The organism is Mesorhizobium sp. A623 (assembly GCF_054489405.1).
This window is the reverse complement of the sequence record NZ_JBTMXB010000001.1, coordinates 110,979-168,649: the sequence shown is the minus strand read 5'-3', so window position 1 is coordinate 168,649 and position 57,671 is coordinate 110,979. Positions and strand designations below refer to the sequence as shown.

The 57,671-nt window shown below is 63.6% G+C and carries 48 protein-coding genes and 1 pseudogene (2 of these 49 cut by a window edge); 16 read left to right on the top strand and 33 right to left on the bottom strand.

Annotation, left to right across the window (positions count from 1 at the left end; translation table 11 throughout):
• The 7 genes from ACX3P1_RS00845 to iolG form a co-directional block, all read left to right on the top strand.
• Positions 1-147: the end of a MurR/RpiR family transcriptional regulator gene (locus ACX3P1_RS00845; protein WP_459077629.1), read on the top strand. Its footprint begins 648 nt before the window's first position; only the last 147 of its 795 coding nucleotides appear in the window; the start codon falls outside the window, past its left edge; its stop codon occupies positions 145-147.
• A gap of 106 nt (positions 148-253) precedes the next feature.
• Complete coding sequence (locus tag ACX3P1_RS00840) at positions 254-2,179, top strand: bifunctional 5-dehydro-2-deoxygluconokinase/5-dehydro-2-deoxyphosphogluconate aldolase (RefSeq protein WP_459077628.1); 1,926 nt, start codon at positions 254-256, stop codon at positions 2,177-2,179.
• 21 nt (positions 2,180-2,200) lie between these two features.
• The gene (gene iolD, locus ACX3P1_RS00835; protein WP_459077627.1) at positions 2,201-4,051 is read left to right on the top strand and encodes a 3D-(3,5/4)-trihydroxycyclohexane-1,2-dione acylhydrolase (decyclizing); all 1,851 of its coding nucleotides are present in this window, start codon (positions 2,201-2,203) and stop codon (positions 4,049-4,051) included.
• A 47-nt stretch (positions 4,052-4,098) separates the two neighbouring features.
• Positions 4,099-5,013 (top strand): myo-inosose-2 dehydratase, encoded by a 915-nt coding sequence (iolE, locus tag ACX3P1_RS00830; RefSeq protein WP_459077626.1) that lies wholly within the window; start codon positions 4,099-4,101, stop codon positions 5,011-5,013.
• 30 nt (positions 5,014-5,043) lie between these two features.
• The gene (locus ACX3P1_RS00825; protein WP_459077625.1) at positions 5,044-5,271 is read left to right on the top strand and encodes a DUF3329 domain-containing protein; all 228 of its coding nucleotides are present in this window, start codon (positions 5,044-5,046) and stop codon (positions 5,269-5,271) included.
• Between the two features lie 15 nt (positions 5,272-5,286).
• Positions 5,287-6,102, top strand: coding sequence for a 5-deoxy-glucuronate isomerase (gene iolB / locus ACX3P1_RS00820; RefSeq protein ID WP_459077624.1), 816 nt, complete (start codon positions 5,287-5,289; stop codon positions 6,100-6,102).
• Between the two features lie 78 nt (positions 6,103-6,180).
• Positions 6,181-7,176 carry an inositol 2-dehydrogenase gene (gene iolG, locus ACX3P1_RS00815; RefSeq protein WP_459077909.1) on the top strand — a complete coding sequence of 332 codons (996 nt, stop codon included), beginning with the start codon at positions 6,181-6,183 and terminating at the stop codon, positions 7,174-7,176.
• A 57-nt stretch (positions 7,177-7,233) separates the two neighbouring features.
• Here the strand turns inward: iolG and ACX3P1_RS00810 are convergent, their stop codons facing one another.
• The 13 genes from ACX3P1_RS00810 to ACX3P1_RS00750 form a co-directional block, all read right to left on the bottom strand.
• Positions 7,234-8,667 carry an APC family permease gene (locus ACX3P1_RS00810; protein WP_459077623.1) on the bottom strand — a complete coding sequence of 478 codons (1,434 nt, stop codon included), beginning with the start codon at positions 8,665-8,667 and terminating at the stop codon, positions 7,234-7,236.
• A gap of 53 nt (positions 8,668-8,720) precedes the next feature.
• Positions 8,721-9,932, bottom strand: coding sequence for a LysR substrate-binding domain-containing protein (locus ACX3P1_RS00805; protein ID WP_459077622.1), 1,212 nt, complete (start codon positions 9,930-9,932; stop codon positions 8,721-8,723).
• 5 nt (positions 9,933-9,937) lie between these two features.
• The gene (locus tag ACX3P1_RS00800; protein WP_459077621.1) at positions 9,938-11,281 is read right to left on the bottom strand and encodes a glutamine synthetase family protein; all 1,344 of its coding nucleotides are present in this window, start codon (positions 11,279-11,281) and stop codon (positions 9,938-9,940) included.
• Complete coding sequence (locus ACX3P1_RS00795; RefSeq protein ID WP_459077620.1) at positions 11,278-11,964, bottom strand: TetR/AcrR family transcriptional regulator; 687 nt, start codon at positions 11,962-11,964, stop codon at positions 11,278-11,280. Before ACX3P1_RS00795 ends, ACX3P1_RS00800 begins: the two co-directional genes overlap by 4 nt.
• Positions 11,961-13,235, bottom strand: a complete 1,275-nt coding sequence (locus ACX3P1_RS00790; RefSeq protein WP_459077619.1) for an alpha/beta fold hydrolase — start codon at positions 13,233-13,235, stop codon at positions 11,961-11,963. The genes ACX3P1_RS00795 and ACX3P1_RS00790 overlap by 4 nt, the downstream gene beginning before the upstream one ends.
• Positions 13,236-13,268: 33 nt before the next feature.
• Positions 13,269-14,579 (bottom strand): acyl-CoA dehydrogenase family protein, encoded by a 1,311-nt coding sequence (locus ACX3P1_RS00785; RefSeq protein WP_459077618.1) that lies wholly within the window; start codon positions 14,577-14,579, stop codon positions 13,269-13,271.
• A 17-nt stretch (positions 14,580-14,596) separates the two neighbouring features.
• Positions 14,597-15,643: a M29 family metallopeptidase gene (locus ACX3P1_RS00780; RefSeq protein WP_459077617.1), complete on the bottom strand. Its 1,047-nt coding sequence runs from the start codon at positions 15,641-15,643 to the stop codon at positions 14,597-14,599.
• Between the two features lie 142 nt (positions 15,644-15,785).
• Positions 15,786-16,652, bottom strand: a complete 867-nt coding sequence (locus ACX3P1_RS00775; RefSeq protein ID WP_459077616.1) for an ABC transporter permease — start codon at positions 16,650-16,652, stop codon at positions 15,786-15,788.
• 17 nt (positions 16,653-16,669) lie between these two features.
• Positions 16,670-17,536, bottom strand: coding sequence for an ABC transporter permease (locus ACX3P1_RS00770; protein ID WP_459077615.1), 867 nt, complete (start codon positions 17,534-17,536; stop codon positions 16,670-16,672).
• A 3-nt stretch (positions 17,537-17,539) separates the two neighbouring features.
• Entirely contained in the window at positions 17,540-18,631 is a 1,092-nt protein-coding gene (locus ACX3P1_RS00765) for an ABC transporter ATP-binding protein (RefSeq protein ID WP_459077614.1), read from the bottom strand.
• 51 nt (positions 18,632-18,682) lie between these two features.
• Positions 18,683-19,768: an extracellular solute-binding protein gene (locus tag ACX3P1_RS00760; RefSeq protein WP_459077613.1), complete on the bottom strand. Its 1,086-nt coding sequence runs from the start codon at positions 19,766-19,768 to the stop codon at positions 18,683-18,685.
• A gap of 198 nt (positions 19,769-19,966) precedes the next feature.
• Positions 19,967-21,268, bottom strand: a complete 1,302-nt coding sequence (locus tag ACX3P1_RS00755; protein ID WP_459077612.1) for an NAD(P)/FAD-dependent oxidoreductase — start codon at positions 21,266-21,268, stop codon at positions 19,967-19,969.
• Between the two features lie 103 nt (positions 21,269-21,371).
• Positions 21,372-22,475: a mandelate racemase/muconate lactonizing enzyme family protein gene (locus tag ACX3P1_RS00750; protein WP_459077611.1), complete on the bottom strand. Its 1,104-nt coding sequence runs from the start codon at positions 22,473-22,475 to the stop codon at positions 21,372-21,374.
• A gap of 156 nt (positions 22,476-22,631) precedes the next feature.
• Here ACX3P1_RS00750 and pdxR point away from each other — a divergent pair, with 156 nt between their 5' ends.
• The gene (gene pdxR / locus ACX3P1_RS00745; protein ID WP_459077610.1) at positions 22,632-24,143 is read left to right on the top strand and encodes a MocR-like pyridoxine biosynthesis transcription factor PdxR; all 1,512 of its coding nucleotides are present in this window, start codon (positions 22,632-22,634) and stop codon (positions 24,141-24,143) included.
• A 47-nt stretch (positions 24,144-24,190) separates the two neighbouring features.
• Here pdxR and ACX3P1_RS00740 read toward each other — a convergent pair whose 3' ends face one another.
• The 3 genes from ACX3P1_RS00740 to trpS form a co-directional block, all read right to left on the bottom strand.
• Positions 24,191-24,760, bottom strand: a complete 570-nt coding sequence (locus ACX3P1_RS00740; RefSeq protein WP_459077609.1) for a NifU family protein — start codon at positions 24,758-24,760, stop codon at positions 24,191-24,193.
• A 95-nt stretch (positions 24,761-24,855) separates the two neighbouring features.
• Entirely contained in the window at positions 24,856-25,347 is a 492-nt protein-coding gene (locus tag ACX3P1_RS00735) for a universal stress protein (RefSeq protein ID WP_459077608.1), read from the bottom strand.
• Positions 25,348-25,425: 78 nt separating this feature from the next.
• The gene (trpS, locus tag ACX3P1_RS00730) at positions 25,426-26,502 is read right to left on the bottom strand and encodes a tryptophan--tRNA ligase (RefSeq protein ID WP_459077607.1); all 1,077 of its coding nucleotides are present in this window, start codon (positions 26,500-26,502) and stop codon (positions 25,426-25,428) included.
• A gap of 236 nt (positions 26,503-26,738) precedes the next feature.
• On the opposite strand from trpS, the gene ACX3P1_RS00725 reads away from it, so the two are divergent.
• Entirely contained in the window at positions 26,739-27,263 is a 525-nt protein-coding gene (locus tag ACX3P1_RS00725) for a DUF4142 domain-containing protein (RefSeq protein ID WP_459077606.1), read from the top strand.
• 15 nt (positions 27,264-27,278) lie between these two features.
• Positions 27,279-27,596, top strand: coding sequence for a cupredoxin domain-containing protein (locus tag ACX3P1_RS00720; protein WP_459077908.1), 318 nt, complete (start codon positions 27,279-27,281; stop codon positions 27,594-27,596).
• Positions 27,597-27,632: 36 nt separating this feature from the next.
• Here ACX3P1_RS00720 and murJ read toward each other — a convergent pair whose 3' ends face one another.
• The 3 genes from murJ to ACX3P1_RS00705 all read right to left on the bottom strand — a co-directional run bounded on the left by murJ (position 27,633) and on the right by ACX3P1_RS00705 (position 33,060).
• A complete protein-coding gene (gene murJ / locus ACX3P1_RS00715) occupies positions 27,633-29,219 on the bottom strand; it encodes a murein biosynthesis integral membrane protein MurJ (RefSeq protein WP_459077605.1) in 1,587 nt (528 codons plus the stop codon).
• Between the two features lie 166 nt (positions 29,220-29,385).
• A complete protein-coding gene (locus tag ACX3P1_RS00710; RefSeq protein WP_459077604.1) occupies positions 29,386-32,166 on the bottom strand; it encodes a [protein-PII] uridylyltransferase in 2,781 nt (926 codons plus the stop codon).
• A gap of 108 nt (positions 32,167-32,274) precedes the next feature.
• On the bottom strand, positions 32,275-33,060 hold the full coding sequence (locus tag ACX3P1_RS00705) for a GGDEF domain-containing protein (RefSeq protein WP_459077603.1): 786 nt from the start codon (positions 33,058-33,060) through the stop codon (positions 32,275-32,277).
• A 153-nt stretch (positions 33,061-33,213) separates the two neighbouring features.
• Here ACX3P1_RS00705 and ACX3P1_RS00700 point away from each other — a divergent pair, with 153 nt between their 5' ends.
• The 3 genes from ACX3P1_RS00700 to ACX3P1_RS00690 are packed head-to-tail and all read left to right on the top strand — an operon-like array spanning position 33,214 to position 37,042.
• Positions 33,214-35,724, top strand: a complete 2,511-nt coding sequence (locus ACX3P1_RS00700; protein ID WP_459077602.1) for a heavy metal translocating P-type ATPase — start codon at positions 33,214-33,216, stop codon at positions 35,722-35,724.
• Positions 35,725-35,760: 36 nt separating this feature from the next.
• Positions 35,761-36,165 (top strand): CopM family metallochaperone, encoded by a 405-nt coding sequence (copM, locus tag ACX3P1_RS00695; RefSeq protein ID WP_459077601.1) that lies wholly within the window; start codon positions 35,761-35,763, stop codon positions 36,163-36,165.
• Positions 36,166-36,208: 43 nt separating this feature from the next.
• On the top strand, positions 36,209-37,042 hold the full coding sequence (locus ACX3P1_RS00690) for an aldo/keto reductase (protein ID WP_459077600.1): 834 nt from the start codon (positions 36,209-36,211) through the stop codon (positions 37,040-37,042).
• A 62-nt stretch (positions 37,043-37,104) separates the two neighbouring features.
• Here the strand turns inward: ACX3P1_RS00690 and ACX3P1_RS00685 are convergent, their stop codons facing one another.
• From ACX3P1_RS00685 to mutS, 5 genes and pseudogenes are all read right to left on the bottom strand, one after another.
• The gene (locus tag ACX3P1_RS00685) at positions 37,105-37,662 is read right to left on the bottom strand and encodes a TetR/AcrR family transcriptional regulator (protein WP_459077599.1); all 558 of its coding nucleotides are present in this window, start codon (positions 37,660-37,662) and stop codon (positions 37,105-37,107) included.
• 6 nt (positions 37,663-37,668) lie between these two features.
• Positions 37,669-38,133, bottom strand: a complete 465-nt coding sequence (locus tag ACX3P1_RS00680; protein WP_459077598.1) for a nuclear transport factor 2 family protein — start codon at positions 38,131-38,133, stop codon at positions 37,669-37,671.
• Positions 38,134-38,226: 93 nt separating this feature from the next.
• A complete protein-coding gene (locus ACX3P1_RS00675; protein WP_459077597.1) occupies positions 38,227-38,568 on the bottom strand; it encodes a hypothetical protein in 342 nt (113 codons plus the stop codon).
• A 43-nt stretch (positions 38,569-38,611) separates the two neighbouring features.
• Positions 38,612-39,214, bottom strand: a pseudogene (locus tag ACX3P1_RS00670) (diaminopimelate dehydrogenase); the annotation flags it as partial.
• A gap of 52 nt (positions 39,215-39,266) precedes the next feature.
• Positions 39,267-41,966, bottom strand: a complete 2,700-nt coding sequence (mutS, locus tag ACX3P1_RS00665; protein WP_459077907.1) for a DNA mismatch repair protein MutS — start codon at positions 41,964-41,966, stop codon at positions 39,267-39,269.
• Between the two features lie 178 nt (positions 41,967-42,144).
• Between mutS and ACX3P1_RS00660 the strand changes: the two genes are divergently transcribed.
• On the top strand, positions 42,145-44,427 hold the full coding sequence (locus ACX3P1_RS00660; protein WP_459077596.1) for an NADP-dependent malic enzyme: 2,283 nt from the start codon (positions 42,145-42,147) through the stop codon (positions 44,425-44,427).
• 176 nt (positions 44,428-44,603) lie between these two features.
• Here the strand turns inward: ACX3P1_RS00660 and ACX3P1_RS00655 are convergent, their stop codons facing one another.
• From ACX3P1_RS00655 to ACX3P1_RS00615, 9 genes are read right to left on the bottom strand one after another with little or no spacing between them, the layout of a single operon-like run.
• Complete coding sequence (locus ACX3P1_RS00655; protein ID WP_459077595.1) at positions 44,604-45,173, bottom strand: peroxidase-related enzyme; 570 nt, start codon at positions 45,171-45,173, stop codon at positions 44,604-44,606.
• 12 nt (positions 45,174-45,185) lie between these two features.
• On the bottom strand, positions 45,186-47,495 hold the full coding sequence (locus ACX3P1_RS00650; RefSeq protein WP_459077594.1) for a molybdopterin-dependent oxidoreductase: 2,310 nt from the start codon (positions 47,493-47,495) through the stop codon (positions 45,186-45,188).
• Positions 47,496-47,525: 30 nt separating this feature from the next.
• Entirely contained in the window at positions 47,526-49,076 is a 1,551-nt protein-coding gene (locus ACX3P1_RS00645) for an acetolactate synthase large subunit (RefSeq protein ID WP_459077593.1), read from the bottom strand.
• A complete protein-coding gene (locus ACX3P1_RS00640) occupies positions 49,073-50,584 on the bottom strand; it encodes an FGGY family carbohydrate kinase (protein ID WP_459077592.1) in 1,512 nt (503 codons plus the stop codon). Before ACX3P1_RS00640 ends, ACX3P1_RS00645 begins: the two co-directional genes overlap by 4 nt.
• 4 nt (positions 50,585-50,588) lie before the next feature.
• Complete coding sequence (locus ACX3P1_RS00635) at positions 50,589-51,266, bottom strand: L-fuculose-phosphate aldolase (protein ID WP_459077591.1); 678 nt, start codon at positions 51,264-51,266, stop codon at positions 50,589-50,591.
• Between the two features lie 16 nt (positions 51,267-51,282).
• Complete coding sequence (locus ACX3P1_RS00630; RefSeq protein WP_459077590.1) at positions 51,283-52,344, bottom strand: 2-hydroxyacid dehydrogenase; 1,062 nt, start codon at positions 52,342-52,344, stop codon at positions 51,283-51,285.
• Between the two features lie 12 nt (positions 52,345-52,356).
• Positions 52,357-53,556: a CaiB/BaiF CoA transferase family protein gene (locus ACX3P1_RS00625; protein WP_459077589.1), complete on the bottom strand. Its 1,200-nt coding sequence runs from the start codon at positions 53,554-53,556 to the stop codon at positions 52,357-52,359.
• Positions 53,557-53,572: 16 nt separating this feature from the next.
• Positions 53,573-54,340 carry a CoA-transferase gene (locus ACX3P1_RS00620; RefSeq protein ID WP_459077588.1) on the bottom strand — a complete coding sequence of 256 codons (768 nt, stop codon included), beginning with the start codon at positions 54,338-54,340 and terminating at the stop codon, positions 53,573-53,575.
• On the bottom strand, positions 54,337-55,125 hold the full coding sequence (locus ACX3P1_RS00615) for a CoA transferase subunit A (protein WP_459077906.1): 789 nt from the start codon (positions 55,123-55,125) through the stop codon (positions 54,337-54,339). The genes ACX3P1_RS00620 and ACX3P1_RS00615 overlap by 4 nt, the downstream gene beginning before the upstream one ends.
• A 472-nt stretch (positions 55,126-55,597) precedes the next feature.
• Here ACX3P1_RS00615 and ACX3P1_RS00610 point away from each other — a divergent pair, with 472 nt between their 5' ends.
• Both ACX3P1_RS00610 and ACX3P1_RS00605 read left to right on the top strand, forming a co-directional pair.
• Positions 55,598-56,740 carry an ABC transporter ATP-binding protein gene (locus ACX3P1_RS00610; RefSeq protein ID WP_459077587.1) on the top strand — a complete coding sequence of 381 codons (1,143 nt, stop codon included), beginning with the start codon at positions 55,598-55,600 and terminating at the stop codon, positions 56,738-56,740.
• Positions 56,741-56,754: 14 nt separating this feature from the next.
• On the top strand, positions 56,755-57,671 hold the 5' portion of the coding sequence (locus ACX3P1_RS00605) for an ABC transporter permease subunit (protein WP_459077905.1). 862 nt of this gene lie beyond the right edge of the window; 917 of the gene's 1,779 nt are visible here — the first part of the coding sequence; it begins with the start codon at positions 56,755-56,757; its stop codon lies beyond the right edge, outside the window.

Genomic DNA, 57,671 nt, shown 5'->3' with positions numbered 1-57,671 from the left:
CTGACCGAGTTCTCCAAGACCTGCTTCGAAGTCGTCGAGGCCGATTATGCCGGCTTTCGCACGCTGGCCGCCAGCATGGCGCTGGCAGCGACGCTGGCCGTCCGGGTTGCGGAAGCCCGGGCATCGCAAGCTGCGGACAAAGGATAAGAATTTTCATTCCATATTGACTATTTATGGAATTTGGATTTCATATCTGTTTCTGTGAGTACCCTCGGACGCGGCGGCGTCGACATGGGGCGAAATGGAGAACGCCATGTCTGCCGATCATTCCCGCCTGCTGGATGTAATTACCATCGGCCGAGCCTCCGTCGATCTTTACGGCCAGCAGATCGGTTCGCGGCTGGAGGACATCGCTTCCTTTGCCAAGTCGGTTGGCGGCTGCCCGGCCAATATCGCCGTCGGCACCGCGCGGCTGGGATTGCGCTCGGCCTTGCTTACGCGCGTCGGTGACGAGCAGATGGGGCGGTTCATCCGCGAACAACTCGTACGCGAGGGCGTGTCGGTTGCGGCGCTGAAGACCGATCCCGAACGGCTGACGGCGCTGGTCCTGCTGTCGGTGGAAGACGAGGGCGTTTCGCCGATGATCTTCTATCGCTCGGATTGCGCCGACATGGCGCTCGCGCCGGAAGATGTCGACGAAAATTTCGTCGCGACCGCCCGCGCCGTCGTCGTCACGGGCACGCATTTCTCGCGCGACAACAGTGCGGCCGCCCAGCGCAAGGCCATTGCCGTCATGAAGGCCAAAGGCGGCAAGGTCGTCTTCGACATCGACTACCGGCCCAATCTGTGGGGGCTTGCCGGCCACGCCGAGGGCTTTGGCCGCTACGTCAAGTCCGACAGGGTTTCGGCGGTGATGCAGTCGGTCCTGCCGGATTGCGATCTCATCGTCGGCACCGAAGAGGAGGTGCTGATCGCATCGGGCGAAGGCGACCTGCTTTCGGCGCTGAAGACGATCCGGGCGCTGTCGGCGGCCACCATCGTGCTCAAGCGCGGCGCCATGGGCTGCATCGTTTACGACGGCCCGATACCCGACGACCTCGAACACGGGATTGTCGGCAAGGGCTTCGCAATAGAGGTCTATAACGTGCTGGGCGCCGGCGATGCCTTCATGTCCGGCCTGCTGCGCGGCTGGCTGGGCGGCGAAAGCCTGGAGGTCGCGGCGACCTGGGCCAACGCCTGCGGGGCCTTTGCCGTTTCACGCTTGTTGTGCGCGCCGGAATACCCGACCTTCGAGGAATTGCAGTTCTTCCTCGAGAATGGCAGCACGCAGCACGCGCTGCGCAAGGACGAAGCCATCAACCACATCCATTGGGCGACGACCAGACGCGCCGAAATCCCATCGCTGATGGCGCTGGCCTGCGACCATCGCAGCCAGTTGGAGGCCGTGGCCGAAAAGGCCGGTGCGGACTTTTCCCGCATCAACAAGTTCAAGGTGCTGGCGGTGAAAGCGGCTTCTAACGTGGCCGCCGGCCGCGGCGGCTACGGTATGCTGATCGACGAGAAATACGGACGCGAGGCGATGTTCGAATATGCCCGGCATCCCTTTGCATGGCTCGGCCGGCCGGTCGAACTGCCGGGGTCGCGCCCGCTTCGCTTCGAGTTCAGCCAGGACATCGGCTCGCAACTCGTCGATTGGCCAGTTGGGCATTGCATCAAGTGCCTGTGCTTCTATCACCCGGACGACCCGGCGGAACTGAAAACCGAGCAGCAGCAGAAGCTGCGCACGCTGTTCGAGGCTTCGCGCAAGGTAGGGCGCGAACTGCTGGTCGAGATCATCGCCTCCAAGAATGGCGCGGTTGCGCAAGACACCATCGCGCGGGCGTTGCAGGAACTGTATGCGCTGGGCATCAAGCCCGACTGGTGGAAGCTGGAGCCGCAGGCATCAGCCGCCGCGTGGCAGGCGATCGAGGCGGTTGTGAGCGACAACGATCCGTGGTGCCGTGGCGTCGTTCTGCTTGGACTGGAGGCTCCGCAGGCCGAACTGGAGGCGGCTTTCACTGCCACCGCCGAGGCCCCCATCGTCAAGGGCTTTGCGGTCGGGCGCACCATCTTCATCCACGCCGCCGAGCAATGGCTGGCCGGGAAAATGTCGGACGACGAGGCCGTCGCCGACATGGCGGGGCGATTCAGGAAACTCACCGAAGCGTGGCTTGCCGTGCGCGGGCGTAGGGCGGCATAAAAGAGAACGCGGAGTAAAAAGATGGCAAACACGATCCGCCTGACTATGGCGCAGGCGTTGACCCGCTTTCTCACCCGTCAGATGACGGAGATCGACGGAGACACCGTGCCGATATTTGGCGGGGTCTGGGCGATCTTCGGGCATGGCAATGTCGCCGGAATTGGCGAGGCGCTCTATGGCGTTCGCGACGAATTGCCGACGTTCCGCGCCCATAACGAGCAGGCGATGGCGCATGCCGCAATTGCCTATGCCAAGACCCATTTCCGCCGCCGCTTCATGGCCGCCACCAGTTCCATCGGACCCGGCGCGCTCAACATGGTGACGGCGGCGGGCGTTGCCCATGTCAACCGGCTACCGCTGCTTCTGCTGCCGGGCGACGTCTTCGCCAGCCGTATCCCTGATCCGGTCCTGCAGCAGGCGGAAAATTTCGGCGACGGAACGCTATCGGTCAACGACTGCTTCCGACCGGTCTCGCGCTATTTCGACCGCATCACCCGGCCCGAACAGATCATCCCGGCGCTCAACCGCGCCATGCAGGTTCTGACCGACCCGGCCGAATGCGGCCCGGTGACGCTGGCGCTGTGCCAGGACGTACAGGCCGAAGCTTTTGATTACCCCGAAAGTTTCTTTGCTAAGCGGCTGTGGACCCCGCGCCGGCCGCGCCCGGACCGGCGTGAGATGGCCGAAGCGGTCGCTGCGCTAAGAGGAGCAAAAAAGCCGCTCATCATCGCCGGCGGCGGTGTCCTCTATTCGCAGGCGTGCGACGGGCTTCAAGAATTCTCGAATGCGACCGGTATTCCCGTCTGCGAGACACAGGGCGGCAAGTCCGCTTTGCCGGACGAGCATGCCCTCAACATGGCGGCGGTCGGCGTCACCGGCACTTCTGCCGCCAACCTTCTGGCCGAAGAGGCGGACGTCGTGCTGGCCATCGGCACGCGCCTGCAGGATTTTACCACCGGCTCCTGGGCGCTGTTCCGGAATTCCGGCAAGACTATCATCGGCCTGAACGTCCAGCCTTTCGACGCCGGCAAGCACCGCGCGCTGCCGCTGGTAGCCGACGCGCGCGAGGGCTTGGTGGAGCTTGGCGCGGCACTCGGTCGCTGGCAGGCGCCGGCTGCATGGACCGAGACGGCGAAGCGAGGCAAGGCCGAATGGCAAGCAGCAGCAGCCAAGGTGACCGCGCCCACCAACGCCCCGTTCCCGTCCGATGCGCAGGTCATCGGTGCTGTGCAGCGCGTCATGGGTTCGGGTGCGACCGTGCTGCACGCGGCCGGCGGACTGCCGGGCGAACTGCATAAGCTCTGGCAGGCGGGCGCACCGGGATCCTACCATGCGGAATACGGCTTCTCGACCATGGGCTACGAGATTGCCGGCGCGCTCGGGGCCAAGATGGCGAAGCCGGACAGGGAGGTCGTCGTCATGATCGGCGACGGCTCCTACCTCATGCTGAATTCCGAGATCGCGACCTCGGTCATGCTGGGCCTCAAATTGACCATCGTGCTGCTCGACAACCGCGGCTTCGGCTGCATCAACCGGCTGCAAATGGCGACCGGCGGCGCCAACTTCAACAATCTCCTGAAGGATGCGCGCCACGAGACGCTGCCCGACATCGACTTTGCCGCGCATGCTTCAAGCCTCGGCGCGATCGCTCAGAAAGTGTCCTCCATCGCCGACCTGGAAGCAGCCCTTGCGAGCGCGAAAGCCAACACCCGCACCACCGTCGTGGTGATCGATACCGATCCGCTGGCATCGACCGAAGCCGGCGGCACCTGGTGGGATGTCGCCGTGCCGGAAGTCAGCGCGCGCGGCGAGGTGAACGCGGCGCGCAAGGCCTATGAGCAGAAGCGGCAGGCGCAGAATATCGGCGATTGACCGACGCCCAACGCAGACAGACAAACGCCAGGAACCGGAGCAAGAGCTTGAAAGCCAGACTGGGCATGTCCCCCATCGCGTGGTGGAACGACGATCTCGTGGAACTGAGCGACGACGTGTCGCTGGAAGAGTGCCTGGCGCAATCGCGCTCCGCCGGCTTTACCGGCATGGAGATGGGCCGCCGCTTTCCCAGCGATCCCGCCATCATGCTGCCGATCCTGAAGAAGGCGGATGTCACCCTGTGCGGCGGCTGGTTCTCCGGCACGCTGGCGAATGAGGAGATGGCGGCCAACAAGGACCGCATCCAACCGATGATCGACCTGTTCAAGGCGGTCGGCGCGCCCTGCATCGTCTATGGCGAGGTTGGTCGGTCCATCCAGGGCGACCGGTCGAAGCCGCTCGCCACCAAGGCCGTGCTTGGCGACGATGAAATGAAGGCCTATGCCCGCAAGCTGACCGAATTCGGTGAATGGTGCGCCGGCCAGGGCATGCCACTCGCCTATCATCATCACATGGCGGCGGTGGTGCAATTCGAGCATGAACTGGATGCCTTCATGAACCATTCCGGCGAGGGTATTCCGCTGCTGCTCGACGCCGGCCATCTGGCCTTTGCCGGCGGCGACGTGCTGCGCGCCATCGACAGGCACCATGCCCGCATCAGCCATGTCCATGTTAAGGACGTGCGCATGGACGTGATCGCGGGACTGGACTGGTCGAAACAGTCCTTCCTCGATGCGGTAGCGCTGGGCACGTTTACCGTGCCGGGCGACGGCTCGCTGGATTTCGGCGCAATCGTCAAGAAGCTCGCGGGCCATGGCTATGAAGGCTGGTTCGTGGTCGAGGCCGAACAGGACCCGAAGAAGAATCCGCCGCTCAAGATGGCGCAAGTCGGCTACAAGGAACTGATGCGGGTAATGACCGCCGCAGGGTATACGGTCGAAACGCAGGGTTTTGGCTCCTGACCCTGGCGAGGCGATAGCGGAAACGATGTAATGGCAACGATCAAAGACCACGAGCACCCGTTCTTCCGGCCACTCTGGCGGCGCATCGCCATCGTTGCGGTCTGCTTCATCTGGGCAGGGCTGGAATATCTCGGCGGCTCGCCGACATGGAGCATGATCGCGCTGGCCTTTGGTGCTTACGGCGTGTGGCAGTTCTTCTACATCTACAAGCCCGTCGACGAGACCGCGCCGACGGTCGAACCGGACACCAAGGAATAGGCCAAGGACCAAGGCATGCCGAAACTGCACATTCGCCCGAAAAAAAATGGCTATGGCCGCCTTGTCCATGTGACACCGCAGAGCGCCGGCTGGACCTATGTCGGCTTCGGCCTGCATCGCCTGCGGCCCGGCGAGGCGGCGGCGGGAGAAACCGGCGACAGCGAGGTCTGCCTCGTTTTCATCACCGGCAAGGGCACCGTGGAAGCAGGCGGAAAACCGCTCGGCCTGCTCGGCGAACGCATGTCGCCCTTCGAGGGCAAGCCGTGGTCGGTCTATGTCCCGCAAGGGTGCGACTGGTCGGTGACGGCGGAGACGGAACTGGAACTGGCCGTCTGCTCGGCGCCGGGCCTTGGCGGTGGCCTGCCCGTGCGGGTCATCGCGCCGGACGGCCTCGGCCAGGAAACCCGCGGCAAGACCACCAATACGCGCTACGTCACCAACATTTTGCCGGAAGGCGATCCGGCGGATTCGCTGCTGGTGGTCGAGGTGATCACGCCGGGCGGCCACACGTCGAGCTATCCGCCGCACAAGCACGACCGCGACAACCTGCCGGCGGAATCGGCCCTGGAAGAAACCTATTACCACCGGATCAACCCGCCGCAGGGTTTTGCCTTCCAGCGCGTCTATACGGATGCCGATGAGCACGGCGTGCGGTCGCTGGACGAGGCGATGGCGATCGAGGACGGCGACGTGGTGCTGGTGCCGGAGGGCTATCACCCCTGCGCGGCCTGCCACGGATACGACCTTTATTATTTGAACGTCATGGCCGGGCCGAAGCGGACGTGGAAGTTCTACAATGCGCCCGAGCACGAATGGCTGATGAAGGCCTGACCCGGCGCTTTCTCGGGTAGATCGAATCCTGGACCGGAGCAGCATTGGCTGCTTCTCCTTGTAATTGCTGTGGAGGAAATAATGTACAGGTTTGGTCTTCTGGGCGCTGGCCGTATCGGCAAGGTTCACGCGCGCGCCATTGGCGCGAACCCGCAAGCCAGGCTGGTTGCGGTAGCCGACGCCATGGACAAGGCGGCGAAAGATCTTGCCACCGCCTATGGCGCGGAAGTGCGAACCATCGACGCCATCGAAGCGGCGGCGGATATCGATGCGGTCGTCATCTGCACGCCGACCGATACCCATGCCGACCTGATCGAGCGCTTCGCCAAGGCCGGCAAGGCGATTTTCTGCGAAAAGCCGATCGACCTCGACACCAAGCGCGTCCAGGAATGCCTTGCCGTCGTGGAAAAGACCAAGGCGGTGCTGATGGTCGGATTCAACCGCCGCTTCGATCCGCATTTCATGGCGGTGCGCAAGGCCATCGACGACGGCGCCATCGGCGCGGTGGAGATGGTGACGATTACGTCGCGCGATCCCGGTGCGCCGCCGGTCGATTACATCAAGCGCTCCGGCGGCATCTTCCGCGACATGACCATCCACGATTTCGACATGGCGCGTTTCCTGCTGGGCGAGGAACCGGTCGCGGTCAGCGCCCACGCATCGGTGCTGGTGGACAAGGCAATCGGCGAGGCCGGCGATTTCGACTCGGCCAGCGTCATCCTGGAGACCGCCTCCGGCAAGCAATGCATCATTTCCAACTCGCGCCGCGCCACCTATGGCTACGACCAGCGCATCGAAGTGCATGGCTCCAAGGGCATGGTCGCGGCGGAAAACCAGCGGCCGGTGTCAATCGAACTCGCTAATGAAAAGGGTTATACTCGCCCGCCGCTGCATGACTTCTTCATGACCCGCTATACGCAAGCCTACGCCAACGAAATCGCCGCCTTCATCGACGTTCTGGCCAAGGGCGGCAAGGCCAGCCCGAGCGGTGCGGACGGGCTTGCCGCGCTCCGGCTGGCGGATGCAGCACTGGCGTCGGCCACGTCAGGCAAGACCATCCGCTTGGACGCCTGAATAGCGCTGGAGCATCGGACCGGAAGCCGGCTTTCGGTCCGATGCTCCACTAACGCCTCATGGGCGGTTTTCGCCCATGCGGGCGAACGCTGCCGGATCGCTTGCCTTGAGCCTTGCCGCCAGCAGAACGCCCACAATCGCGGCCAGCGGTATCAGCGATGGCAAAACGATGCCGAGTGAGCCGCCGGCGGTCTGGGTCAGGTCGCCAAAATTCACGAAGATGTAGACGAACAACACGGCCATCACGATTGCCGACAGGGCCGGCAGGACCAGCGTGACCAAAGGGGAACGACTGGTCGGGTTTTTCTTGAAGAAGGCGATGACCGCAATGGAACACACGGTCATCATCGCCAGCACGCCCAGGGTTCCGATCTGCGCGATCCAGGTGAACATGTTGAGCACCGGGTCGAGGCCAAGGCCGGCGAAGATGGCGAGCACGATCAGCGCGCCCACCGACTGTACGATCGAGCCGATATGCGGGCTTTGATGGGTGTCGTGCGTCCGGCCGAACGCGGCCGGCAGCAGGCCCTCCCTCCCGGCTACATAGCTGTAGCGCGCTATGTAGTTGTGGAAGGAACTCAAGGCGGCAAACAGGCTGGTCACCAGCAGCAGCGCGGCAATCGTCGGCACCGGGCCGCCGACATATTGGCCAGCGAGATCGAAGAAGAACGTCGTCGGGTCCTCCGAAGCACCGAGCGTCGATTGCAGGTTTTCCGCACCGACCCCGACGACCATCAGCCAGGTCGTGAAAACATAGAAAGTGCCGATCAGCACGACCGACAGATAGGTCGCGCGTGCGATGGTCTTTTCGGGATCGCGCGCTTCCTCGGCGTAGATCGTCGTGGCCTCGAAGCCGATGAAGGAACCCAGGCAAAACAGAACGGCAACGGTAAACGAGCCGGAGAACATGGCGCTCGTGTCGAAGAAGTTGAACGAAAGCCCATGCGCGCCGCCCTGGCCGAGGATCCCGAAATCGACCAGCAACACGACCAGATATTCGAGGGCGACAAGCGCGACCAGTACCTTTGCCGAAAGGTCGACCTGCCGGTATCCCAGAAGGGCGACAAGGGCGATGGCAAGGAAACTCCAGGCCCACCAGGGCAGCACGATGCCCATGCTGGCGAAAACACCCGAGCTGATGCCGCCGAACAGGCCGATCAGGCCAAATTGCATCGCGTTGTAGGCGACAAGCGCGACGATGGCGCAGGCTCCGGCGGCATGACCGCCAAGACCCCGCGCCGCATAGGCATAGAATGCGCCCGCATTCGAGATGTGGCGCGACATGGCCACGTAACCGACCGAGAAGGCCAGCATCAACAGGGTAACAAGCAGGAACGTCGCCGGGAAGCCGGTGCCGTTGCCAAGCAGGAAGGCGATCGGCACGGCGCCGGCGATGCCGGTCAGCGGGGCCGCGGCCGAGATCACCATGAAGGTGACGGCGATCAGTCCGAGTGAATTCTTTCGAAGTCGATTGACCTCAATGCTGCTCATTTCAGTCTTCCTCCCCTTGTTGCCGCCCGGCGTCGGTCCCGCCAGCACCGGTGCTATCGCTTAGTTCCGTTCGACGCGTGATGCACGCGATCGCCGCGCTTTTCCTGTTGCGAAGGCCCTGCCCCGACGCGTTCCCGGCACCTGGCCAGGAATTGCCGCGTCGAGCCGTTCTGCTCGCCGGCCCGGCGCACGACCGAAACAATCGCCGCCTCCGGGAATTTGGCCTGCAAGGGCACGGTGCGAAACCGTTTTCCGTCAGGCCCGGTGTTGCTGTGCAATCCCTGCGGCACGATCGAGTAGCCGAGACCCTGGGCAACCAGCCCGCGCACCATGGCGAAGGACGGCGACTGAAAGCGGAAAACCGGTTTTTGGCCATTGCGCTCGAACAAGGCGACGGTCGCCGCCCTTACCGATGGAAGATCCAGCAGGACCATGGGCAGGTCGGATATTTCAGCGAGTGTCAGCTTCTCCCTTTCCGCCAAGGGATGATCCGCGCTCAGGATCACATGGGGTGCGGGCGGGCTGATGCGCTCGAAGGCGAGGTCCGGCTCGCTCGTGAATGCATGCGTGAGCGCCGCATCGATGCGGCCCGCCCTCAACTGCTCGATGAGGTCGTCATGGTCGGCCTCCAGGAGACTGATCTCCGTCTGCGGCTGCTGAACGGAGAAGTCGGCGACAAGACCGGGAACGAACTGCGGCCCGAGCGTCATGAAGAAACCGATGCGCAACTGTTGTTCGGCGGGCTGCGGCTGGTACTGGTCGGTCCCGATGGGGACGGCGCGACGATAGCCGCGATTGGCATAGACCAGAGGGGATCGCTGCTCCGAAATGTCGATCTGCTCGACTTCGCCGATGAAAATGAAATGCGTTCCCCAAAGCAGGGCTGTTTTCAACTCGCAATCGAAGGACACCAGCGCATCGGCAAGGATCGGAGCGCCGGTGGCGCCGCTGCGCCAGTCGACCGCGCCGAAGCGATCCGCCGTCACATGCTTGAGACGTCCCGAGAAAAGATCGGAGACATCGCTTTGTGCACCGGTCAGGACGTTGGCGCAGAAACGGCGGTTCTTCTTGATGGCCTCGCAGGCCGGGCTCAGGTGGTGAACGCTGATGAGCAGCGACGGCCGGCTCGTATCGGCGGAAACGGAGGTCATCGACGAGACGGTGACACCGAACCTTCCGGCATCTCCGTCCGTGGTCACGACGGTTACGGCGGCTGCAACCCGGCTCATGCCCTCCACGAATTGCTGGCGAAGGTCGGGGTTCATGGCCATCAGTCCAGATCGAAGAAGCGCTGGAGTTCGACGTCCGGCACTTTCTTGCAGAACTCGTCGAACTGGCTCTGGCGCGAGGCTGCGAAGGTTTCGACGAAGCGCGGCCCCAGCCAGTCCTTGGCGAAGGTCGAACTGCGCAGGCGCTCGATCGCCTCGGGCATGGAGCGGGCGAAATCCGGTCCGCCGGGGCTTTGAACATAGCCGTTGCCGATCACCTCCGGCAGCGGCTCGATCTTTTCCAGAATGCCGGCGACACCCGCCGCAACCGTGGCGGCAACCGTGAGATAGGGATTTGTATCGGCGCCCGGCAGGCGGTTTTCCACCCGCAGCGAACCGGCGTCATGGCCGACAACGCGGAAACAGGTGGTCCGGTTTTCGAACCCCCAGGTCAGGCCGGGCGGTGCGAAGGTGCCCGGAGCGAAACGGCGATAGGAATTGACAGTCGGCTGGAACAAAAGGGTCAGATCGCCGATATAGCGCTGCAGTCCACCGATATAATGCCGGAAGGTCTCCGAAACGCCGTTGCGTTGCGACGGGTCGTGCAGCACGGCTTGCCCGTCCTTGCCGGTGAGACTGGTGTGTACGTGGATCGACTGCGAATCCGCGTCCTCGTTCCAGCGCGGCATGAAGGTGACGCATTTGCCTTGGCGCTGGGCGAGAGCGCGCAGGAAATTCTTGAGAAGGACAAGCTGGTCGGCCGGCTCAAGCCCCGTTCCGGCCGCGATGCAGGCTTCCAGAAAGCCGCCGCCGATCTCTTCGTGCATCTTGGCGATGTCGATCCGCAGCGATTCACACATCGCTCCAACCGCTTCGTACCATTCCGTCTGCTGCGCCTGGTAGAGTACAAGGTCGTGGCTCTTATGCAGCGTCGCCGTAACGAGGTTCCGGTAGCCCTTGGCCCTAGCGCTCTCGGGCGTTTCGTTGAAAAGCGTATATTCGAGTTCCAGCCCGTAGCGCGGCGTGAAGCCGGCCGTCGCCGCGCGGTCGATGACGCTGCGCAGAATGGAGCGCGGGCATAGTTCAGCTGTGGGGCCGGAATAGTTGCCCAGCACCAGCAGGTCGTAGCCCGGCTTCGACCAGGGAAGCCGGCGAAGCGTGGTGTGGTCGAGCATCAGCGGATCGTCGTGGAAATCGGCCGTCTCGTCGGTTATGCCCGGCGCCGTCAGCACGACGTCCGTCGGGTCGAGCGCGAAGGTCACCGGCGACATGCCCATGCCGTTCTTGGCGATGCCGGCAAGCAAGGCGACCGACACCATCTGCCCACGCAGCAGGCCGTTGGTGTCGGTCATGGCCACCGTCGCGAACCGGCTCGTTGTGTCCGCGATATAGTCGGCAAGCGTCATGGTTGCTCCGTCAGGAAAAAGGGTGGCGTCTTGAGACTGGCGAGTTCGGCCACGTCCTCGTCGGGGTGAAGGGAATAGGCGCGCAGGAAAACCGTCAAGCCGTTGCGGACATAGCGCTCCAGGTCGCGGCGGTCCGGAACATAGTCAGGCACATGCAGCGCCTTGTTGCGCGGCGCCGACAAGATGAGGCCCCAGAGATCTTCGGCCGCCAGTTCGGCGTCGTCGAAGCTTAGCCGGTTCAGCGCGCGTTGCCGCGTCAGATAGTCGACCATGCCGCGAAGGACGTGATCGGGGCCTGATGCCTGATAGGCACGGCCGATATCCGGAAACCGCTGCGCCTCCGAAATGATCAGGCGCGCAAGCGACAGCATATCCGGCCGCATGACGATGTCGGCGTAGCGCCAGGCGAAGGCGTGCAATTCGCCGACCATGCTCGCAGTCTCGGCCGGGCGCTGGAACACATCGAGCATCTCGTTGCGTTCTTCCGTCATCATGGCGTTGAACAGTTCTTCCTTGGACGGAAAATACTGGTAGAGGGTCGGCTTCGTCAGCCCGGCGGCGGCGGCGATCACGTCCATCGACGCGCCCGAAAAACCCTTGTCCGAAAACTCGCGCATTGCCGCATCGACGATGCTTTGCCGGCGAAGCATACGGTTCAACTCACGCTTTGGAAGGGCGCTCATGGCGCAATCCCCCGAAGCCATTCCAGGAGGATGGTATTATAGGCTTCCGGCTGTTCCACATTGCAGACATGGCCGGCGTCGGGAATGACCTCGAAGCGAATGGAGGCAAGCGCTGCTTCTTGGAGAATGCGCCGGGCAACGCCGCGAATCTCGGCTGGCGGCGCAAGCCTGTCGTGTTCGCCCGTCATCATCAGAACCGGCATGGTCAACCTCGAAAAGTCGAAGCGCTCTGGCGGATGCGTGAAACAGTGGAGCGCGTCGCGGTACGTGGCCACCGGAATGGCGGTCATCGAGGCCAGCAATGTTGTGCGCACGGCCTCGCCGGCATTGGGTCCGGCGAGAACTTCGACCACGGCCGGTGCGAAATCCGCCGGCACCTTGCCAGCGGCCAGCGGCGCTTCGCGGGACTGGCGGAAGGCCTCCCGCTCAGTTACGCCCGCTTCCGACATGCCGGTGCAACCGCCCGACAGGACCAATCCGGACAGCCGGTCCGGATTGCGCATGGCAAAGGACGTGGCGATCCACGAGCCATAGGAGAGGCCGACCAGGATCAGCTTTTCCGCACCGAGGGCCGATGCAACCCGGAGGATGTCGTCGCAATAGGCGTCAATCGTCGTCGGCGCGGAACCTAATTGGCTGCCGCCATAACCGCGCAGATCCAGCGCTGCCGCGCGCCAATGAGCGCCGACGGCCTGGAGTTGGGGAACCCAATTGCTGCGCTCGCCGCCAATGCCGTGCAGAAAGAGCACGAGTGGCTCTCCCGCTCCATGCGAGGCTGTAATCTCAAGCCGGGGCTGGCCGGCGACGGAAATCGTTTCCAACGAGATCGAACGGGGCGACGATCCATGTCGAGGTGGCCTGATCGGCTTGGCCGCGCCCGTATCGGCGAGCGACCCCAATGCCGCTATCCCCGCCTCGAAAACCGTTTCGGTGCCAAGTGCTGCATCCTTGGCGCGGTGCGCCGGCGCTTCGATCAGCGCCGTCCACTCGATCGCGCTGCCGCCGTCCTCGCGCCCGCTTACGCTCAATTGCGCACAATATCCGTCGATGCCTTCGATGCCTGCGAGATGTTGGTAGGCAAGCGTGCGGTCACTGTCCGAAAAATAGGTTTTCTGCTCTTCATAGAGGGTGTCGTCGCCCCTGGCCTTGAACCGCCGGACCTCGGCTCCTCTTTTGTCCCGGCGCGTTTCGATCCGCTCGATGAAGGGGTGCCAGGCACCGCCAAAATCGCGCGCGATCGCCCAGACCGCCCCTGGTTCGGCGGCCGCCATGCCTGTGACCCGAACCAGTTCCGTCGCCATCGCCTAGCGAACGCCCGCCGATGCCGATGAAGCCCCGCGCCAAAGCGACGAACGGGCGCCGCCCTCGTCTCCGGGCGCGCCGTCCAGTTCTTCGAGGTCGTAGAGCGTCAGCACCGAGAGATAGTCCTCCATGATTTCCGCGGTGTAGGGCAGCATCAGCGCGCCGCAGCGGCTGTCGCGGTACATGCGCTCGAGCGGCAGGGACTTCAGCATCGACTGGCCGCCGCAGGTCCGGATCGCCAGCGCGGCAATTTCCTGGACACCGTCCATGACGTTGTATTGCGCCGCATAGATGCGCAGCACCTGCGCCTTGGTCGGGAACCCCTGCGCTTCCATGAAAGCCTGCCACCACAGCGCGCGCATGCTGGCCAGTTTGGCGTACATCTTGCCGACGGTGATGCGCTTGGTTGCGAACATGCGGCGGTCGGCAGCCGACTGGCCCGCCACCTCGCCGCGCAGATAGGCGACGGTGAAATCGAACGCGCCCTGCGCCACGCCCATATAGGTCGGCGACAATGTCGCCATCATGTGCGGCCAGTTCGGCAATGTCTTGATGAAGATGCCGCGCGGCATCATCAGGTCTTCTTCCGTCACGAAAACGTCCTTGAGCACGAGGTCGCGGCTGTTGGTGCCGCGCATGCCCAGCGGATCCCAGCTTCCGGTGACGGTCAGGCCGGGCGTGTCCTTGTGGACGATGAAAATCATCGTGTCTTCGTGGCGCGGCTCGACGCCCTCGAAATGCTCGGTGCATACGATGGAATAGTAGTCGCAATAGCCAGCCAGCGACGCGAATTTCTTAAAACCGTTGATGCGCCAGCCGCCATCGACCTTCCTGCACCAGGTCTGTGCCGGTTTCGAAGTCCAGTTCTGGCCGGCTTCGGAGATCGGCTGCGAATAGATGCCCTGCTCCTTCACCGCGCGGCGGAACTGACGCTCGCGCAGCGGTGCGAATGCCGCGCGCTCCGCGTCGGTCAGGCTCGGCAGTTCGTACATGAAGCGCGACCACATCATCGACGAGTTGTGCATGTTGAAGGTGAGAGCGGTCGCGCCGCAATATTTGCCGATTTCCGCGCCGGCCATCGCATATTCGCCGAGGCTGAAGCCATGGCCGCCGAATTCCTGCGGCACCGTCAGGGTCAGCAGCCCTTCCGCGGCAAGATCCCTGTAGTTCTCGACCGGAAAGGACGCATCGTCGTCGACCGCCTTGGCTCTTGGCGCAAAGCGCTCGCGGCCCAGTTCGTTGATGCGCTCAAGCACCGCCAGAACTTCCGGACGGATGCGCGAGAGGTCGTAATAGTCTGCGGGTTCGCTCATCAACTGTCCTCGTCGTGTCAGGCAAGTTCGCCCTGGAGGCGGCCGTCTTTCACGACGACCCTTCCATCGAGGGCTATGGTGCAATTGCGCATTGGCAGGTCGAAATGGCCTTGCGTGAAGCGCCCGGCATATTGATTTGCCCCGGTCGACCAGAGGAAATTGCCGGCCCAGGCGCGAAATTCGACGGCCTGCATGTCGCGCTTGTCGTAGAGCGCGCCCGATACCCAGCGCGCCTGCGGGTTCATGCCCCAGCCGACATGCGACATGCCATAGGCGAGCGGATCGTCCCAGGCTTCCATGTAGTCGCGGAACAATTGCGCATCGAGGCCGTCGCCCTTAATAGCGGTAACGAAATCGTTCTCGACCGTGAAGTCGATGCGGCCCGAAAGATAGGACTTGAAGGTGAGGTTCATGTCGCCGACGTCCATGACGATGCGCCCGCTCACCGTACCCGGACCGGGGAAAGCCAGGCACAGGCCGCCGGGCCAATGCGCCACTGCGCCCGGCGTGGTGGCGAAGCCGGGGGTGCCGCCGCAGGGCGCACCCTTGAGGTCGATCGTGAGATCGGTTCCCGCCGCAGACGTCACGCGCATTTCGCCGGCTTCGCGCAGCATCTGAATGCCAAGCGCCACCTTGGGCCCAAGCTCGGCGCGCGGTTCGCAGCGCTCGAGGATTTCAGGATGCTCGTTGCAGACGACGAGTATCCTTGCGCCCGCCTCCTCGATCTCGGGCCATTCGGCGGCATGGATCATGCCTTCGACCGTGCAGTCGACGATGCATTCGCACTGCTTCATCGCCTCGATGGCGGCACGGTTGCCCTGGATGGCGAGCGACGCTCCCGTCGACTTGACCGGCACCGGCGCGGTCTGGCGGGGCGTCGGCATGGTGATGGTGCAATAGTCGGCGCCAAGGTCGTGACAGGCGAGGTCCGAGAGTTGGACCAGAACGGGACGCGACTGGCTCTCAGCGACAATCGCTACCCGCGTGCCCTTGCCTATGCCGTTGAGGGCGAACACGCGCCGAAAGCAGGCGAGCCATTTTCCCTCTATCCGCTCCTGCAGCATCACCCCTCCCGGCTAGCTCAAAATTACTTTACTGATGAGTAAAGCTATTTCAGCTTTGCCAGCGCGTCAACAGGCATTGTGACGTGAGAAATCGATCTCAATGCAGTCCGTTAATCCCAGCGATTCGCAAAGAGGCCAACGATCAGGACGAGGCCGACCGATCACGCTGCACCACGACGCTCAACAGGGCCAGGATGCCTGAACCGAACATCAGCACGAAGGACACTGCGTTGAGGACCGGCGTCGATCCTACCTTGGCCATGCGATCATACATGGTGATGGTCAGCGGTGCTTCCGATCCGACAAGCATCAGCGTCGTGTTGAAGTTTTCGAAGGAAACCAGGAAGGCGACGATAAAGGCTGACACCAGTGCCGGCATCAGAAATGGCAGGGTGATCGTGCGCAGGACCCGGTAGCGGCTGGCACCCAGATTATACGCCGCCTCTTCCTGCGCGATATCGAACTTGCGCAACCGCGCCGCGATGACCAGCGACGTGATGGTGGTAAGGAACGAAAACTGACCGACGACGATCAACGGAACGCCCGGCCGCAGAAACGACCAGTCGTAGCCCAGCGTATCCTCCACACCGTTAGCCAGCATACTGGCGGCGACAAGAATGGATATGCCGACAATGACACCCGGTATGACGAGCGGCACGATCATCAATATGTAGAGTACCGATTTGCCGGGAAACTCATGGCGCTCGAACAGGAACGCGTTGCAGGTGCCAACCAACACCGTCAGCGTCGATACGATGAGGCCGATCTTGAATGAAGTCGCCAGGCTCTCAAGCAGCCGCCGGTCATGAAACAGGCCGAGCTTCGGGTCCGCATCGTTGAAAAACCAGCCCAGCGTCCATCCCTGCCACGGCAGCGACGGGAAGAGCGAATCGTTGAATGCAAACAGGCCGGCCGTCACCAGCGGCGCGGCCAGATAGATGAAGAACACCGCCATATAGGCGCTGTAGAGAAAGCTCGGAAGCGGCGCTTGCGGTGCGGCGATGTTCATTGCCTTGGTCCGCGCCATCACTTTGCCACCGTGGAAGCGAGGTTCTGTCCGGTAAGGCGCAAGCCAAGCCAGACGACCGCGGAGGTGAACGCCAGCAACACGACGCCGAACGTCGCGCCGGCCTCCCAATTGTAGCGGGTGATGAACTGGTTGTAGATCTGCTCGGTAAACCACATGCTGTTTTTTCCGCCCAGCAGCACCGGCGTCAGATAGCTTCCGGCCGTCAGCATGAAGACGATGATGCAGCCCGCGACGATGCCCGGCATGGCGTATGGCAAGACGATACGGCGGAAGACGGTCAGGCGGCTGCCGCCGAGATTGAGGCCGGCCTCGATCAGGCTGTCGTCCATGCCGTCGAGGGTGGAGACAAGCGGCACGATCATGAACAGAACGACAGTGTAGACCAGGCCGACGACCACCGTTGCATCATTGTAGAGAAACTCGACCGGCCCGGAGACCAGCCCGGTCGCCTGCAGGATTTTCGATACGACACCGGTTTCACGCAGCAATATGATCCAGCCGAAGGCCCGCACGAGGTCGCTCACCCATAGCGGCACGAGACACAGCAGGAAGAGTGCGGCGCGTGAACGCCGCTGCGCCACCTTGGCGATGTAGTAAGCGACTGGGAAACCCACCAGCAAGGCCAGCACGGTGACCAGGATCGACATGACGGCGGTGCGAAGCAGGGTGCGCCAATAGATCGGCTCACCGAGGAAGTCCCGGTAATTGGCCAGACCGGCGACATACTCTCCCGGACCGACCTTCTCGCGCAGCGAAATTCCAAGAATGCCCAGTTGGGGCAGCACGATGAGGACGCCGATCCACAACAGGAACGGCATCAAGAGAAGAATGAAGGAAAGACGGCGCGCTTCGACGGCGGTCATGGATCAGACACCCTGGCTCGTCGGCGCAAAGCAAAGCGTACGCGCATTGGCAAAGCCGAGCGACACCGCGTCCCCCACCTTCAAGGCCAGTTCGCCGTTCATATCCTGGCCGTCGACCTCCATCAGCGCGCCGGACCGGGTGCGCACCAGGATCCGGCTGTTGGCCCCGTTGAACAGCAAGCTATCGACGGTTCCGGCAAGACGATTGTACATCTCGGATGGTTTTTCCTTAACCACCGCGATCGCTTCCGGCCGCACGAACACTTCCACCCTGTCGCCCTTCGCAAACGAACTACCCGTCGTGGCGACCAGCATGCCCTCGCCTTCGATCTCGACCTGACAGGTGTCGTTTCCCGCCGACACGACCTTGCCCTGCCAGCGGTTGCTGTCGCCGACGAACCCGGCAACAAAGCCGCTGCTCGGCCTATGGTAGAGTTCGCGCGGCGTGCCGATCTGCTCGAACCGGCCTGCATTCATGACCGCGACATTGTCGGACATGACCAGCGCTTCCGACTGGTCGTGGGTGATGTAGAGGAATGTCGTGTTGAACTGCTGCTGCAACAGCTTCAGTTCGATCTTCATGCGCTCGCGTAATTTGAGGTCCAATGCGCCGAGTGGCTCGTCGAGCAGCAGAACGTCCGGCTGCAAAACCATGCAGCGGGCAATGGCGATGCGCTGCCGCTGCCCGCCGGAAAGCTGGTTGACCTGTTTGTGGGCAACATCGGGAAGGCCGATGCGGCCAAGCACCTCGCGCACCTTCTCCTCGATCTCGGCCTTTCCAGCGCCCCGGCAACGCAGGCCGTAAGCAATGTTCTCGCCCACATTCATCATTGGAAACAACGCCAGATGCTGGAAAACCATCTTCACGTTGCGCTTGTTGGGCGGGCTGTCCAGCACCGATTTTCCCTTGATCCTTATGTCGCCGGCCGAAGGGTTTTCGAAACCGGCGATCATGCGCATCAGGGTGGTCTTGCCGCAGCCCGACGGTCCGAGGATTGAAAAGAACGATCCGGCGGGCACATCCAGCGAAACGCCGGATACCGCCGTCAGCTTGCCGAAATTCTTGGTCACGTCCAGGCATTGCAAATCGAACATGAAAACTCCGGTCAAAGCGGCGGTGGGCCTGCGCCTGCCGCCGCTTTTTGATCAGTTTGACGATGCGGCCTGGATTTTTTCCAGAGCCTTGCCTTCGAGGTCTTCCAGTCCGGCAGGAATGTTGGCGAAGAATTTCAGGTTGGCAATGTCTTCGGGCTTGAAGGCCGCCTCAACCGCCGCCCGCTTGTCTTCCGGCATCATCGAGATGCCATCCTTGACGGCAACGATGGCGCCGCTTTGAGCCGACATCAACGGAACGATCTCGGGCTGCATGACGAAATTGATCCACTTGTAGGCGGCATCGTCCGCCTCGCCCTTGCGCGGCATCGCGAAGGTGTCGATCCATGCCAACGCGCCGGTCGCCGGCGGCACGAACACGATGTTCGGGTTCTGGCCGTAGAGCTTGTAGGCGGTGGAATCCCACGTCTCCGAAGCGATCACTTCGCCCGACAGCATCAAGGCCGAAAGGTCGTCGCCGGCTTTCCAATAGGTTTTGATATTGTCCTTGCAGGCGATAAGCTTCTCGGTCACCTCGTCGAGGAGCTTTTGATATTCGCCGAGATCGCCATAGGCCGCGAACGGATCCTTGCCCATGGAAAACGCCATGCCGAGCAAGATGGTGCGGCGCAGGCGCATTGAGGTCCGGCCCTTATATTGCGGGTCGCAGAGATCGGCCCAATTCTTGATGTTCGGAGCCTTGGTCTTGTCGACCATCAGGCCGGACGTGCCCCATTCCATCGGCACGGCGTAGACTTCGCCGTCGATCGTCGTGTTGGCCTTGACGCCTTCCAGCAACTTCGGGTCCATCGCATCCGTGTTGATCTTGGAAAGATCGAGCGGCTTGTAGATGTTGAATTCCTTCTGGGCGGAGAAGATGCGATCATGGCTCGGCTGCGCCAAATCGAAGCCCGCGCCGCCGGTCGCGCGCAGCTTGGCGACCATTTCCTCGTTGTTCGAGAAGGTCACCTCGACCTTGATGTCGGGATATTTTGCCTCGAACATTTCAATGACCTTGTCGGGCGCGTAGTTGCCCCAGGTCAGCAGCCTGAGCGTCGATGCCTCCGAATGCGCCGGCCCGGCCATGAGCGCCAGGGCGATTGCGCTGGTGGCGAGGTATTTCAACTGGGAAAGCTTCATCTTACATCCTCCTCCGCGCCGGCTTATCCGGCTTTTGAATTTGTTCCCGCAGGTGCGTCTGCGACACGTTCCCGACGCTCGCAAGACGAAGTCAGCGAGCAACGGGCATCCGATCTAAGAACGCATTGGCATTGTGCGACAGGTCCATTTTGCAAGGCGTTCAGGGCCACTTTCGTATTCGGCGACGCTCACCTTTCCTCAAACATCGCGGCTATCGCGCCAGCGATAGTAAGACACCGACGCGGCGAGGAACCATGGATTGCCGTTATAGAACGGGCGGGTCTCGAACCGTGCGCCGTCGAACCCGGTCTTTGCCTCCTCGCGGCCGAGAACCCTCTGGCCGGTTCGCATCCCCAGATAGCTGGCCATAGACACACCCGAGCCGCAATAGCCCATGGCGTAATGCATGCCCTCGTGCTGGCCGGTATGGGCCATTGTGTCGAACGTATAGGCGACCAGCCCCATCCAGGAATGGCTGATGCGAACGGACGCCAGTTCAGGAAACAGATGCACCAGTTCCGCCCGCAATAGCGGGCCGCTGACAACGGGGTTGGTCTCTCCCTGGCTGACGCGGCCACCGAACAGGATGCGTCGCCGGTCGGGAGAGACACGGTAGTAGTAGACCACCTTGCGCATGTCGGAGACGATCCGGTTCGTCGGGAACAGCCGGTCCATCACCTGCGGATCGATCGGTTCGGTGGCAATGATATAGCTGCCGATCGGGATCACGCGCCGCCTCTGCCATGGCGTGACCGCGCCGGTATAGCCGTTGGTGGCGACGACCACGTCGCGCGCCGTCACAACGCCTTGCGGAGTCGTCAGCCTGAAACCAGAACCCGACCGCTCGATCTTCGTCACGCCACAGTGGTCGACCACCGTCGCGCCAGCCGCCAGGACGCGCTGCAGCAGGCCGTGATGGTAGCGCCCAGGATCGAGCGAGGCATGGCGCGGAAAGACGACGCCGCCATGGTAGGCGTCGGTGCCGAGTTCGGCACGCTGCTCGGACCTCGATATGACCTGCCCGCCGGTCTCGAACCCCCTGGGCTCGCTGCCGAGCGCGGCGACGAGGCGGCGGAAGGCCGGTTCGTTGTGGGCGGCGTGAAAGCGGCCGACGACATCGAAATCACAGTCGATGCCCTCCTCCGCGACGAACGCGCCGATCCACCTCAGCGCCTCGCGACCATCGTTCAGGATGGCACGGGCCTGCTCGACCCCATGCCTGCGGGTCAGAAGGGCGAGGTCGGGCTTGATGCTGGTGCTGATCTGGCCGCCGTTGCGCGTGCTGCATCCGAAGCCAACGTCCTTCGCCTCCAGCACAAGCGTCGAACGGCCGCCACGGGCGGTCTGCAAGGCAGCGTGGAGGCCGGTGTAGCCCGAGCCGATGACAGCAACGTCGACGCTCGACGGCAATTGCCGGCTAGCGGGATCGGGCCGCGGGCTGCGCTCCCACCAGTAAGGTGTCGTCTTGAAATCCTTGGTGAAAACGTCTGCCCCGACCATCAATAATCATCCCCCGATGCGAACTGCTATCATCTTGCAATAGTTCTTGAGCGCAGCAAATCCCTCTCGCGGCCAATTCCAGATTACCGCCGAATAGCGAAATTCAAGCAATCTCGCTATTCTCGTAGCGCGAGCGCGCCAGCCATTCGGGAGCGATTTCGACGCCCCAGCCGGGTTCGTCGCCGATCGTCACCTTCCCGTCGGCGACCGTATAGGGCGACGTCCGGAAAAGCCCCTCCTGCCACGGGTAATAGTCCGGCCCTTCAATCGAAAACTCGAGATAGGCGCCGGCATTGGGGATCGCTGCCAGAACATGCATGGTGAACAGCGTTACCAGGGAGAGATTGGCGCAGTGCGGCGTCACCGCAAGTCCATGCTCGGCAGCCATCTTCGCCACCTGGAGCGTGCGCGCCACGCCGCCCATGTAGCAGACGTCCGGCTGGACGATGTCCACGGCCCGCATTTCGATCATGCGCTTCCAGATGCGTAGATCCGAGTCCTGCTCGCCGCCGGTCACGGCAATATCCAGGGCTTCGGCGACCTGCCTGGTCTGGTCGAGTTCCCAATACGGGCAAGGCTCCTCGTAGTGGACGACGCCATGATCCTGCAGGATCCGCCCGACCTCGATCGCACGTTGTGGGGTAAAGCAACTGTTGGCGTCCGCCAGAAGCGTTGCATCGTCGCCCAGTCCGGCGCGGATCGCCGGGATGATCGCTTCGGTGCGGCCCGGCCATTCGTCCTGATTGCGCCCCACTTCAGCGCCCACGCGAAATTTGAAGGCGTCGAACCCATGCTCGCCGCGCAACCGCTTGAAGCGCTCGACCTCATCGGCCGGCGTGATGTCGCGTTTCATCGATGAAGCATAAGCGCGCAACTTGCCCGGCTTGCCGCCCAGCAGTTCGACGACGGGCTTTCCCGCTGCCTTGCCACGCAGGTCCCAGATCGCGGTGTCGATGCCCGCCATCGCCCGGCGTACATAGCTGCCGGGAAACTTGTGCTCACGCTCCTCGATCCGGTCCAGCATGTCATCGAGATCGTCGGTTTCGACGCCGAGCGCCCACGGCGCGACCTGCCTGTGCAGGATCGTGGCGGTAATATCGGAATTATAGTTCGATACTTGGCCCCACCCCTGTGCGCCGGTTTCGTCGGTTATTCGTACGAAGCCGTTATGGCGGTCGCAGAAGCTTTCGATACGTCGGATCTTCATGATGGGACCCCCGGGCCTTTCTTGGGTGAGCGGCCGCAGCCATTTCGCGGAAGTGTTCCATTCAAATTGGCTGGCGGTTAAGGGCCATTTTGGTTAAAGCGGGGAGCCATTCCATGGGGCCAAGCGCCCGTATCGGGCTTAGGGGGAGCACTGGCGATGGTGAAATATTCGGGCGGTGCGTTGCTGCCGACGCTCCACATCGACCGCAGCGCCTCCGTTCCCATTTCCGTACAACTTGCCGGCGCGATCCGGGACGCGATCCTTTCGGGCGCGCTCGCGCCGGGACAACGCTTGCCCTCCAGCCGCACACTGGCGCGTGACCATGACGTTTCGCGCACCACGGCCGTCACGGTCTTCGACCAGTTGACGGCGGAAGGATTGATCGTCTCGCGCGTCGGCGCGGGCGCTTATGTCAGCGACGCCCTCAACGCACACCGCCCCGCCATCGTCGGAAAGACCACGCGGGACGACGAGGCCAAGAGAGGGCCGGCGCGTCTGGCCAGGCTGACCCAGGGCGCATCGGAGCAATATTTCACCCGGCTTGCCCATCCGGTGCAATCGCGCGCCTTCGTCACCGGGACCCCGGCCTACGATGCATTTCCGGTAGCGCTATGGGCGCGGCTCACGGCGCGTTACTGGCGCGAATCGCGCGGCTGGATGCTCGGCTATCCCGAGCCAAGCGGCCTGATGGCGCTGCGCATGGCCGTTTCGGCACATTTGCGCGCCAATCGCGGCGTCGTTTGCGAACCCGAAGAAATATTCATCGTCAACGGCGCGCAGGAGGCCTTCAACCGGATCGGCAATATCCTGCTCGATCCCGGCGATCCCGTCTGGTTTGAAAACCCAGGTGCGATCGGGGCTCGCAACAGCCTCATTTCCTGCGGCGCGCGGCTCGTACCGGTCCCCGTCGACGGCGAAGGCATCAACGTCGTGGCCGGCCTCAAGGCCGCGCCCGATTTTCGCCTTGCCTTCGTCACGCCGTCGCACCAGCACCCGACCGGCGTCACCATGAGCCTGGAGCGCCGCCTCGAACTGCTGCGCGCCGCTGAAAGCGCGGGCGCCTGGATTATAGAGGACGATTATGATGGCGAGTTCTTCTATTCCGGCAGGCCGCTGCCAACCCTGAAGAGCGTCGACAGTGCGGGCCGCGTCATCTATGTCGGCACCTTCAGCAAATCGCTGTTCCCGGCGCTGCGTCTCGGCTTTCTGGTCGCGCCGCCGGCACTTGCCGACGCTTTTGGGCGCATCGCCGGCGCAACCCTGCAGGGCGCGCCGACCAACCAGCAGGCGGTCGTGGCCAACTTCATCCAGGAGGGCCATTTCGCTTCGCACATTCGGCGCATGCGAAAACTCTACTCCGAACGCCAGGAGGTGCTGATCGAGGCCGCAAATGCGCGCCTGGGCGGCCTGCTCGACGTCGTGCGGACCGAAAGCGGCTTTCAGACCATGGGCTATCTGGCCGAAGGGCTGGAGGAGCAACAGGTGGCCGAAGCCGCTGCGGCACGCGGGGTCATTGTCGCGCCGCTACGTCGCTTCTGCATCGAACCGGTTGCGATGCAGGGCCTGGCGTTGGGTTTCAGTGCTTGTGAGCCGCGAGAAATCCGCGCCGGGGTGGCGACGCTGGCCGAGGTGCTGGAGGGGCTCATGCACGCCCGCCCTGCCCCGTAGATCAGCGCCCGTCGCCAGCCAGATTAGCTTCCATAAGCCGGGAAGGCTTACGAAACCTGCTCGACCTGCTGCACCTCCGGCACGAAATGGCGCAACAGGTTCTGGATGCCGTGCTTCAGCGTCGCCGTCGAGGACGGGCAACCGGCGCAGGAGCCTTTCATGTGCAGGAACACGGTGCCGTTCTGGAAGCCCCTGAAGGTGATGTCGCCGCCGTCCTGGGCCACCGCCGGGCGAACCCGCGTATCGAGCAGTTCCTTGATGGTGACGACCAGTTCTTCATCCGCCGCGTCATAGAACTCGGTGGTTTCGCTGGTCTCGGCGGCAGGCCCGGCATTGGTCATGACCGAAGCGCCGGACATGAAGTGCTCCATGATCGCGCCGAGGATGGCCGGCTTCAGATGCTGCCAGTCGGGGCCGTCCTTGGTAACGGTGATGAAGTCGTAGCCGAAAAAGACGCCGGTGACGCCGTCGATGTCGAACAGGCGCCCGGCCAGCGGCGAGGCCTCGCTGGCGCTGGCTGCATCACGGAAGTCGGCGGTGCCCTCCAGCAGGACTTCCTTGCCGGGAAGGAATTTCAGCGTTGCCGGGTTGGGTGTCGATTCCGTCTGGATGAACATGGTCGTCTCCTGCCCGCCCAAGTCGGGCGCATAGTTTGGAATTATTCTAATTAGGCCTTCCGACGGCAACATTCAAGAAAAAGTGCAAGCGCCGCTCAGGCCAGGCTCGCGATTTCCTCGTCCGACAGGCTTTGCGGCACGACGGTGACGGGAATCGGGAACGCGGCGGCTTTTCCGACCACCGCTGCCACCAGCGGGCCGGGGCCTTCCTTGCCGGCGCTGGCCGCCAGGACGAGAATGGCGATGTCCTGGTCTTCCTCGATCACCCTGTGAAGCTCTTCCACCGGCTTGCCTTCGCGCACCACCATTTCCGGCTCGATGCCGAACCGTTCCCTGATCTTGCCGGCATAGCCGTCAAGCGTGTTGCGGGCGGTGGCGTTGGCCTCGTCGCGCATGATCTTTTCGACGCCCAGCCAATGCTGGAAATCGTCCGGCTCGATCACGTAGAGCAGGACCAATATGCCGTTGGTGCTTTTCATGCGCTGCGCGGCATAGGCGGCGGCCCGCTCGCATTCGGGCGTATCGTCGATGATGACCAGGAATTTGCGGCGATGGCCGGCTTCCCGGCTGAGTCGTTTAGAGACCATGATCACCCTCGTCGATGTTCTGCGGCTGCAATCTGCCACCGGCGGGGTTCCGCGGCAAGCGGTCCCCCGTCGGCCGCTTCAGCCCTGCAACAGGCCGACAATATCGCGCACGTCCTTCATTGTCGCCTCGGCCAGCGCGCCGGCGCGTTCGCCGCCGTCCTTCAACACCGCATCGACGTAAGCGCGATCGGCCGAAATGCGGCGCATCTCGCCGGCGATCGGAGCCAGCTTTTCCACCGCCAGATCGGCCAGCGCACCCTTGAAGGCCGAGAACTGCTGGCCGCCGAATTCCTGCAGCACGGCCTCTTTCGACAGTTCGGCCAGGCCGGCATAGATGCCGACGAGGTTTTCGGCTTCCGGCCGGCCGGCCAGACCGTCGAGTTCGCCCGGCAGCGCCGCCGGATCGGTCTTGGCCTTGCGAATCTTCTTGGAGATGGTGTCCGCATCGTCGGTGAGGTTGATACGCGACAGGTCGGAGGGATCCGACTTCGACATCTTCTTCGAGCCGTCGCGCAGGCTCATGATACGCGCCGCCGGGCCGCCGATGATCGGCTCGGTGATCGGGAAATAGCCGTTGACCGTCTCTTCGCCCATCTGCATCTCGACGCCGAGGCCGAGATCGGCGATGCGGCCGGAAAAGTCGTTGTTGAATTTCTGGGCGATGTCGCGCGTCAATTCCAGGTGCTGCTTCTGGTCGTCGCCGACCGGCACATGGGTGGCGCGATAAACCAGAATGTCGGCCGCCATCAGGCTCGGATAGGCAAGCAGGCCGAGCGAGGCGTTTTCGCGGTCCTTTCCGGCCTTATCCTTGAACTGCGTCATCCGGTTCATCCAGCCGATGCGCGCGACGCAGTTGAAGATCCACGCCAGTTCGGCGTGCTGCATCACCCGGCTTTGGTTGAAGACGATGTGCTTCTTGGGGTCGATGCCGGAGGCGAGGAAAGCAGCCGTAATGGCGCGCGTCTGTTCGGCGAGGTCTTCATAAACAAGCTGCGCCGTCAGCGAATGGAGGTCGACGACGCAATAGATGCAGTCGTTGGTGTCCTGCAGGGCGACGAACTTCTTCAGTGCGCCGAGATAGTTGCCGAGATGCAGATTGCCGGTCGGCTGCACGCCGGAAAAGACGAGGGGCTTGAAGGGGGAGGTGGCTGTCATGTCTTTCCTCGTGGCTTGTGGAGGGCCGTTTCGCGCGCGGCGAAATTCGAGTGGGCTTATGGATCAGCCGGCGTCGGCGATCAAGGGCCGGCGTTTCGGTTTCGCAAACGGTGTTTCGGTTCGCAAACCGCTTGGGCGGGATTCGTGATGAGTGCGGGAACGCTTCGCAGCCTGCGGCATCCAATGGGTGTCTGAACCGCGCACACCCTGCTGCGCCACGAAAAGGAGTTCATCCCATGATCCACAAACTGCAAGCGGCACTCATCGCTGTCCTGATGGTCGGTACCGCCGGCTTCGCGCAGGCCGCCGACAAGCCCACGGACCCGCAGATCGCCCACATCGCCTACACGGCCGGCGCCCTCGACGTCGACCTGGCCAAGCTCGCCATTTCCAAGTCACAGAACAAGGATGTCGTCGGCTTTGCCAATGACATGGTGCGCGACCATGAAGCGGTGAACGTGCAGGCGCTCGACCTCGTCAAGAAACTCAATGTCACGCCCGAGGACAACGCCACCAGCAAGGCGCTGACCGACGAGATCACCGCAGAAAAGGCCAAGCTTGAAAAACTCAACGGCGCGGCCTTCGACAAGGCCTATGTCGACAACGAAGTGGCCTATCACAAGCAGGTCAACGGCGCGCTCGAAACGGTGCTGATCCCGTCGGCGCAGAATGCCGAACTGAAGAGCCTGCTCGAAACCGGCCTGAAAATCTTCCAGGGCCACCAGCAGCATGCCGAAATGGTTGCGGCCGGCCTCAAGTAAGGCCACGCGATCATGATGACGAAACGACGTCTTCTGGTGCTATCGCTGGCCATACTGGCCGGCGGTATCGGATCGGCGCAGGCCGAGACGATTACGGTGACGGTCGACAAGATGGCGTTTTCACCGGCCGATATCAGTGCCAAGGTCGGTGACACCATCGAATGGGTGAACAAGGATAGTTTCGCTCATACCGCGACCGTGAAGGGTGGCTGGGAGGTCATGTTGCCGGTGAAGAAATCCGGCAGCATGGTCATGGATAAGCCCGGAATCATCGCCTATATCTGCCGCTTCCACCCCAATATGAAGGGCACCATCACGGTGTCGGCAAAGTAGCGTGCCTTCCGGCGGTCATGTGCCGGCAGCACCGCCTTATTTTGTACCCGCCCCGGCTTTGCCGCCGCGCGCGAGACTGCGGCGGAGCATGCCGAGATCGGCCCCGCCGATCGCGAAAGCCAGCACGAAATAGATGAGTGCGCCCGCGCCCAGCAGAAGCATCAAGGTCACGCCCTTGGTCATAAGCGGCGCCGATGACGCCAGTTCGGGCGCCAGCCGTTCAGCGCCGAAATAAAGCGCCGCGGCCATCACCGCCGCGGCAAGAACCAACCGTGGGATGCGCTTCATCAGGCCGGCGTCACGGCCCCAGTGGCCACGCCGGATCAGCACGCCGAGCAGCAGCAGCGCATTGACCCAGCCGGCGGCGGCCGAGGCAACGGCAATGCCCGGCGCGCCCATGGATGGAAACAGCGTCAATGCGGCGGCAACGTTCACCGCCACGGAAATCGCGGCGAAGATCATCGGTGTCTTGGTGTCCTCGCGGGCAAAATAACCCGGCATGAACGCCTTGATGAGCACGAAGGCCGGCAGGCCCAGCCCGAAGATCGCCAAGATGGCGGCAACAGTCGGCGTCGAGCCGCTGGCGGCGAAAGCGCCGCGCTCGTAAAGCAGGCGCACGATCGGCTCGGAAACGACAAGTAGCGCGGCCGCAGCCGGCAGCGTCAGGAACAGCGTGAACTCGACCGAGCGGTTCTGCATATTGGAGGCCTCGACCAGATTTCCGGCCTTCAGCGCGCGCGACAGTTCCGGTAAAAGCACGATGGCCACGGCGATGCCGACGACGCCGAGCGGCAACTGATAGACACGGTCGGCCAGCGCCAGCGACGAAACCGCGCTTGCCTGCGTCGAGGCGATGGCCGTGCCGATCAACTGGTTGATCTGGGTGATGCCGCCGGTGACCGCCGCAGGCAAGGCAAGCCACAGCAGGCGCTTGACGTTCGGCGTCATGCGCGGGCGGCGAAAGCCGATCGAAATGCCGGCATAGCGCACCGCGATCCACACGATCGCCAGTTGCACGATGCCCGCCGCCAGCACGCCCCAGGCCATGGCGTGGCCGACCGTCAGCCCATCGGCGCCGATGCGCCAGGCGTAATACAGTACGCCGATCAGGATGACATTAAGGAAGATGGGCGCAATCGCGGCGGCGAAATAGCGGCGCAGCGAGTTCAGCATGCCGGCCATCATCGCCCCCAGTGACATGCACACCAGATAGGGGAACATGATGGTGGCCAGCGCCACGGTCAGGTCGTATTTCTGCGGATCGCTGGCAAAGCCCGGCGCGATGATGGTGCTGACCAGAAGCGGCATTGCCAGTTCCATGACGATGGTGATGGCAAGCAGCACGGTGAACAACACGCCGAACACTTCCTCGGAGAAGCGCTTTGCGCCGTCGGTGCCGCCCGCTTCTATCTCCTTGGCGAACAGCGGCACGAAGGCGGTGTTGAACGCTCCCTCCGCAAACAGCCGCCGGAACGTGTTGGGGAACTGGAACGCGGCATAAAAGGCGTCCGCCACCGGCCCGGTGCCAAGCGCCGCCGCCATCAGCATTTCACGCGTGAAGCCCAGAATGCGGCTCATCAGCGTGCCGGAAGCGACGGTCGCGAATTTTTTTACGAGGCTCATGATGCGTCCTTCGAGGCTCGCTTTACTCGCTCCTTAGGATGAGGACTGTCAGTGTGCTTCGTTTGATCGCGAGGAGCACAAAGCTTCCTCATCCTGAGGTGCGAGCCTGCACCCTGGTCTACGGTCCTGCGCAGAGTCAGGCGGGCGAGCCTCGAAGGACGCACTGTCATTCGGCCGCCGCCGCCGTCTGGTTGCGCTCAGGTGCAGAACCTTCCAGCACCGCGATCAGCCGGGCGCGGATGCCGTCTATCCGGGCGGGGTTCTCCACCTTCTGCCCGGTCAGGTCGGTGACGTAGAACGTATCGATCACCTTTTCGCCGAAGGTGGTGATGTGGGCCGAGGCGATGTCGAGCGACAGGTCGGACAGGGCGCCGGTGATTTCCGAGAGAAGGCCGGGGCGGTCCAGCCCCTTCACCTCGATGACCGAAAACCGGTTCGATAGCGCGTTGCGGATTTCGGCGCGCGGCGGAATGCGGAACACCTTTGCGCCGCGCTTCGGCCTGGTGCGTTTCTCGATCATCTCGGGCAGCCAGCTTTTACCCGAAAGCACGTCCTCGATCAGACGGCCGACCCGCTCGGCGCGCCGCCGTTCGTCCTCGTCCCGATCGAATTCGCGCGAGATCAGGATGGTATCGAGGGCGCGCCCGTCGGACGTCGTGAAAATCTGCGCATCGACGATGTTGCCGCCTGCCCCCGCACACGCGCCTGCAATAACCGACAGCAACCGCGGATGATCCTGCGCCAGCACGGTAATCTCGGTGACGGCCTCGAATTCGTGCGGCTTGACCATGGTGGCAAAGTTTTTCCTGGCCATGTCCGCCTCGCGCACGAATTCGGCGTGGCGGACCTGATCGGGGAGATCGACGGTCAGCAGATAGTTCTCGTAATGCTGGGCGGCATAGCGCTCCCGCGCCTCGACCGGCCAGAGGCCGAGCGCCGCCTTGAGGCTGTCGCGCGCGGCAATGGTGCGGTCGGCGCGCGACATCTCGGAAAAGCCGCCGGTCAACAGCAGTTCCGTCTCGAAATAGAGATTGCGCAGCAATTGCCCCTTCCAGCCGTTCCAGACGCCCGGTCCGACGCCGCGTATGTCGCACACGGTCAGGATCAAAAGCAGCTTCAGCCGTTCCACCGACTGCACCACCGAGGCGAAGTCCTCGATCGTCTTGCGGTCGTTGAGGTCGCGCGTCTGCGCCGTCATCGACATGACGAGATGATTCTCGACCAGCCAGGCCACGGTTGCGGTATCGGAGGCCGAAAGGCCCATATGCGGGCAGATGCGACGCGCTATTCGGGCACCGGCGACCGAATGGTCTTCTGGACGGCCCTTGGCGACGTCATGCAGCAGCACGGCGACATAAAGCGCGTCGCGGCTTTTCTTCAGGCCGGGCATCAGCGAATGCGACAAAGGATGGACCTTGGCGTCGTCGCCGCGCTCGATCTCGGCCAGCACCCCGATGCAGCGGATGAGATGCTCGTCCACCGTATAGTGATGGTACATGGAAAACTGCATCATGGCGACGATCTTGCCGAAATCCGGAATGAGCTTGCCCAGCAGCCCGGCTTCGTTCATGCGCCGCAAATTGAGTTCCGCGTAGCGGTCCGACGTCACGATATCGAGGAAAAGCTGGTTGGCCTCGGGATTGCGCCGCAGCGTCTTGTCCACCAGCCCGAGCGAGCGGGTAAGCAGCTTGAGCGCGTTGGGGTGGAATTCCAGCGCGTGCTTGTCGGCGAACCAGAACAGCCGGATCAGGTTGACCGGATCGCGCTCGAAAGCCTGCTCGTCGGCGACGTTGAGGCGCTGGTTGTCGATGATGAAGTCGCTGGTGCCCGCCAGCTTGCGCTTGCGCCGCGAAAAGCCTGGAAAAATGCGGTCGAAGCCCGGCACATGCTTGGCTTGCTCCTCTTCCAGCGCGGCGCAGAAAATGCGCGTGAGGTCGCCGACATCCTTGGCGACGAGGAAGTAGTGCTTCATGAAGCGCTCCACGGCCGACAGGCCGGGATGGCTGGTGTAGCCCAGCCGCTCGGCGATCTCGCGCTGGATGTCGAAATGCAGCCGCTCTTCCGCCTTGCCGGTAAGAAAGTGCATGTGGCAGCGCACCGCCCACAGGAAATCTTCCGCCTTGTGGAACTGGTTGTATTCGCCTTGCGTGAACACCGCCTTGTCGACAAGCTCCTCGCCGGTGCGCACCCGGTAGAAATATTTTCCGATCCAGAACAGCGTGTTCAGGTCGCGCAAGCCGCCCTTGCCGTCCTTGACGTTCGGCTCGACCAGATAGCGGCTCTCGCCGGCCTTGGCATGGCGAGCGTCGCGCTCGGCCAGCTTGGCCTGCACATATTCGGGTCCGGTCGTGCGCACCAGATCGTGGTCGAAGCGGTGTACCAGTTGCGCGTAAAGCGGCTCGTCGCCACAGACGAAGCGTGCTTCCAGCACCGCCGTGCGCACGGTGATGTCCTCGCGCGAATGCTTTAGGCATTCTTCGACGGTGCGGGTGGCGTGGCCGACCTTCAGCCCCATGTCCCACAAAAGATAGAGCATCGTCTCGGCGATCCGGGCGACCCAGGGCGTCTGCCTGGCCGGGAGCAGGAACAAAAGGTCGATGTCGGAACCGGGCGCCAGCGTGCCGCGGCCATAGCCGCCGACGGCGACGATGGCCATGCGCTCCGCTTTTGCCGGCTTTTCACAGCCGGCAAGCGCGAAATCGTAGAGCGCCTGGATGATCTCGTCCATGACATGGGAAAGCCGCATCGCGCAGGCGGTGCCGCTGCCGTCCGCCTTCAGCATTGCCTCGGCTTTGGCGAACGCCTCGGCCTTGCACTCCTTCAGGCATTGCAGCACAGCCGCGCGCGCCCCGGCTTCCGGCATGCCCGCCGGGGACAACGCGGCCAAGTCCCAGCGCAGCGCCTTGCCGTCGATCAGTTCACCAAGCTTCAGGGATATTTTCGTCATCTGCGCCGAAGGCAATCCACCTGTTTCGGCGGCGTCTATAGCCTGTTTTCCAGCCCATGGGTATGGGCCTGAGCACCCGTTGGTGCCGGTTCTGCCCGGCACCGATTTTCAGGCGGCGGCCGTCGATACGGTCTCCATATGGTCGAAGATGACGCGATTGCGGCCAAGCCGCTTGGCTTCATAGAGGCAGCGATCGGCTTCCTGAAGCGTGTCGGCGAGGCCGCCGGCCGTGCGCCGTACTGCCGCGCCGCCGATGCTGACGGTCAGGCCTCGGCCAGAGGGGTCGTCCGCCTGCCAGGGGATTTCCTGCACCTGGCGTCGGATCAATTCGGCCATCCGTTCCGCCTCTTGCGCGCCCACCGAGATCAGCAGGATGGCGAACTCCTCGCCGCCGATACGCCCAACAATGTCCTTGCCGCGCGTCGCATAGCGCAGCGCGCGGGCTATCTTCATCAGCGCCTCGTCGCCTTTCGAATGGCCGTGGAGATCGTTGATCCGCTTGAAGTGGTCGGCATCGACGATCAGCAGGTAATGCCCGCTATTGCCAGTATGGAACGGCGCAGCCTCTCGCATGAAGCCTTCGCGGTTGAGCATATCCGTCATCTGGTCATGGCTGGCCATATGCGCCAGCCGGTCGTGCGCCCGGCGCATTTCCTGATAGGTGCGCTCCAGCCGCTCATGCGCGCTCTGCAGCTTTTCGCCCTGCCAGAAGATGAAAATGCCGATCGGCGTGCCAACGATGACGGGGATTGCCGCGCATTCGACCCAACTCAGCCAGTCGATCGACATGCCCAGCGCCCAGCGCAGCGAAAAGGAAATCGCGAACGTCGCCACCACCGCCGGGATGATGGCAAGCAAGGTTCTTGCAAGGATACGTTTCGTGCGCCCGCTCATGACGCGCAACCCTAATGCCGGATCGTGAAGCATGGTTTAGGAGATCGATTAGGATTTTAGCGATCAGGCGAAATCGGCCCTTGACCTTCCAGTTGCTGGAAGCCCTACCTTTGGGTTGACCTCGAAATTCACGACTGTTCTGGAGCATCTTCCATGGCGAATCACGATCATCACCGGCATCAGGCAGGCAGTTCCTGCTGCTCCGGCCATGCGGCTTCGACGGCTACGGATGCCTTCGTCCGCGACCCGGTCTGCGGCATGACCGTCGATCCCGCTGCCGGCAAGCCGACCGCAGAACATGACGGCAGACAACTCCATTTCTGCAGCGAAAGCTGCCGGACCAAATTCGTCGCGCATCCGGAAAACTACCTGACCGCGAAGGACCCGGTCTGCGGCATGAATGTGGACCGCGCCAGCGCAAAGCATTTTTCGCGCCACGATGGCGATCAATTCTATTTCTGCTCGGCCGGCTGCCTGCAAAAATTCGAGGCCGACCCGGAGAAATATCTGGGCGACCGGCCAGCGCCCGCACCTATGCCGAAGGGCACGCAATACACCTGCCCGATGCACCCCGAGATCGTTCGCGACAAGCCCGGCGATTGCCCGATCTGCGGCATGGCGCTGGAGCCTATGGGAGTGCCGACCGGCGACGAAGGCCCGAACCCCGAACTGGTCGATTTTTCGCGCCGCTTCTGGGTAAGCACGGTGCTGTCGGTGCCGCTGCTTCTGCTGACCATGGGGCCGATGGTCGGCCTGCCGTTCTTCCGCTCATGGCTGGGCGAGCCCGCCGCCATCTGGGTCGAGTTCGTGCTGGCAACGCCCGTTGTGCTGTGGGCGGCATTCCCGTTCTTCAAGCGCGGCTGGGCCTCGATCCTCAACCGCAGCCCCAATATGTGGACGCTGATCTCGCTGGGCGTCGGGGCCGCCTATCTCTACAGCGTCATTGCCACGCTGTTTCCGGACATCTTCCCGCATGCGTTCCGCGGCCATGGCGGCACCGTACCGGTCTATTTCGAGGCCGCCGCTGTCATCATCGCGCTGGTTTTCCTCGGCCAGGTGCTGGAACTGCGCGCCCGTGAAAAGACCGGTTCGGCCATCCGCGCCTTGCTCGACCTCGCGCCGAAGACCGCGCGCCGCATTGGGGCAGACGGCAGCGAGACCGACGTGCCGCTGGACAGCATACATGAAGGCGATCTTCTGCGCATCCGCCCCGGCGAGGCCGTGCCCGTCGACGGCACCGTCGAGGAAGGCCGTTCGTCGATCGACGAATCCATGATTACCGGCGAGCCGCTGCCGGTGGAGAAGGTGCAGGGCGATGCGCTCACCGGCGGCACGATGAACCGCAACGGCACGCTGGTCATGCGCACTGAGCGAATCGGCTCCGAAACGACCCTTGCGCGCATTGTCGAACTGGTCGCCAAGGCGCAGCGTTCGCGCGCGCCGATCCAGGGGCTCGCCGACCGCGTTTCGTTCTTTTTCGTGCCGGCCGTGGTGTTGGTCGCCATCGTCGCCTTCGTCGCCTGGTCGCTGTTCGGGCCGGAGCCTAGCTTGGTCTATGCCATCGTCTCGGCGGTGTCGGTGCTGATCATCGCCTGCCCGTGCGCACTGGGGCTGGCGACGCCGATGTCGATCATGACCGCCACCGGACGCGGCGCGCAGGCCGGCGTGCTGATCAAGGAAGCGGCGGCACTCGAGCGTTTCGCCGCCGTCGATACACTGATCGTCGACAAGACCGGCACGCTGACGGAAGGCCGGCCGAAGCTGACCGACGTGGTGCCTGCCGAGGGCTTTTCCGAGGGTGAACTTCTCACACTCGCCGCCAGTCTCGAAAAAGGCTCGGAGCATCCGCTGGCCGAAGCCATTATCGAGGGTGCGAAGGAGCGCGGCGCGACAGCCAGCGAGGTCAGCGATTTCGAGGCCGTCACCGGCAAGGGCGTTGCCGGCACGGTTTCGGGCCGCAAGGCGGCACTCGGCAACGCCGCCATGATGACCGATCTGGGCGTCGATTTCTCCCGCCTCACCGAACGCGCCGAAGCCTTGCAAGGCGAGGGCAGAACAGCGATGTTCGTCGCCGTCGACGGCAAGATCGCTGGTCTCGTCGCCGTCGCCGATCCGATCAAGGCAACCACCGTCGAGGCGATCAAGGCGCTGCACGCGCAGGGCCTCACCATCATCATGGCGACCGGCGACAATGAGAACACGGCCCTCGCCATCGCCAAAAAACTGGGCATCGACCGGGTTCGCGCCGGGCTGCTGCCCGAGGCGAAGGCCGCTTTGATCGAAGAGCTTCGCGCTCGCGGCTCGGTGGTGGCCATGGCCGGCGACGGCGTCAACGACGCGCCGGCGCTCAGCACGGCCGATGTCGGCATCGCCATGGGTACAGGCGCCGATGTCGCGATGGAAAGCGCCGGCATCACGCTGGTCAAGGGTGACCTGAACGGCATTGTACGCGCGAGAAAACTGGCGCAGGCGACGATCGGCAATATTCGCCAGAACCTGTTCTTCGCCTTCCTCTACAACGCGCTCGGCGTGCCTGTCGCGGCCGGCGTGCTCTATCCGCTCACCGGCATGTTGTTGTCGCCGATGCTGGCGGCGGCGGCGATGAGCCTGTCGTCGGTGTCGGTCATCGCCAATGCGCTACGGCTCAGGACATTGAAACTCTGAACCACGCCTCCAGATAGATTCCAAAGGAGAACCCTCATGCATCCGATCCGCAAAATCATGCTTGCACCCGCCGCCGCGACGATGCTGCTCGCCTTGCAGTTCGCCGCAAGTCCGGTCCATGCCGAAGAAATGAAGCACGACATGAGCACACATGACATGGGTGCGATGGCTGCTTCATCCGGGGCCGCCGAAACCGGCTACAAGGCGGCGATGGACAAGATGCATCGCGAGATGTCGGCGCAAAAATATACCGGCGACGCCGATGTCGATTTCGTTCGCGGCATGATCCCGCATCACCAGGCGGCCATCGACATGGCCAAGATGCTGCTCGAATATGGCAAGGACCCGGAAATGCGCAAACTGGCCGAAGCCGTGATCACAGCGCAGGAAAAAGAAATCGCGGAAATGGAAAACTGGCTCGCCGCGCACCCGGCGAAGTAGACTGATCGCAGCCGAGTCAAGCAACCGATTCGAGGAGAGCGCCATGCCGACCAGAACGACCACCATGCCCTCGGCCGAGACTATTCCCGTATTCGGCCTCGGAACCTGGAAGATGGGCGAGGATTCCCGCCACGCCTCGGCGGAAGCGGATGCCTTGAGGCTGGGCCTCGATCTGGGTGCTACGTTGATCGACACGGCCGAAATGTACGGCAATGCCGAATCCGTGGTGGGCGAGGCGATCGCTGGCCGCCGCGATGCTGTGTTCGTCGTCTCGAAAGTGCTGCCCTCCAACGCCTCGCGTTCGGGGACCATCGCCGCCTGCGAGCGTAGCCTGAAGCGGCTGCGCACCGACCGCATCGATCTCTACCTGCTGCATTGGCGCGGCGGCGTGCCGCTGGATGAAACCGTCGAGGCGTTCGAAGCGCTGAAGGCCACCGGCAAAATCCGCCATTGGGGCGTTTCCAATTTCGACACCGACGACATGGAAGAGCTTACCTCGGTTCCCGCCGGCGATATCTGCCAGGCCAACCAGGTGCTCTACAATCTTTCCCGGCGCGGGCCGGAATTCGACCTTTCGCCCTGGTGCCGGCAGCGTGGCATGCCGATCATGGCCTATTCGCCGGTCGAACGGGGAAAGCTGGCGCACAACCAAAAACTCGACGCCATCGCCGCGCGCCATGAAGCGACGCCGGCGCAGATCGCGCTGGCCTGGACCATGGCGCAACCGGGCGTCATCGCCATCCCGAAAGCCAGCCGCCCGGAGCATATCCGCCAGAACATCGCCGCGCAGGATCTTTTACTTACAGCCGAAGACCTTGCCGAACTCGACCGCGCCTTCCCGCCGCCGCGACGAAAAGAGCCGCTGGAGATGATCTGAGCATGATCCCGAAAAAGTGGGAACCGGTTTTCGGATAAGATCATGCTCCAACAAAGCGACGGTCAGGTAGCCAGCCGCAGCCTAGCCCGCGCAAGCGCGCGCGAAAACACGGCGGTGTCGTCAAAAGCGCGAGATAGCGTCAGCGCACCCTGGATGGCGGCGACTGTGTCTTCGGCAAGCTGGTCGGCTTCCGGCTTTCCGTGCCCGGCGCGTTGCAGGGCACCCGCCAGATGGGCGACCCAATCGCCAAAATAGGATTTTATTTCGGAAACGAACCGGTTCCGGGAATCGTCCAGCGCGAAGGCCCCGACCAGACAAACGCGGCCACCGGACTGGAAATAAAGGTCGGTGGCGTCCAGCATCCGGCCGATACCGTCTCGCGGCTCGCGCTCATCGCGCAACGGCGCAAACACGTTTTCCTCGAACCATGCGGCGATGTGGGCAAGTACGCCGGCCGCCATTTCTTCCTTCCCGCCGGGAAAGAAGTTGTAGAGGCTGCCCTTGCCGAGCCCCGTCGCCTGGCCGATCCGCGCCAGGCTGGCGCCCTCATAGCCATGCTCGCGAAACACCTCGGCGATGACGGCCAGTAAGCTTTCAGTGTCGGGTGCGATCCTGCGCATGCGCTCCTACAGGCCAAGCTCGGACAGGCCGGGATGGTCGTCCGGGCGACGCCCGAGCGGCCAGAAAAACCTGCGCTCGCTTTCCTTGATCGGGAGGTCGTTGATGCTGGCATGCCGCCGGTACATCAGGCCTTCGCCGTTGAATTCCCAGTTCTCGTTGCCGTAGGAGCGGAACCAGTGGCCGCCATCGTCGTGCCACTCATAGGCGAAGCGGATGGCGATGCGGTTTTCATGCGAACTCCACACTTCCTTGATCAGGCGGTAGTCCAGCTCGCGCACCCATTTGCGGCGCAGAAGCCCGATAATCTCAGCCCGGCCGATGACGAACTCGGCCCGGTTTCGCCACACACTGTCCTCGGTGTAGCCGGACGCCACCTTTTCCGGGTCGCGCCCGTTCCAGGCATCTTCGGCCAGCCGTGCCTTTTGCGCGGCGGATTCAGCGGTAAAGGGCGGCAGAGGCGGGCGGCTCATGATCTTTAATGCTCCATCATTTATGGCCGCGGCGCGGTCGACGGCGCATTTGTACCGCTCGGTACAATTATCGTCAACGGGATTTCCGTGGGCTTATAGTTGCTCGGCTCGCAATTGCTCGGCGCTCTTTGCCGACAGCAGGCCCGGCGGCACGTCGAACACGGTTTTCGCGCCATACTGGTCCATCGAATGCATGCGGTGCACGGCGCGGGCGTAGGCCACCAGCACGCTAGAGGTGAATTCGGGGTTGCTGTCCAGCTTGAGGCCGTATTCGATCACTTGGGCATTCTTGGCCGAGGTATTGCCGCTGCGGATGACGAAACCGCCATGCACCATCGCCTGATGGTCGCGGGCCAGCTCTTCCGCGCTGATGAAGTTCACCACCGTGTCGTACTCGTCGAAATAATGCGGCATGGTGACGATGGTCTTGCGCACCGCCTCGGCGTCGGTACCCCTCCTGCAACACGACAAAGCATTCGCGCCGGTGTTTTTCGCGCGTCGAAAGCGGCGGGCGGGAAGCGCTGTGCACCCGGTCCACGGCCTCCTGAATTGGCCGCGTATACTGCACCGCCCCGGCAACGCCCGGCACGCGGCGAACGGCATCCGAATGGCCCTGGCTCAAGCCGTCGCCCCAGAACGTATCGGTCTGGCCATCCGGCAGCAGCGCCTCGCTCATGACGCGGTTGATGGAAAACATGCCGGGGTCCCAGCCCGCCGAGATCAGCGCCGTCTTGTTGTTGGCGCGGGCCGGTGCATCCACGGCGGCGAAATGCTCGGGAATGCGGGCATGCGTATCGAAACTGTCGACGGTGTTGAACAGCGCGGCGAATTGCGCGCCCTGCACAGGCAAATCTTCCTTGGAGCCGCCGCACAGGATCAGCACGTCGATCCGATCGGTATGGTTTTGCAGCGCCTCCATGCCGAAGACCGGCGTGGCGGACTGCAAGGGTTTCAGCTGTTCCGGCGGGCGGCGGCTGTAGATGCCGACAAGCTGCATGTCAGAATTCTTGTCGATGGCCGCCTCGACGCCGCGCCCGAGATTGCCATGGCCGGCGATGCCAATCCTGATCCGTTCAGCCATGATGACTGCCCCCTTCCTGCTTGTTTTTTCGATAATTTCTTGATGACGAAAATTACTGCCCGGCCAAGCCCTTCAGGCGGTAGAGCGCTTCCAGCGCTTCGCGCGGCGTCATCTCGTCAAGATTGAGCGAGCCGAGCGCCTCGCCCACCGCATCGTTCTTGACCGGGCTGGCGGACCTTGGGGCCTCGCGCTTGGCCGCTATCGAAAACAACGGCAAGTCATCCACCAGCCGGTCGGTCTTGCCCGAAACCTCGCCTTCCTCGAGCTGGTGCAGCACCTCCTTGGCGCGGGAAACCACCGCTTCGGGCAGGCCGGCAAGGCGGGCCACCTGTACGCCGTAGGAACGGTCGGCGGCGCCCTTGCCGATCTCGTGCAGGAAGACCACGTCGCCCTCCCATTCCTTGACCCGCATGGTGACATTGTGCAGGCGCGACAGCTTTCCCGCCAGCGCCGTCATTTCGTGGAAATGCGTGGCGAAAACCGCGCGGCAGCGGTTCTTCTCATGCAGGTATTCCACCGCCGCCCAGGCGATGGACAAGCCGTCATAGGTCGCGGTGCCGCGACCGATCTCGTCCAATATGACCAATGCGCGTTCGCCGGCCTGGTTGAGGATCGCCGCCGTCTCGACCATTTCGACCATGAAGGTCGAGCGTCCGCGCGCCAGGTCGTCGGAAGCGCCGACACGCGAAAATAGCCGGTCAACCACGCCGATATGGGCGCTCGTCGCCGGCACGTAGGAACCGGTCTGGGCGAGGATAGCGATCAGCGCGTTCTGACGCAGGAAGGTCGACTTACCGCCCATGTTCGGACCGGTCAGCAGCCAGATCGCGCCGGCCCCCCTACCCCCCTGGGCATCGCCTTCCGGTGACAGGTCGCAATCATTGGCGACAAAAGGCCCTTCGGCGGCGCGGCGCAGCGCCTGCTCGACTACCGGATGACGGCCGCCGACGATCTCGAAGGCGAGGCTGAAATCGACCAGCGGCCGGCACCAGTTTTCGCTTTCCGACAACAGCGCCAGCGCCGCCGAAACGTCGATCACGGCCAAGGCTTCGGAGCCGGCGCGGATCTTTTCCGCCTCGATGACCGCTTCCTTGACCAGCGCCTCAAAGACGGCCAATTCGATGGCCAGCGCGCGGTCGGCGGCATTGGCGATCTTGGTTTCCAGTTCCGCTAGCTCGGTGGTGGTGAAGCGCATGGCGTTGGCCATGGTCTGGCGGTGGATGAATTTGCCGCGCGCCGCATCGGTGCCCATCATGACCCCGGCGTGATTGGCGGTCACCTCGATATAATAGCCGAGCACATTGTTGTGCCGAATCTTGAGCGACTTGATGCCGGTCTCGTCGATCAGCCCACGCTCCAGCCCGGCGATAACCTTTCGCGATTCCGTCGCCAGCGAACGCATCTCGTCCAGTTCGGCGCGGTAGCCGACGCGCAGGAAGCCGCCATCGCGTTTCAGCAGCGGCAGTTCATCGCCGAGGGCTTCGGCGAAATGCTGACCGAGCGCCTCCGGCAGACCGGCAATCGCGGACATCGCCTGCGTCAGTTCCGCCGGCAAGCTCACATCCGCGAAAATATCGGCGATGGCGTGGGCCGCCTCGAAACCGGCGCGTAGCGCACCCAGATCGCGCGGGCCGCCCCGGTTGAGCGCCAGCCGGGTCAGCGCGCGCGGCATGTCGGCGACTCCCTTCAGCGCCTGCCGCACCGCCTGAGAAAGCCGCACTTCGGCGCGGAAGAACGACACCGAATCCAAACGCGCCGCAACCGCCGCCGGATCGGTCAGCGGCGCCATCAGCCGGTCGGCCAGAAGTCGTGCGCCGCCACCGGTGACCGTGCGGTCGATGGCCTTGAACAGCGAGCCCTCGCGGCTACCGGAAAGCGTGCGCAGCAGTTCCAGATTGGCGCGCGTCGCCGGATCGATGAACAGGCTCGCGCCCTGCTCCTCGCGTTCGGGGCGCGACAGCGGCGGGCGCTCGGCCTTCTGCGTCTTCTCGACATAGGCGATAATGCCCGACACGGCCGAAAGCTCGGCGCGGGAAAAGGTGCCGAACGAGTCCGGCGTCGCCACTTCGAAGAAACGCGCGATACGCGCGGGAGCAGAAGCAGAATCGAACAGGCTGGGTGGCTGCGGGCTGGCGACGCGGCCGATCACGTCGAACACCGGCTTCAGTTCGGCGTCGTAGAACACCGGCTCGGCGACGATCAGCTCGCGCGGATCGACGCGGAAAATGTCGGCGAGCAGGCGTTCGGCCGTGGTTTCGGCCACGCGGAACGCGCCGGTGGAAATGTCGATCCACGCCAGCGCAAAGGCGGAATCACTTGCGCCCTTGACCCGTCCCAGCGCCATCAAAAAACTGGATTCCGACGGCGCTAGCAGCCTGTCCTCGGTGATGGTGCCGGGCGTGACCAGCCGCACGACATCGCGGCGCACCACCGATTTGGAGCCGCGCTTGCGCGCTTCGGCCGGGTCCTCGATCTGCTCGCAGACGGCGACGCGAAAACCCAGCCCGATCAGCTTCTGCAGATAGTCGTCGGCGGCATGGACCGGCACGCCGCACATCGGAATGTCGTTGCCCTGATGCTTGCCGCGCTTGGTCAACACGATGCCAAGTGCCGCACTCGCCTGTTCCGCGTCCTCGAAGAACAACTCGTAGAAATCGCCCATGCGATAGAACAGCAGCGAATCCGGGTTCGCCGCCTTGATCTCAATGAACTGCTCCATCATGGGTGTCACGCCGCCTATGGCGGCTGGCATCGGCGTGACGGGTGCGGCATCCGTGCGGATCGGGGTTTCGTCGTTCAAGAAACTGTTTCCAAAGATTTCAGGTGGCATTGGCTTGGCGGTTTACGTTTGCAAAGTGTAGCCTTAATCGGGAACACTCCACAACGAAACGCACAGACCGTGGGAACCCCTGCGGGAGGAAAGAACGAATATGGCACGCAAAGACCGGCACACCGAGCAGGGCCCCTCCGTCAGCGCCGAGGAAGCGCTGGAATTCCACGCCATGGGCCGGCCGGGCAAGCTGGAAATCGTGCCGACCAAGCCGATGGCGACGCAACGCGACCTGTCGCTCGCCTATTCGCCGGGTGTCGCCGTGCCGGTGCAGGCCATCGCCGACGATCCGTCCCGCGCCTACGACTACACCACGCGCGGCAACATGGTCGCCGTCATCTCCAACGGCACCGCCATTCTCGGCATGGGCAATCTCGGCGCGCTCGCCTCCAAGCCGGTGATGGAAGGCAAGGCGGTGCTGTTCAAGCGCTTCGCCGATGTCGACGCCATCGACCTCGAGGTCGACACCGAGGACGCCGACGCCTTCATCAACTGCGTGCGCTATCTCGGGCCTTCCTTCGGCGGCATCAACCTGGAAGACATCAAGGCGCCCGAATGCTTCATCATCGAGCAGAAGCTGCGCGAACTGATGGACATTCCCGTCTTTCACGACGACCAGCACGGCACCGCCATCATTTCGGCCGCCGGCCTGATCAACGCGCTGGAGATCACCGGCCGCGACATGAAGACGACGAAGATGGTCTGCAACGGCGCGGGCTCCGCCGGCATCGCCTGCATCGAATTGATGAAAGCGATGGGCTTTGCGCCCGAAAACATCACGCTGTGTGACACCAAGGGCGTGGTCTACCAGGGCCGCACCGAGGGCATGAACCAGTGGAAGTCGGCGCATGCGGTGAAGACCGAGGCGCGCTCGCTAGCCGACGCCATGGACGGCGCGGACGTGTTCCTCGGCCTGTCGGCCAAGGGCGCGCTGACGCCCGACATGCTGCGCTCGATGGCCAAAAACCCGATCATCTTCGCCATGGCCAACCCGGACCCGGAAATCACGCCCGAGGAAGTCGCCGAGGTGCGCACCGACACCATCATGGCCACCGGCCGCTCGGACTATCCGAACCAGGTCAACAACGTGCTCGGCTTCCCCTACATCTTTCGCGGCGCGCTCGACGTGCGCGCGACCACCATCAACGACGCCATGAAGATCGCCGCAGCCCATGCGCTGGCCGATCTCGCCCGCCAGGACGTGCCCGACGACGTCGCCGCCGCCTATCAGGGCAACCGGCCGAAATTCGGCCCGACCTACATCATCCCGGTGCCGTTCGACCCGCGCCTGATCTCGGCCATTCCGGTCGCCGTCGCCAAGGCGGCAATGGAGAGCGGCGTTGCCGGCAAGCCGATCCTCGACCTCGACCGCTACGCGCAGGAACTGTCCGCCCGCCGCGACCCGATCGCCTCGACGCTGCAGCGCATCTATGACCGCGTGCGTCGCCAGCCCAAGCGCATCGTCTTCGCCGAGGGCGAGGAAGAGCAGGTCATGCGCGCCGCCGTGTCCTATGTGAACCAGCGCCTCGGCACCGCCATCCTGCTCGGCCGCGACGAGGTCATCAAGGAAAACGCCAGGAATTCCGGCGTCGATCTGGACAAGCCCGGCATCGAGATCATCAACGCCCGCCTGTCGCGCCGCAACGAGGCCTATACCGACTATCTGTACGAGCGCCTGCAGCGCCAGGGTTTTCTGTTCCGCGACTGCCAGCGGCTGATCAACAACGACCGTAACCACTTTGCCGCCTGCATGGTGGCGCTGGGCGACGCCGACGGCATCGTCACCGGCGTCACCCGCAACTATTCGACGGCGTTGGAAGACATCCGCCGCGTCATCGACGCGCGCCCCGGCCACACCGTCATCGGCGCTTCCATCGTGTTGGCGCGCGGGCGCACGGTGATCGTCGCGGACACCGCCGTGCACGACATGCCGGACGCCGTGCAGATCGCCAACATAGCCGAGGAAGCCGCCAATTTCGCTCGCCGCATGGGCTATGAGCCGCGCGTGGCCATGCTCGCCTACTCGACCTTCGGCCATCCGCAGGGCGAACGCTCGGAGAGAATACAGGAGGCGGTAAAAATCCTGGATAAACGCCGGGTCGACTTCGAGTATGACGGCGAAATGGCCGCCGACGTGGCGCTGAACCCGCGCGCCATGGCGCAATACCCGTTCATCCGCCTGACCGGGCCGGCCAACGTGCTGGTGATGCCCGCCTTCCACTCCGCCTCTATCTCGACGCGCATGCTTCAGGAACTCGGCGGCTCGACCGTCATCGGCCCGCTACTGGTCGGCCTCAACAAGCCGGTGCAGATCGTGAATTTGAACGCCAAGGACAGCGACATCGTCAATATGGCCGCTATCGCTGCCTATGCGGGAACGTGAGGGGAGGCGATCTGGCATCACGGACGAACCCCGGACAGCCTCCGCTTCGCTCAGGCGCAGGCTTCCGGGCGACGCCGCTACGGGCGTCTGGCCGATCATCGTCGTGGACGATTGAGTGACCGGGCTCACATTGGCGTCGGTCTTGGCCGGCATTTACGTGCGTTACGGGGCCGTCCTCAGCGCCCCATCGTGTAGAATTCGTTGTTGGGGCGCATGCTGGTCACGTTCGCGAGCCGGTTCGACATGCCGAAAAACGCCGAGATTGCACCGATGTCCCAGATGTCGTCTTCGCTGAAACCATGCTTCTTCAAGGCCTCCATGTCCGCGTCTCCAACCTCGTAGGCCTGGAACGAGACCTTCATCGCGAAGTCGAGCATCGCTCTCTGGCGCGGCGTGATGTCGGCCTTGCGGTAGTTGATCGCGATCTGGTCGGCAATCAGCGGATCCTTGGCGCGCACGCGCAGGATCGCCCCATGCGCCACCACGCAATACTGACATTGGTTGGCGTTGCTGGTGGCAACCACGATCATTTCGCGCTCCGCCTTGGTGATCGGACCCGGCTTGTCCATCAACGCGTCGTGATAGGCCATGAAGGCGCGGAACTCATCGGGCCGATAAGCAAGCGTCAAGAAAACGTTGGGCACGAAACCCGACTTCTCCTGAACGGTCAGGATACGCTCGCGGATGTCGTCGGGAAGGTCCTTGATCTCGGGTACCGGAAAGCGGCTGATCGCTGGTTCTGTCATGGTGTCACTCCGTTATTCGGCCGCGAGCGCGGCCAGTTTTTCTGAATAGATTTCGAAGGCGTCGCCGGCATCGCCTTCATAGGGCTCCACCTGGACGAGACAGGTATGGGCCGAACAGCCCTGCCCGAATTGCGAGGTGCCGATATCGAGCGTCAACACGTTGGGGTTGCCGGCCATCTCCAGGCCGCTATTGCCCATGGGGGTGAACCACGCGCCGGTTGGCAGCACGATTACCTCGGCGCGCACCGTATCGGTGACCCAGGCGGTGGCAAGGGTCGCCCCGCGTTCGTTCCAGATACGGATCGTCGCGCCGTCCTCGATGTCGAGCCGGGCGGCGTCCTCAGGGTTGATGCGCGCCAGCTCGCGCCCGTTGCGCTTCATGGCCAGGCTGGCGTCGCCCGTTTCAAGCTGGCTGTGAAGCCGGCCCTCCGGCTGGTGGGATATGAGGTGAAGCTGGTTCGGCGCGCTGGCGTTGCCCAGCCATTCGGCAGGCTCGATCCAGGACGGATAGGCGCGGCAATCGGCATAGTCGAGGCGCGCCAGCGTCTCGCTGCCGAGCACGATCTTGCCGCTTTCGGTTTTGAGAGCGAATTCTTCGGGAAGCCGGCGAAAATCGGCCAGATAGGTATGATCCCGGCGGGTCGGGCAACGCGCATAGCCGGTTTCCCAGAAGGTTTCGAAATCCGGCATTTCGAAGTCGAGGCGCGTTTGTGCGTCGCTGCGGCTGATCTCGTAGAGATGGCGCAGCCATCCCATCTCGTCGCGGCCCTCGTTGAAGGCGTCGCCGACGCCGAGTTTTTCGGAGATGGCGTTGAAGATGTCGAAGTCGGAGCGCGCTTCGCCCAGCGGATCGATCGCCTTGTGCATGGCGATGATGAAATCCGACCGGCGGTTGCCGGCCATGTCGTTGCGCTCGATCGATGTCGAAGCCGGCAGCACGATGTCGGCGCGCTGCGCCGTGGCGGTGAACATCGGGTCTTGCACGATGATCGTTTCGGGCCGCGTCCACGCTTCTTCGAGACGGTTCAGGTCCTGATGATGGTGAAACGGGTTTCCGCCGGCCCAATAGACAAGCCGCACATCCGGATAGCTGCGGGTCGCCCCTTCATAGGTGAACTGGTCGCCCGGATTGAGCAGCATGTCGCTGATACGGGCCACGGGAATGAAGCTGTCGATCGGCTTGGCCCCTTGCGGGATCGCGGGCGAGCGGCCCTGATTGATCTGCGCGCCGACGCCGCCGAGCGAGCCATAGCCATAGCCTACGCCGCCGCCCGGAAGCCCGATCTGGCCGATGATCGAGGCCAGGCCGAGGGCTGCCCAGAATGGCTGTTCCCCGTGATGCGCGCGCTGCAGGCTCCAGCTCACTGTCAGCATGGAGCGCGTCTTTACCAGTTCGCCAGCCAGTGCGGCGATCTCGTCGCGGCCAAGGCCGGTGATGGGGGCGGCCCAGGCGGCATCCTTGCGCTGGCCGTCGAGGCTGCCGTCGAGATAGGCGAGCAGGCGTTCCGAGCCACTGGTGCAGCGGGCGAGAAAATCGCGGTCGTGCCGGTCGTTCTTGAGGATTTCGCCGGCAAGGCCGAGCATCAGGGCGGCGTCCGTGTTCGGGCGGATGGGCCACCACTCAGCGCCCGCCCAGTCGGGCATATCGTCCTTGAGCGGCGAAACAAGAATGATCTTCATGTCGCGCGCCGCCATCTGCTTGAGATGGCCTTCCAGGGAGTGGGCGCCAAGACCGCCGGCCTCGACCTGCGCCGTGCGCGGTGCAAGCGCGCCGAACACGACGAGCGTTTCGGTATGTTCGACAATCGTGTCCAGTGTGTTGGCCTGCCCGCCGCAGGCGTCTTCGTTGCCGAGCGTATGGCGCAGGATCACCGGTCCGGCGGCGATGGAATAGGTGTCGACATGACCGGTATAGCCGCCGGCAAGGTTCAGCGTGCGCTTCAGGAGAGAGGAAGCATGATGAAACCGGCCGCAGCTCGCCCAGCCATAGGAACCGGCGAAGATGGATGCGTTGCCATGCGCGCCAGAGACGCGTCGGATTTCGCCGGCAACGAGGTCGGTCGCCTCATTCCAGCTCACGGGCACGAATTTTTCCGAGCCCCGCCCGCGGCGGTCGCTTTTCTCGCGGGCTTCCAGCCATCCCTGCCGCACCAGCGGCTGCAGCACGCGGCGATCGGGCTTGGCCCATTCGCGCACGGAATCGATGATCGGCGACGGCGCCGGGTCGTGCTCGAACGGCTCCACGCCGACGATCTCGTTGTTTTCCACGAGGATCGTGTAAGCGCCCCAATGGCTGCAATGTGAGTAGCGCTGGATGGTCATGGCGTTGTTCCGGAGATCGATGTTTCTGTCCTAAAGTACGGCCTCTATCAGAAACGGTCCCTTGCGGCCGCACGCGGCGCGCAGAAGATCGGAGAATTGTTCGGCACTTTCGGCGCGCGCGCCCTCCACACCCATCGCGGCCGCCAATCCGACCCAATCGAGAGCGGGGTCGACCAGATCGAGCATCCGGCTTGCGTTCACGCCGGGCGCGCCGGCGCCGACATTCTTCAACTCGCCATGCAATATCTGGTAGCGCCGGTTGGCGAAGACGATGGTCACGACGTCGAGGCGCTCGCGCGCCTGCGTCCACAGCGCCTGCACCGTGTACATGCCGCTGCCGTCGGCCTGAAGGGTGACGACCTTGCGATCCGGGCAGGCGATTGCCGCGCCGGTGGCGAGCGGAAGGCCTATGCCGATCGCGCCGCCGGTAAGCTGCAGGAAATCATGCGGTTCAGCGCCATAGGTGTAGCGGAAAAAGTCGCGTCCCGACGAAACCGACTCATCGCACACCACCGCATTGGCCGGCATGTGACGGGCAAGTGCTATGGCGATTGCCTCCTTGGTCAGCGTACCGGTCGGCATGTCCGGCAACTGCCTTGGCGTTAGCCTCGGCATCGTGCCGGCCACGCCGACCTCATCGGCAAGACCGGCAATCGCCGCCGCCAGATCCTGTTCCGGCTCCGCCAGCACCAAGACTTCGCAACCCTGCGGCAGCATCACGCTCGGCTTGCCGGGATAAGCGAAAAAGCCGACAGGCGCCTTGGCGGCGATCAGGATCACCTGCTCCGTCTCGGCAAAGGCGGCGACAGCCTGATCGATCACATAGGGAACCCGGTCGAGCGCGACGCGGCCGGCACCTCGTTGCATGCGTCCGTTGGCCTGCTGCGCCATCAGGCGCGCGCCGGTCTTCTGGGCGATCCGGTCGAGTGTCTCGAGTTGCGCCTCGCGCAGTGCCCGGCCACCCACCAGAATGGTGGTGCGGCGTCCGTTGCGCAGCGCTTCAGCCGCCCCGACTATGCGCGCGGCTTCAGGCTTGCCCGGCGATGCGATTTCGATGGCCGAGGGTTTTGCGCCATGTTCCACCTCGCCCCAGGCCGCGTCGGCATGCAGGATCAGCGTGGCGATCTGGCCGGGTTGCGCGCGCGCGGTGCGGATCGCTTCTTCCGTGCGCGGACCGACCGCGTCGGCCGTGGCCGCGCGCTCGACCCAGTGCGACATCGGGCGCGCCAGCGATTCGATGTCGGATGTGAGGGGGGCATCGTATTGGAGGTGATGGGTCGCATGGTCGCCGACGATATTGACAATCGGGGTGCGGGCGCGCCGCGCATTATGCAGGTTGGCGAGGCCGTTCGCCAGGCCCGGCCCCAGATGCAGAAGCGTGGCCGCCGGCTTGTCGGCCATGCGGGCATAGCCGTCCGCAGCCCCCGTCACCACGCCTTCGAAAAGACCGAGCACGCAGCGCATGCGCGGCTGCCGATCGAGGGCGGCGACGAAATGCATCTCCGACGTGCCGGGGTTGGCGAAACACACATCGACGTCGTTTACGAGCAGGGTTTCGCACAGGAGATCGGCGCCATTCATCGCATAAGGTCCTTCATCGGCAGAGCCTTGTCGCCGAGGTCGGCGATCTCCTGCCAGAACGGTTCTAGCGCGTCGATCAGACGCGCGAAAAGGCGATATTTGGTCTCGGCGTAGTCGTACCTCGCGCCTTGCGGCTCGGCCCATGCATCCGGCGCTCCGCGCCAGCCCTCCGCGACCGCCTCCGGCGACATTTGATGGATGAAGCGCGCGCCAACCATAGCGAGGCCGCGCAAGCCGGAATTGCCGCCCGTATTGCACGCCACCTTCTGTCCCATAAGCGTGGCGAGAAAGCCGGCGAAGTGGGTATCCGCCGCAAGCCCGCCACCCAGCGCCAGCATGCCAGCCGGCGCGTTCATCATGTCATGGCTCCTGCGGGCGATGAACGCCAGCGCTTCCCGTCCCGCCCAGGCGATCTCGGCCGGGCTGGTATCGGCCGTCATGCCGAACAAGGCGCCGCTGGCATAAGGCGTCGTGATGGGCGCGCGCTCACCGCCCGGCTCAAAGAAGGGATGGAGGATCAGCGAGGAATAGGCGGGTTCGCTCGCGTCAGGCGGGCTGGCCAGTTTGTCGCGCAGATGCTTGAGCAGCGTCGCGCCGTTGAAGCTTGGGTGGAAGCACAGATAGCCCTCGCCCAGCGCATAGGGCTGGATCATCGCGCCAGCCGGCTTTTTGCGCATTTGCGCCGGGTCGGTGAGGTAGCAGGCATGGATGGCGCTGGTCCCGAAAATGGAGGCGCGCGTAACCTCGGGCGTGCTGCCGAGGCCAAGCCCGATCAGCGTCGCCTGTACGTCGCCGGGCCCGAGCAGCACCGGCGTACCGGCGGCTACGCCGAGAGCGCCGGCAGCCTCTGTGGAAAGCACCGCGCGGCACTCGGCGATGGACCCCAACTCCGGCAAAAGCTCGATGCCGCGCGCCAGACCGAGAGCCTGCTGGATCACAGGCGAGGTCTTACCGCTGCGCCAACTGCCCCAGACCTGAAGCACGGCGCTCGGTTCGGCCTTGAGTTCTCCGGTCAGCGCGAAGAACAGCCATTCCTTCGCGCGCAACACATGGGCGACGCGCGCCAGGCGTTCGGGTTCGTTTTCGGCCAGCCAGTGGAGATGCAGGCTTTGCGAGGCTGCGGTGGGACGCGCGCCCGTCACTGCCTCGATGGCGGCGAAAGCCTCGCCATCCGCCTGCAGCCGCGCGGCCAGCGCCCGGCATCGCCCGTCGAGCCAGGTGATGGCGTTGCCGACCGGCAGCATGTCGCTGCCCAGAGGCCAGAGCCCATCGCCCTGCCCGGTCACCACGATCCCCGCTACATCGCCGTCGATCCTGGCGATGCAGGCCTTCAGCACGGCGAAAGCATCGGCGCGCGTTACCGCCATGTCCTGTTCGACATGCGCGCCCTGCCGGCGCAAGGCGGTGTTGTCGCCCTGCGCACTCGACACCATTTTGCCCGCCCCGTCGAAGGCGGCGGCCTTGACGGTGGTGGTGCCCGAATCGAGGCAGACGAGGAAGGATGTCATGGGGTCACGAGGCCTGGCGCAACCCCTCCAGCGCCGTCGAGCTTTGCTGGCCGTAGGTCTTGAACTTCTCCAGGACCGCCGCGATCTGCTCGTCGCTAAGCACCGGCGGTTCACCAAACGGCAGGCACAACAGATACTGGTGCGCAAGCTCCTCCACCGTGACCGCCAGCGCCAACGCCCGCGCGACAGAGACATGCGCAGCGATCACACCATGATGCGCCATCAGGCAAGCGCGGCGCCCTTCGAGCGCCTTGACCACCTGGTCGGCCAGTTCCTGCGAGCCGAATATCTCGTAGGGCGCACAACGGATGGTCGATCCTCCAGTTGCGGCGATCGCATAATGGATGGCCGGAATGGCCTTGCCGAGGATGGAGACGCTGGTGGCGTGGGTGGAATGGGTATGCACCACGGACTTCAGATCGGGCCGCGCCTGCAGAATGTCGCGGTGGAAGCGCCATTCGCTGGACGGCAGCACATCGCCTCCGAAAGTAGCGTCCCACTTCATCGCCACGACATGCTCGGGCTCGAGCTTGTCGTAGGGAATGCCGGTGGGCGAAATCAGAAAACCGTCGCCATGGCGCACGCTGATATTGCCCGCAGTGCCCTTGTTGATGCCCAGCCGGTTCATGTTGCGGCAGGAGTCGATGACCTCTTTACGCAGCGCAAGTTCTTCGCTTGTCATGTGACGCGCGTCCTTTCTATTTCGCCGGGTGAAGCGGCGGTTGACCCTGGAGAATGAGATCGATGTCCTCGGCGATCATGTCGGCGGCCTTGGTAATGGAGTATCGCGACGCGCCGGCGATATGCGGCGAAAGCGTTACGTTGGGCAACTTCAAAAGTGGCCAGTCGGCCGGCGGCGGCTCGGGCGCAAAAGTGTCGAGCGCCGCGCCCTTCAGGTGCCCCGAAACCAGCGCGTCGTAAAGCGCCTCGTAGTCGAGCACCTGGCCGCGTGTGGTGTTGACGAGATAGGAGCCGGGCTTCATCGCCTCGATCTGGGTACGGCCAACCATGCCCTTGGTCTGCGGCGTGACGCGCGGATGCAGCGTCAGCACGTCGACCTGACGCACGAGATCCTCGAAATCCACCTTCTCGATGCCAGCGGCCCGGTCTTCGTCGCTCAGTTCCTTGAAAGGGTCGGAAAACACGATCTTGCAGCCGAAGGGGCGAAGCAGGCGCGCCACCCGCATTCCGATATCGCCATAACCGACGATGCCGACGCTCAATTCGCAAAGTTCCGGCCCGGTATGGTCGAAATGGTAGAAGTCGCGCTTGAACTCGCCCTCGCGAACCGAAAGATGCCCGCGGATCAGGTTGCGTGTTTCCGCCAGCAGCGAGGCGACGGTGAATTCGGCCACCGCCGATGCGTTGCGGCCAGGCGTGTTGACGACCGTAATGCCGCGCTCACGCGCCGCCGGCATCTCGATATTGACCGGCCCGCCGCGCGAAACGGCGATGATGCGCAGGCGCGGCGCATGGTCGAGGCTCTCGGCGGTGATGGGCGCGAGATGGGTGACCAGAATGTCGACGTCGGAAAGAAACTCGAAATAATCCTCCGGCCGGCCGACGAACTCGGCAACGGGCAGGTGCGGATCGTGCTTGGTCGACACCAGTTTCAACGGCCAGTCGAGCTGCATATGCTTGAAGCGCAGCGCCCGTCCGGGCATTCGTGCCGAAAAAGCCTTCTCGAAAAAGGACGGCTGCATGAAGCCGTCGCCGATGATGCCGACCGTCAGGGTCTGCGTGCTTGCCAGGTTGTTCATGTCTTCAAATCCTCATGCGCGCTTGGCGGTGGGCGCGTCCGTCAGGCCCGGAAGCACGTCGCGGAAGCGCTCGCCTTCGATCTTGCGTTCGGACAGGATCTCGGCGGTGTGTTCGGCAAATGCCGGCGGAGCCTTGCGATAGGAGGCCGGCGTGCGCGACATCTTGATCGGACTGCCCGTGCCGCGATACGGCCCGATATCCACCACCATCTCGCGGTGCTTGGTATGGGCGTCGTCCACCACCTGGTCGATCGAGCGCACCGCGCCGCAGGGCACACCGGCCTGGATCAGGCGGTCGGCGATGGCAACGCAGTCGAAACCCGCGAGGGCGGCCTCCAGTTCGACCTTCAGCGCGTCGCGATGGATGTTGCGCTCGCCATTGGAGAGGAAGCGGGGGTCGGTGGGTAAATCGGGCCGCTCGATGACGGTGCACAACGTGGCAAACTGGCGGTTGTTGCCGACCGCCAGAAAGATCGGATCGGTGCGCGTGGCGAACGTGTCATAGGGGCAGATATTCGGGTGCGCGTTGCCCGAAGGCTCGGCTACCTTGCCCGACAGATAATAGTTCGGCAGGTGCGGGTGCAGCAGCGAGATGCCGCAATCGTAAAGCGCCGTCTCGACGAACTGCCCCTTGCCGCTCACCGAGCGCTCGTTGATCGCCATCAAGATGCCGATCACGGCGTTGAGCCCTGTCACCATGTCAACGACGGGAAGGCCTACGCGCAGCGGCTTTCCGCCGAGTTCGCCGTTCACGCTCATGATGCCGGTAGAGGCCTGGATGGCGGCGTCGTAGCCCGGCAGTCCACCCAGGGGACCGTCGCTGCCGAAACCGGAAACCCGACAATGGACAAGCCGGGGAAATCGCTGGGAAAGTTCCTCATAGGAAAGACCCCAGCGTTCCAGCGTGCCGGTCTTGAAATTCTCGATGAAGACGTCCGCGTCTTCCAGAAGCACAAGCAGAAGCTCCCGGCCGGCCGGCTGGGCCAGGTCGAGCGCCATGCCGCGCTTGTTGCGGTTGAGGCCGAGGAAATAGCTTGCCGTACCGTCGAGGAAGGGCGGACCCCAACCGCGCGTTTCGTCGCCCGCCGGTGGCTCGATTTTGATCACGTCGGCTCCGTGATCGGCCAGGACCTGTCCCGCATAGGGGCCGCCGAGAACGCGGCTCGCGTCGACGACTTTGAGATTGGCCAGTGAACCGGTATCGAATTGCATTGCTTTTCCAGTCATGTCACGCCGCAGGCTCGGCCCTGCTTTCCAGTTCTTCGCGCAATTGGCCGGCGAAATCGGGATAGGTTTCGGAAAGTTCGTCCAGCACGCGCCCGCGCAACAGGCTCAGGACTTCCGCGTCGGGCAGCGCCGTGCTTGCCGGCGCGGCCTCATGCTCGAAGGCAAAGCCGGTCGTGGCCTTGATCTCGGCCAGGTCGTGGCCGGGATGCACGCTTTCCAGCTTGAAGCCGGGCTTCGTCTTGTCGAAGCTGAACAGGCCTTTGCCGGTCAAAAGCGCATAGGGACCGCCGGTGCGATAGACACCTTCTTCGCTGACGCCGGGCGCGCTGATGAAATCGACCTTGTCGACGAAGACGCGCGGGCTGTGTTCCTCGCGAAACAGGATGACGCGCGGCACCACGAAATAAAGGTAGGCCGAGCCGAAGGAGCCGGGCCAGCGCACCTTGGACTGCGGGTAGTCGCCGACGCCGACGAGATTGACGTTGGCGTGCCCGTCGATCTGGCCGCCGCCCAGGAAGAAGGCGTCGATACGCCCCTGTCCCGCGCAGTCGAAAAGCTCGGCCGATCCGTTGGTGAAGAAATTGTGCTCCACCGAGCCCAGGATCGAGATGCGCACGCGCGGCGCGCCCGCTTTTTCCTTCAGCGCGCGCAGCAGCATCGCGCCGGCCGCCGGGATCGGGGAGGAAGCGCCGACCGCGACATGGCGTACGCCGTCGAGCAATTTCGCGATGGTGCAGATGAGGGTTTCGCGCGGAAGAACCTTGCTCATTGCGCAGGCTCCATTTTCCGCGAAGCCATATAATCGTGAAAACCCTGGTCGGTGCGGGCCATGCCGGCGTAACGGACAAGTTCGGCCGTGTCGGGCGGGTATTCGCCCCAGAGCCCGTAGGGCGATGCGCCTTTCGGGGCGAGCGCGATGGAATCGACATAGAGCGCCGGCAGCGTGCCGGCAGCGAGCGTCTCGTCGGCGAGCAGGCTTTTCTCCACGATGCGTTCCACCGTGACCAGCGTGATTTTCGAGGCATAGGCCATGGCCGCGAGTTCGCGGCGGCGGCCGATCCAGACATTGCCGAAGCGGTCGGCCATGGGGGCATGGAAGATGGCGACGTCGGGGTGGATCGCCGGCACCAGCACGATCGGGTCCTGCGCCTCGGCAAAGGGGTTGTCGATAACGAGCCAATCCTTACGGTTGGCCAGGACATCGGTGCCGATCAGGCCGCGAATGGGCTGAAACGGGTTTCCCTTCTGCGCCGCCAGCAGGCCGGCATGGATGGCCGGGCACGTGGCGTCCATCAGGCGTATCGAGCCGTCCTTCACCGCCTGGTTGAAGCGCGGCGCGCCGCCGGCCTCGCCAAGCGAAACGGCGCTCGTTTCCACCGTCGCGACAAGGCCGGCGCCGATGAGTTGATCGACCTGAAGCCCGCCGGTCGGGACGCAGACGAGATGCAGACCGCCTGCGCCATGCTCGATGATCGGCTGCGTCATCGCCATCGACACACCGGCATAATCGACCGGCAGCGCGAGCTTTGCGCCCGGCTCGATTCGGCTTGCCATCGCCTTCAGCTCACTCAGCAGTTCCGCCTCCCGCCAAAAATCCAAGCTATGTTCTATATTGTAGAACACGTTTCTAAAAATTAGAATAAGCGCGATTGAGCGACGCTGTCAACGCACCTCATGCGCCGCTGCCGCGAAGGCAGCAGACCCGAACGGCGCGTGCGTGGCGCGAATGCGTTTCATGGGAACCTGCGGCGCCGGAACTGGAATTTAGCAGGCGGCCGCACGCTTGCAAACGTCCCGCATCGGTGGCTCCTCCTATGAGGCGGCTGCACCGCAACGCGCTTTTCGGCAGCAGTGGACAAGGAGAGAACCAGCTATCTCCGCCAATTTCCGTTCGGTGCCATGCGGCAAAACGTTGCTCCGGCCACCTGCCCACCGGGGCTTGGCGATGACTCTGCTTGACAAGCTAAAAACGCCGACAGATGATAAATACAGAATGCCGTTCTATAATATGGAACAGCGGAGAAAGATGATGACAGTCAGTTTGGCCCAGCGCAGCGAGAGTGGAGACATGTCGGCCTCCAGCGGTCGCGATTCCCGGCAGGTGATCGGGAGTAGCATCGCCGTCAGGGGCGTCGTCAAGACGTACGGCAATTTCCATGCTGCCGATCACATCAGCATCGATATCCAGCCCGGCGAGTTCATCACATTGCTCGGCCCTTCGGGGAGCGGAAAGACCACGCTGCTCAACCTCGTCGCCGGCTTCCAGAAGCCGAACGAGGGCGAGATCCTCGTTGACGGCAAGGAGATTCAAAGCGTTCCTCCGCATCGCCGCGGCTTCGGCATGGTCTTTCAGAGCTATGCGCTTTTCCCCAACATGACGGTGACCCAGAACGTCGCTTTCCCGCTGCGCATGGCCGGCGTCGACCGTGCGACGACCGAGCGCCGCGTCGGCGAAACGCTGGAGATCATGCGGCTTTCCGAGCATGCGGCGAAGATGCCCTCGCAGATGTCCGGCGGACAGCAACAGCGCGTCGCGATCGCCCGCTCCATCGTCATGCGGCCCAGGGTGGTGCTGATGGACGAACCGCTGAGCGCGCTCGACCGCCGCCTGCGCGAATCGATCCAGATCGAGATTCGCGACCTGCACCAGACGCTCGGCAGCACCATTCTTTTCGTCACCCACGACCAGGGCGAGGCCCTGACCATGAGCGACCGCATCGCGGTCCTCGAGAGCGGCAAGATCGTGCAGATCGGCACGCCGGTCGAGATTTACCGGCATCCAACGAACCGCTTCGTGGCGTCGTTCGTCGGCGAAAGCAACCTTGTGGATGCCGAGATCGTGCAGAAACGCGGCTCGACCGTGACGCTCAAGAACCGCGCCGGCTATACTTTCGAGGCCGAGACCCGCGACGCGGCCAGTGTCGGCCGCGCCACCGTTCTGGTCCGCCCCGAGCGCATCACGATCAGCGACGAACCGGCCCTGAACACGATCCCGGTGACCGTTACGTCCGCGCTGTTCCTGGGCGAAATCCTGCGTATCGAAGTGCGGATGGAAGGCGGCGAAACACTGCTCATTCGCTGTTCAGACAGGTTCGACCGGGCATTGCCTTCGGTGGGCGATAAGCTCCATGTGGGCTGGCGCGCGGAAGATTGCTGGGTGCTTTCGTGAGTGCGTCCGCCGTCATGGGTGATGCGCGAAAACGGCCCGTGAGCCTGCGCGCACGCTTCGGCAACCCGACATGGCTGCTTGTGCCGGCCACCCTGTTTCTCGCCTTCATCTATCTGCTGCCACTGATCGACCTCACCCGCATCAGCCTCAGCGGCCCGACGCCGTGGGTGTATTTCGACCGCGTCTTCTCGGTGCCGCTCTACTGGGACTCGCTGGTGCGCACCATGGGCATTTCGCTCAGCGTCGCCGTATTGTGCGCCATCTTCGGCTATCCGACAGCCCTGCTTATTCACCGCACCCGCGGCTGGGTACAGGTCGCCGTCGCGGTGAGCATCACCCTTCCCTATTTCATCGCCATCCTTATCCGCACCTATTCGTGGATGGTGCTTCTCGGCCGTAATGGCCCGGTCAACAAATTCGCCGTCTGGCTCGGCATTTTCGACGGGCCGATGCACTTGCTTTTCAACCGTGGCGCGGTGTTGCTTGGCATGACGGCGGTGCTTTTGCCGATCATGGTGCTGTCGATCTATGCGAGTGTCGCGCGTCTCGACAGCAGCCTCACGCGCGCTGCCGCCGCCAGCGGCGCCGGGCCCCTGGCGGTTTTCTGGCGCGTCCTGTTGCCGCTGACATTTCCCGGCGTCGGCGCCGGCTTCCTGCTCGTCTTCGTCATGGGCATCGGCTTCTTTATCACGCCTACCCTGCTCGGTGGGCCGGGCGACCAGATGTTCGCCATGCACATCACGCAGCAGTCGAACTTCGTCAGCAGCGAAGGCTTCCTGCAGGCGCTCGGCGTCGTGCTGCTCGTCATAACCGTTATCTTCGTGGGCATTGCCGGCCATTTCCTGGGCTTCGAGTTCCTGTGGGGCGGCGGCCAGCTTAGCGGCAACGGTTCTACGAAAAAGCAAGCGAAGGAAGCCGGCGGGCGCATGGC

Excerpts from the sequence above, each read along its gene's own strand:
- ACX3P1_RS00840 (WP_459077628.1), top strand. The coding sequence starts at position 254 with ATGTCTGCCGATCATTCCCGCCTGCTGGATGTAATTACCATCGGCCGA.
- iolD (WP_459077627.1), top strand. The coding sequence starts at position 2,201 with ATGGCAAACACGATCCGCCTGACTATGGCGCAGGCGTTGACCCGCTTT.
- ACX3P1_RS00825 (WP_459077625.1), top strand. The coding sequence starts at position 5,044 with ATGGCAACGATCAAAGACCACGAGCACCCGTTCTTCCGGCCACTCTGG.
- iolB (WP_459077624.1), top strand. The coding sequence starts at position 5,287 with ATGCCGAAACTGCACATTCGCCCGAAAAAAAATGGCTATGGCCGCCTT.
- ACX3P1_RS00810 (WP_459077623.1), bottom strand. The coding sequence starts at position 8,667 with ATGAGCAGCATTGAGGTCAATCGACTTCGAAAGAATTCACTCGGACTG.
- ACX3P1_RS00805 (WP_459077622.1), bottom strand. The coding sequence starts at position 9,932 with ATGAACCCCGACCTTCGCCAGCAATTCGTGGAGGGCATGAGCCGGGTT.
- ACX3P1_RS00800 (WP_459077621.1), bottom strand. The coding sequence starts at position 11,281 with ATGACGCTTGCCGACTATATCGCGGACACAACGAGCCGGTTCGCGACG.
- ACX3P1_RS00795 (WP_459077620.1), bottom strand. The coding sequence starts at position 11,964 with ATGAGCGCCCTTCCAAAGCGTGAGTTGAACCGTATGCTTCGCCGGCAA.
- ACX3P1_RS00790 (WP_459077619.1), bottom strand. The coding sequence starts at position 13,235 with ATGGCGGCCGCCGAACCAGGGGCGGTCTGGGCGATCGCGCGCGATTTT.
- ACX3P1_RS00785 (WP_459077618.1), bottom strand. The coding sequence starts at position 14,579 with ATGAGCGAACCCGCAGACTATTACGACCTCTCGCGCATCCGTCCGGAA.
- ACX3P1_RS00780 (WP_459077617.1), bottom strand. The coding sequence starts at position 15,643 with ATGCTGCAGGAGCGGATAGAGGGAAAATGGCTCGCCTGCTTTCGGCGC.
- ACX3P1_RS00775 (WP_459077616.1), bottom strand. The coding sequence starts at position 16,652 with ATGAACATCGCCGCACCGCAAGCGCCGCTTCCGAGCTTTCTCTACAGC.
- ACX3P1_RS00770 (WP_459077615.1), bottom strand. The coding sequence starts at position 17,536 with ATGACCGCCGTCGAAGCGCGCCGTCTTTCCTTCATTCTTCTCTTGATG.
- ACX3P1_RS00765 (WP_459077614.1), bottom strand. The coding sequence starts at position 18,631 with ATGTTCGATTTGCAATGCCTGGACGTGACCAAGAATTTCGGCAAGCTG.
- ACX3P1_RS00760 (WP_459077613.1), bottom strand. The coding sequence starts at position 19,768 with ATGAAGCTTTCCCAGTTGAAATACCTCGCCACCAGCGCAATCGCCCTG.
- ACX3P1_RS00755 (WP_459077612.1), bottom strand. The coding sequence starts at position 21,268 with ATGGTCGGGGCAGACGTTTTCACCAAGGATTTCAAGACGACACCTTAC.
- ACX3P1_RS00750 (WP_459077611.1), bottom strand. The coding sequence starts at position 22,475 with ATGAAGATCCGACGTATCGAAAGCTTCTGCGACCGCCATAACGGCTTC.
- pdxR (WP_459077610.1), top strand. The coding sequence starts at position 22,632 with ATGGTGAAATATTCGGGCGGTGCGTTGCTGCCGACGCTCCACATCGAC.
- ACX3P1_RS00740 (WP_459077609.1), bottom strand. The coding sequence starts at position 24,760 with ATGTTCATCCAGACGGAATCGACACCCAACCCGGCAACGCTGAAATTC.
- ACX3P1_RS00735 (WP_459077608.1), bottom strand. The coding sequence starts at position 25,347 with ATGGTCTCTAAACGACTCAGCCGGGAAGCCGGCCATCGCCGCAAATTC.
- trpS (WP_459077607.1), bottom strand. The coding sequence starts at position 26,502 with ATGACAGCCACCTCCCCCTTCAAGCCCCTCGTCTTTTCCGGCGTGCAG.
- ACX3P1_RS00725 (WP_459077606.1), top strand. The coding sequence starts at position 26,739 with ATGATCCACAAACTGCAAGCGGCACTCATCGCTGTCCTGATGGTCGGT.
- ACX3P1_RS00720 (WP_459077908.1), top strand. The coding sequence starts at position 27,279 with ATGACGAAACGACGTCTTCTGGTGCTATCGCTGGCCATACTGGCCGGC.
- murJ (WP_459077605.1), bottom strand. The coding sequence starts at position 29,219 with ATGAGCCTCGTAAAAAAATTCGCGACCGTCGCTTCCGGCACGCTGATG.
- ACX3P1_RS00710 (WP_459077604.1), bottom strand. The coding sequence starts at position 32,166 with ATGACGAAAATATCCCTGAAGCTTGGTGAACTGATCGACGGCAAGGCG.
- ACX3P1_RS00705 (WP_459077603.1), bottom strand. The coding sequence starts at position 33,060 with ATGAGCGGGCGCACGAAACGTATCCTTGCAAGAACCTTGCTTGCCATC.
- ACX3P1_RS00700 (WP_459077602.1), top strand. The coding sequence starts at position 33,214 with ATGGCGAATCACGATCATCACCGGCATCAGGCAGGCAGTTCCTGCTGC.
- copM (WP_459077601.1), top strand. The coding sequence starts at position 35,761 with ATGCATCCGATCCGCAAAATCATGCTTGCACCCGCCGCCGCGACGATG.
- ACX3P1_RS00690 (WP_459077600.1), top strand. The coding sequence starts at position 36,209 with ATGCCGACCAGAACGACCACCATGCCCTCGGCCGAGACTATTCCCGTA.
- ACX3P1_RS00685 (WP_459077599.1), bottom strand. The coding sequence starts at position 37,662 with ATGCGCAGGATCGCACCCGACACTGAAAGCTTACTGGCCGTCATCGCC.
- ACX3P1_RS00680 (WP_459077598.1), bottom strand. The coding sequence starts at position 38,133 with ATGAGCCGCCCGCCTCTGCCGCCCTTTACCGCTGAATCCGCCGCGCAA.
- mutS (WP_459077907.1), bottom strand. The coding sequence starts at position 41,966 with ATGCCAGCCGCCATAGGCGGCGTGACACCCATGATGGAGCAGTTCATT.
- ACX3P1_RS00660 (WP_459077596.1), top strand. The coding sequence starts at position 42,145 with ATGGCACGCAAAGACCGGCACACCGAGCAGGGCCCCTCCGTCAGCGCC.
- ACX3P1_RS00655 (WP_459077595.1), bottom strand. The coding sequence starts at position 45,173 with ATGACAGAACCAGCGATCAGCCGCTTTCCGGTACCCGAGATCAAGGAC.
- ACX3P1_RS00650 (WP_459077594.1), bottom strand. The coding sequence starts at position 47,495 with ATGACCATCCAGCGCTACTCACATTGCAGCCATTGGGGCGCTTACACG.
- ACX3P1_RS00645 (WP_459077593.1), bottom strand. The coding sequence starts at position 49,076 with ATGAATGGCGCCGATCTCCTGTGCGAAACCCTGCTCGTAAACGACGTC.
- ACX3P1_RS00640 (WP_459077592.1), bottom strand. The coding sequence starts at position 50,584 with ATGACATCCTTCCTCGTCTGCCTCGATTCGGGCACCACCACCGTCAAG.
- ACX3P1_RS00635 (WP_459077591.1), bottom strand. The coding sequence starts at position 51,266 with ATGACAAGCGAAGAACTTGCGCTGCGTAAAGAGGTCATCGACTCCTGC.
- ACX3P1_RS00630 (WP_459077590.1), bottom strand. The coding sequence starts at position 52,344 with ATGAACAACCTGGCAAGCACGCAGACCCTGACGGTCGGCATCATCGGC.
- ACX3P1_RS00625 (WP_459077589.1), bottom strand. The coding sequence starts at position 53,556 with ATGCAATTCGATACCGGTTCACTGGCCAATCTCAAAGTCGTCGACGCG.
- ACX3P1_RS00620 (WP_459077588.1), bottom strand. The coding sequence starts at position 54,340 with ATGAGCAAGGTTCTTCCGCGCGAAACCCTCATCTGCACCATCGCGAAA.
- ACX3P1_RS00615 (WP_459077906.1), bottom strand. The coding sequence starts at position 55,125 with ATGGCAAGCCGAATCGAGCCGGGCGCAAAGCTCGCGCTGCCGGTCGAT.
- ACX3P1_RS00610 (WP_459077587.1), top strand. The coding sequence starts at position 55,598 with ATGATGACAGTCAGTTTGGCCCAGCGCAGCGAGAGTGGAGACATGTCG.